Source organism: Frateuria sp. YIM B11624, from assembly GCF_049727805.1.
In the GTDB taxonomy this organism is placed as follows: Bacteria; Pseudomonadota; Gammaproteobacteria; order Xanthomonadales; family Rhodanobacteraceae; genus Frateuria_A.
This window is the reverse complement of sequence record NZ_JBCNYA010000004.1, coordinates 113,357-153,811: the sequence shown is the minus strand read 5'-3', so window position 1 is coordinate 153,811 and position 40,455 is coordinate 113,357. Positions and strand designations below refer to the sequence as shown.

The following is a 40,455-nucleotide window of genomic DNA, read 5'->3' as shown; positions in this document are numbered from 1 at the left end:
CCGGCGGCCGACTAGCCGCGCCTTGCTCCCTCTCCCCTGCGGGGAGAGGGCCGGGGGGAGGGGCCGGGGCTCGCGGGACTGTCACCTGGTGCGGGATCGGAGCTGACCTCTCATCTGACTTGGCGTTTCCCGCAAGCGCGCCCCCTCACCCCAACCCTCTCCCCGCAGGGAGAGGGAGCCGAAAGCCCAACCCTTCCCGGTCCGGTATCCTCTGCCTCCACGCCAAGGGGGCCCCATGCAAGCATCCGGATCCACCGCGCCGATGCGCGGCTTTCGCTACTACGACCTGCTGGTCGGCGGCATGGTGGCCGTGCTGCTGTGTTCCAACCTGATCGGGCCGGCCAAGGTCTGCACGATCTCGCTGCCGGTGCTGGGTGCGCTGTCTTTCGGCGCCGGCAACCTGTTCTTCCCGGCCAGCTACATCTTCGGCGACGTGCTCACCGAGGTGTACGGCTACGCCCGCGCGCGCCGCGCGATCTGGGCCGGCTTCGGCGCGATGCTGTTCGCTACGGCGATGTCGCAGGCGATCATCCACATGCCGCCGAGCCCCTCCGAGCCGTTCAATGCGCAACTGCAACCGGCTCTGGAGATCGTCTTCGGCGGTACCTGGCGCATCGCGCTGGCGTCCATCGTGGCCTACTGGCTGGGCGACTTCGCCAATTCGTTCGTGCTGGCGCGCATGAAGATCTGGACGCGCGGACGCATGCTGTGGACGCGCACCATCGGCTCGACGCTGGTGGGCCAGGGCGTGGATAGCCTGACCTTCTACCCGATCGCCTTCACAGGCATCTGGGAAGGCCAGACCATCCTCAAGGTGATCGCCTTCAACTGGGCGATGAAGGTGCTGGTGGAAGTGGTGTTCACGCCGCTCACCTATGCCGTGGTCGGCTTCCTGAAATCGCGCGAGGGCGTCGACACCTTCGACGAGCACACCCACTTCACGCCGTTCAGCCTGAAGGACGAGGGCGAGCTGCGCGCACCGGGCCACTGAGCCTGCCGATACAGGGGAGCATGCATGGTCGACCCACAGGCGCTGCAACAGGCGCATGACGCGCTGGCCGGCGCACGGGCGAAGCTGGAGAAGCTGCGCGGCATCGATCCGTACTTCATCGACCTGTCCCTGCGCGAGAACCCGGTCGGTTCCTGCCTCGGGCAGACGCTGGAGCAGAAGCTGCGCATCCTGCCGCTGCTGCGCGAGTTCGGCTTCCAGCGCATCCAGCTCGGCACGCTCGACTACGCCCTGCCGGACGAGCCGGAGGTGGACGATGACCTGATGGCCTACCTGCGCGACCACGGCATCGACATGACCGGCTGCTCGGCCTTCACCGCCATCGGCATCGCGGCGGAGGATGGCAGCTTCACGCCGGATCCTTCGCAACTGAAGCTGCGCGACTACGGCGTGCCCAACACGCTGCACGAGATCTACCTGAGCCGGCGCGGCATGCAGGGCAACTACGACCTTCCCACGCTGCGCCGCAGCCTGCCGGCGAGCATCCGCTGGCTGCAGCAGAACATCCGTGGCGACCACGGCGGCAAGCCGAAGATCTACATCAACATCGTCGACGGCTGCGACGCCTTCATGGAGTCGCCCGAGGCGGTGGCGGAGATCCTCACGCTGCTGGCCGACCAGCCGATCGCCGGCGTTTCCATCGAGGACGACCGCGGCACCTACCTGCCGTTCCAGGTCGGCGCGGTGGTCGCCGCGGCGCGCGCCTTCCTGCCGCCGCCGCTGAAGCTGCTGGTGCACGTGCACGCCGGCGGCGGCTTCGAGAACGCCTCGGTGATCGAGGCGCTGCTCAACGGCGCCGACGGCGCCTGGGGCGGCCTGCCCAAGCGGGCGGCGATCATCGGCCACGCCTCGCTGGGCGAGCTGATCGCCAATCTGGTGCGCATCGGCAACCCGCACATGCAGGCCTACCAGCTCGATCGCCTGCTGCCGCTGGCCACCACGCTGCAGCAACTGGACGAGGGTGGCCCGGTGCCGGAGGACCTGCCGATCCTCGGCAGCAACGCCTACCGGCTGACCCTGAGCTTCTTCCGCCAGCTCGGCGATCGCTTCATGGACCTGCCGCCGGAAGCGATCGGCGGTCGCTACGGCTACCGCATCTGCCCGCTGGTCAGCGACGGGCCGGTGCTCGCCGGCCGCCTGGCCGAGGTCACCGGCCAGCCGGCCGCATCCTTCCCGCCGGCGCTGACCGAGCAGATGATCCGCCTGATGCGTCGCGACCTGCGCGCCGGACGGCGCATCGACTACGACCAACCCGCTGAACTGCTTGCGCTTTTGGCGCGCGCCGAGCGGGTCTAGAATCCCATCCACGCGTGGCCGGCCGGTCAGGCACTCATCCGGAGGGGGCCGGAGCATGAACTCAAGCGAAAAAGGACTGGAACTCGACGGCGCCGTCTACAAGACGCTGCTCGAATCGACGCGCGCCATTCCGTGGAAGATCGACTGGGCGAGCGCATCCTTCGCCTACATCGGCCCGCAGATCGAAGGCCTGCTCGGGTGGTCGCAGGACAGTTGGGCCACCGTGCAGGACTGGGCCGAGCGCATCCATCCGGACGACCGCGACCGCGTGGTGCAGTTCTGCATCGCGCAGTCGCAGGCGGGGGTCGACCACGAGGCGGACTATCGCGCCCTGACCTGCGAGGGCGACTACGTATGGATCCGCGACGTCGTCCACGTGGTGCGCAAGGAGGACGGCGCGGTCGATGCGCTGGTCGGTTTCATGTTCGACATCAGCGAGCGCAAGCGGGCGGAGGAGCAGTTGCTCAAGCTGCAGCGCGAGCTGACCGAGCTGTCTTTCCGCGACGGCCTGACCGGCGTGGCCAACCGCCGCCGCCTGGACGCCTTCCTCGATGCCGAATGGACGGCCGCCCGCCGCGAGCGCAAGCCGCTGTCGCTGGTGCTGGCCGACATCGACTGCTTCAAGGAATACAACGACTGCTACGGCCACCTGGCCGGCGACGCCTGCCTCAGGCGCGTGGCCTCGCTGCTGGAGGCCACCGCCGAACGCGGGCGCGGCCTGCTCGGCCGCTTCGGCGGCGAGGAGTTCCTGATGGTGCTGCCCGACACCGACGCCGCCGCGGCGCGGGAGCGGGCCGAACGCTGCCTGGCCCGCCTGGCCGAGGCGCAGATTCCCCACGAGGGCTCCAGGGTCGGCAAGGCGCTGAGCGTCAGCCTGGGCGTCGCCACGCTGGTGCCCGGGGAGGGCGACGACCTGCTGGCCTTCCTCGAGGCCGTGGACCGCTGCCTGTATCAGGCCAAGGCGCAGGGGCGCAACCGCATCGTCGTCCACGAGGACACGCCGGCGTCCCATGCCTGAGCACGCAGTGGCGCCGTTGCGGACGGCATCCGGACTGCAGCGCAACGCCGGCATCGACCTGCTGCGCGGGCTGGCGATCGTGTTCGTGCTGCTCAACCACCTCGGCCTGCGCATGCGCATCCCGCTGAAGACCACCGCGCTTGCCGACGTGCTGCCGGTGCGGCTGCTGCAGGCGCTCAACTACAACGGCTACGAAGCGGTGTTCGTGTTCTTCGTGATCTCCGGCTTCCTGATCGCGGGCAACGCGCTGGAACGCTGGGGCAGCCTGGCGCAGATCGACCTGAAGGCCTTCTACGCGCGCCGCTTCGCCCGCATCGTGCCCTGCCTGGTCGCGCTGCTGGCGGTGCTCGCCCTGCTGCACGGCTTGGGCGTGGAGGACTACACGATCCACCGCCCGGGCCAGTCGCTCGGACGCGCGCTGCTCGCCGCGCTCGGCCTGCACCTGAACTGGTACGAAGGCCAGACCGGCTATCTGCCCGGCAACTGGGACGTGCTGTGGTCGCTGTCGATCGAGGAAGTGTTCTACCTCGGCTTTCCGCTGGCCTGCCTGCTGGTGCGGCGCACGCAGGTGCTGCTGCCGTTGTTGCTCCTGCTGGCGCTCTCGCTGCCGTGGACGCGCGCCGCGCTGGATGGCAACGAAATCTGGCAGGAGAAGGCCTACCTGCCGGGCATGGCGGCGATCGCCACCGGCGTGCTCGGCGCGTTGGGGTTCGCCCGTGGCGCGCGCCCGTCGCCGCGCGCCTGCCGCCTGCTGCGCTGGATCGGTACGCTCGGACTGCTCGGCGCCACGCTGGGCGGACACTGGTTGTGGCCGCTTCTGCACGAAGGCGTGATGCTGGTGCTCACCGGCTCGACGCTGGCGCTGCTGGTCGCCTTCCGCAGCGAACCGCCGTGCGTGCCGCGCATGCTCCACTGGGTGTGCAGCTGGGGCCGGCTCAGCTACGAGATCTATCTCAGCCACATGTTCGTGGTGTACGCCATCATGCGGCTCTACCGCTGGAGCGGCGCCGACGCGCGCAGCGGCTTCCTGTGGTATCTGCCGGCGTTTGCGCTGTGCTGGGCGCTCGGCGCGCTGGTGATGCGCTGCTGGTCGGTGCCGTGCGAGCGCTGGCTGCGCGATCGCTGGTTGCGCCCCTCGCCGGCGGCTGAAGTGGTGGCCCCGGCGAGCTGACCTCGTTTCCACGCGGGTTCGTGCATGCTCCGGCGCAGATCGCCAAAGCGTGCCCGGGACACGCCCCATGCCCAACACGCTCATCGACCAGGCCATCCGCGAGCGCCGCCCGCTGCGCTTCGTCTACCACGGCAGCCTGCGCGTGGTGGAACCCCAATGCCATGGCAGGGGCCATCGCGGCACCGAGCTGCTGCGCGCCTGCCAGGTCAACGGCGAGGCGCCGTCCGAACGCCTGTTCGACGTCGGCCAGATCGCCGACCTGGCCCTGCTGGACGGCCACTTCGACGGCCCCGCGCCGCATTACCGGCGCGACGACACGGCGATGGCGGAAATCTTCTGCCAATTGTGAAGGGCCGCGTCCGCTGCGCCGACCGCAAGTGCACGGCGCCGCCGGCAGACTGCAGGCCCGCTTCGTCCGAGGAACCGCCATGCTCTCCGCCTTCGGCCTCAACTGCACGCTCAAGCGCGGCCACCAGCCCTCCTCGACCCAGAAGTTGCTCGACCAGGTGCTGCGCGCGCTCGACGGTCATGGCGTCAGCACCGCCTACGAGCGGGCGGTCGACCACGACATCAAGCCCGGCGTGAAGACCGACGAAGGTCCCGGCGACGCCTGGCCGGCACTGCGCAAGCGCATCGACCAGGCGAACATCTTCGTGCTGGCCACGCCGATCTGGCTGGGCCAGCCCAGCAGCGTGGCCAAGCGCGTGCTCGAGCGGCTGGACGCGGTATTCGGCGAGATCGACGAGCACGGCATCTACCCCACCTTCGGCAAGGTCGCCATCGTCAGCGTCGTGGGCAACGAGGATGGCGCGCACCATGTCACCGCCGAGCTCTACCAGGCGCTGGCCGACGTCGGCTTCAGCATTCCCGGCGGCAGTTCGAGCTACTGGGTAGGCGAGGCGATGCACAAGAAGAACTACGTCGACCTGGACCAGACGCCCAAGCCGCTGGCCGGCGTGATCCAGACGCAGGCGTGCAACGCGGCGCACCTGGCCCGGCTGCTGCAGGAAAAACCATATCCGGCGACCCGCTAGCGCCGCTGGAAGCAGCGCGGCGCCGTGCCCAGCCGCGGACGTGGATGGCGACTACGCTGCCGGTCGGGCCGCACCCATGCGATGGGCGTCCAGGCAACTCAGCACGCTCAGGACGACGAAGCACAGCGCGGCGATCTCCAACCGCGCCGGCCAACGGCGTTCCCACAGCCAGCCGTAGACCAGGGCGAACAGGGTTTCGAACAGGATCATCTGGCCGACCAGGGTCAGCGGCAGCAACCGGCTCATCCGGTTCCACAGCGCGTTGCCCGCGATCGAGGCGAGGACGGCGACACCGGCGGATACGGCGCCGAAACGTGCCCACGCGTCCGCGCCATGGCTGGCCGGGCCGAGCGCAAACGCCAGCGGAAGCAGCAACAGGCTTTGCGCGCCGGTGGCCAGTCCCGTCAACAGATTCCAGTCCTGCGGGGACATGGCCGGAAACCGCGCCAGGCAGCGGGCATTGCCGATGGCGTAGGCCGTCCACGAAGCCAGTGCACCGATCGCGCACAACAGCCCGAACAACGGACGCGGCGCCGAAGCGGCGGCCGGTTGGTCCAGCGCCTGCGCGCCAATGCACACGGCGCCGGCCGCGCACAGCAGCAACGACGGCAGCAGCCTGCGCAGCGGCACCGCGCCCTGGTCGCGGCTGCCGATGACCGTCACCGCCACGGGCAGGAAGCCGATCACCAGCGAGGTCATGGCGATCCCGCCGGTCTGCACGGCGCTGGACAACAGCACGTAGTAGAGCGTGTTGCCGGCCAGCGCGAGCCAGGCCAGCGACCACCACTGGCGGCGCCCGATAGGGGCGACCAGCGTTCGCCAGCGAGGGCCGACCAGCGCCAGCGCAATCAGTCCGTAGCCGAGGTAGCGGCCGACCGTCAGCTGCAGCGGACTGAACTCGCGTGCCAGTTGGGGCGCCAGGAACACCAGGCCCCACAACGCGCCGGCCCCCATGCCGCAGGCGATGCCGGCGGTCGTGGCGGAAAACGGGGAGGAGGGGGCCGGTCGCGCGGTCGGGGCGGTGTCCATGCGGGCAATCTAACCGCCGACCTGCGAATATCCATCCCGATTTCGCTGCCCGAAATGCAACATTTACCCGGATATGGCCAAGAAAGCTGCCGCGCCCGCCTCCGGCCTGGACCGTTACGACCGGGCCATCCTAGAGATCCTCCAGCGGGACAACAAGACGCCGCAGCGGGCGATCGCCGAGGCCGTGAACCTTTCCACGGCCGCGGTGCAGCGCCGCATCGCGGCGATGGAGAAATCCGGGGTCATCGTCGCCAACGTCGCCGTCGTCGATCCGGAGGCGGTCGCGGCCACGATCACCGCCATCGTCGAGGTGAAACTGAAGGACGAGCGCGCCGCCACGGCCGGCCATGCCAAGGCGCTCTTCAGCAAGGCGCCGGAGGTGCAGCAATGCTTCTACGTCACCGGCGGCATCAGCTTCGTGCTGGTGATCGTCGCGCCGGACATGCCGGCGTACGAGGCATTGACGCGCCGCCTGTTCTCGGAGAACGAACTGGTCATGGACTTCCGCAGCCTGATCGCGCTTGACCGCGTCAAGACGGGGACGGCGATCGCATTGCCCTGAATGCGGCCTTCAAGCACACCGCGCCCGGTGCGATATCGGCCCCGGCCGTAGCTGGCGCCTGCCTATGCCGCCAGGCGCGCGGACGTGCCAAGATGGGCCATCCCAAGCCCGCCTCCCTATGAAGCCAAGCACCTACGACTTCCGCCAGTTCCAGGAAGAGCTCGCGGCACTCGATCGCAAGGACACCCCACCGGCGAAGGAGAAGCCCATGCCCAGGAAGGATTCAGCCCAGGCCCGGCTGCTCCAGGCCAAGGCGGAGTTCGCGGCGCTGCGCGAGCGCTACGGACTGACCGTCGCCGACGTGGTCGCCTTCTTCCCGGAGGAAGAAGGGATTGCCTACCTGCAGGGGCTCATTGCCGGGCAGGCCGCGAAGCCCAGGCGCCGGTCGAAGAATCCGGATCAACCGCCTCATTAGGCCCAACGGATACGGCGCATCGGCACCCCGCTGCACCTCGCTCCGCCATGGCTATCGACGGCGCTTCGCGAAACCCGGGCCGCGCAGCACCTTTCCCGGCAAGGCCGGCGTCATCCGGCCCTCCGCGATCACCGGCACGCCGTTGACCAGCACGTAGGCCATGCCCTGCGCCAGTTGCTTGGGATGCTCGAATGTCGCGGGCGCACGCAGTTGCGCCGGATCGAACACGTCGATGTCGGCCCACATGCCTTTCCGGAGGGTTCCGCGTTGCGAGAGGCCCATGCGCCGCGCTGGCAGCGCGGTCATCTTGTGGATCGCCTCGACGAGCGTCAGCGCGTGCTCCTCACGCACGTAGCGGGTGATGATCCGCGCGAACGCCGCGTAGGCGCGCGGGTGGGGATGGCCCTGGCCGAGCGGACCGGTGGGCGCCTGCGCCGAGGCATCGTCGCAGATCGCCATCCACGGCTGCTTCAAGGCGAGCGTGACGTCCGGCTGCGCCATGCCGAACACGGCCACGTCCGTGGCGGCATGATCCTTGACCAGGATGTCGAGCAGCGCGTCGATCGGCGCTTCGTTCCAGGCCTTCGCGACATCGTCCAGGCGCTTGCCTTCGAACGGCTTGAGCGAGGGATCCTTGACCGACGTGATCTCGACCGCGTGCGGACCGGGAACTTCCAGCCAGTCGTTGCTCCATGCGTCCGACGGCGTGCGCATGTCCTTTTCGATGCGTGCGCGCGCCTGCGGATCCTGCAGGCGCTCCAGCAGCTTCGCGTTGCCGCCGGCGTGCGCCCAGGGCGGAATGAACGAGGCCAGGTCGTTGCCCCAGGCGGTGTAAGCATAGGTGTCGGCGCCGACGTCCAGGCCTTCGGCGCGCGCCGCATCGATCCTGGCGATCACCTTCGGCATGCTGCCCCAGTTCTGGTGTCCGGCTACCTTGAGGTGGAAGATCTCGACCGGGATGTGCGCCGTGCGTGCGATCTCGAAGGTCTCGTCGAGCGCGGCCATTTCGCCGTCGCCTTCGCTGCGCATATGCGTGGCATAGATGCCGCCGTAGCTGGCGGCAGTCTTCGCCAGCGCGATCAGCTCCGGCGTGGTGCTGTAGGTCGCCGGCGGGTACTGCAGTGCCGTGGAAACGCCGAAGGCACCGTCGCGCATCGCGTCGGCGACGATCGCCTGCATCTGCTTCAGTTCGCCCGCCGTCGGCTGGCGGTCGCCGTAGCCGATCACCATCGCGCGCGCCGTGGCGGCACCGACGTAGGTGCCGAAATTCACCGCGATGCCCTGGCCTTGCAGATGCCGCAGGTACTCGTCGAGCGTGCGCCAGGCGGGCCGGGTGTCCGAGCCTTCTTCGCCGAGAACGTTGTCGTTGAGCGGCGCGACGGACTCGCCTTCGCCGGTGATCAGCGTGGTGACGCCCTGGAATATCTTCGACTGCGCGTGGCCGTCCTTCAGCAGCGCGTGGCCCGACTGGTCCAGCATGTCGATGAAGCCTGGCGTCACGACCATGCCATGGGCGTCGATGACCCGAGCGGCATCGACGTCGCCCAGCGCGCCGATCGCTGCGATGCGGCCATCGCGGATCGCGATGTCGGCGCGGTAGCCGGGCGCGCCGGTGCCGTCGATCACCTGGCCATGGCGGATGACGATGTCATACGAAGGAGCGGATGCCGCCCGGGCGCCCAGTCCCAGCAGGCCAAAGGCGGCGACGGATAGCAGGCGGGTCAACAGACGCATGGAAAGCCCTCGTGCGGCGACGCCATCCGCTTGAGTGAGGAGCCAGGTGCCTGCACCGCGCCAGGCTTGAGCGACTGCGCCAGTTGGTAATGGATTGGGAGTGGTCAGGCCGGCCGCTGTTGGCCTGTCTGGCGGAGCAGCGGATCGACGATGTACGTACGAACCGACCATTGGAACGTAAAGAAAGAAATGGGAAGCGCCACGACGAATCCGACTGCACCACATATCAGCTTGACGCTTTCCAGCGAGACGCCGGCGACACCGAGGAAGGCGCCCAGAACCGCGCCGATAACCATGCCAAGCAAGCCGCCGCCCACCGTGGCGACAAGAAAGAACAGCAACCAGCTCTTTGCATACGGAATGGCCGGCGTTTGCATCGGTGACTCCCCCTGGTGATGGCCCGAGGCCTGAATCGATCGGCGGTCCGCTTGAATGACGAGTCAGGGACTACGCCGCGCCATGCTTGAGCATATTTTTCAGGGCCGTGCGAGCCCTGCCGAACGCAACGCTAACAGCTTCGAGTATCTGGAGCTTGCTGCGGTGCGGCCAAGCGCGAATCCAGCGCCCAAACTCGTCGTTGGGTTTCACTCTCGTAGTTCCGGCTCCACGCCGACCGTATCCAGCTCGAACACGTGGTTGTCGAAATCCGAGAAATAGAGTGCGGTGTCCGATCTGGCCAATTGATACGCGTGGCCGATCGCTGTGAGTTTCCGGGCAACCGTAGCCAGCGTGGAGGGCGACACCAGAAACGCGACGTGATCGCCGGTCAAGGGCCGGTCCACGTCCGCCTTGACGAGCACGAACCAGGTGTCGCCCAGCTGCAGGTAACTCTCATCGTGGCCGTCTTCATCACTGCGGCGAAGCGCTTTCGCGCCGAAGACATCCACAAACAGCGAGGCCGTGCGGGAAGGGTCACGCACGATCAGGGCGATGTGACTGAGCTTGCCAAGCATGTCCATAGGAAGGTTCCGACGCAGGAGGTGAGCCGCGCGAGGAGCGCGCATCCGCTTGGACGAATTGTTAGGCGCATGGGGTGCCAGTAGGACGTGAACCCTGCGCCGTGGACATTGCAGCCACTGCTGGAGTCAAGCGGCGGCGAAGCCGTCCCTGGACTAGCCGAGATGCGCCTGGCGTAATGGTGAGTGCGTTCACCGGCTGAGCCATCGGGCAAAAAGCCCTGCAAAGGCGTACACGGGCGACGAAGCTGGATGCTAGGCATCTTCGTATCGGCCAAGTCCGCAGTGCGGACAGGCTTTAAGAGGCATGCGCGAGTTGCCGAAGAAATTGTGGGCACACCTTGGGCAAGGAAAACGGCTGATGCGCACGCGCCAATAGAGCGTGCCTATGAGCCACAGGCCTAGATATCCAAACACCAGCTGCGGCATTGCCCGTGGCCGGGGAGCAAGAACAACAAGCACAAAGCCAAGCGCAAGGCCGCCCAGAGCCCAGGATAAGAGCCACGCTTGGAGCCGGCGGCATTTGCCCCACTGTGCGGAATATTTGCCCATTGATCCAACGCTGGAGTTAGGTGGCGGCGAAGCGTCCGTCTTGAACGGACTGGGGTTGCCAAGTTGCTGGAACTGAGGTGCAACAAAGGACGTAGATCTCAACCGGAAAGGCAAGTGCAAAGAGCAGGAAAGCGAAAGCGCCGTAAGACAGACAGGCGATGAAAACGACGAACAGAAGGCGATGCCGCATGGGGCGGCTGTTACGGTACGCAGTCAAAACATGCCACCAAACAGGTGCCCATGACATAAGGAAGTAGGGGACACCGAGCACAAGGAACAGCGGCCATTTGCGGTGGAAAGCCCAGGATGTCTGTCATCCATGGACTGCGCCCGTCGCGGAGCGCCGCCGCCTTGGGCGGATTGTTAGCGTCCTTATGCGCGGGCGTCACGACGGCTACGCGCGAGTTGCAGGAATCTCCAGCCAACCGCGATCAATACGATGGCGAGCAGCAGCGACAAGCCCGTTGCGGCCCAGTATGAAGTCTCCGGCGCGCAATGCTGGACGCTCGGGCCATGCCGGCCCCGCATGAGGCCGATGCAACCAGTCATAAGAGCGCGAAACCCAACGGAAAGGCCGCCGGCAGCGAGAACCAGAGACGACACACCAATCACCCGTGCAGTCATGGAGTCAGTGATGGGCTTGGGATGGCGATTGGCTTGGTTCAAGGGTCGGCACTGGGATTAAGGGGTGCGAGGGGCATGCGTCCGTTTGAATGGGTTATTGGCACTAGCGCCGCCAGAACATGAGTGCCGACAGGGCGGACTGGCGCCAGACGAAGAGGCGATCGAGTATGCGCGCCGGCAGCAACAGGAAGCCAAGTCCGGCGACCAAGAACGCGCCAGAAAACAATGCGGCAGAAAGCTTGGGGCCGAACGCAGTGGTAGGCGTGCCGTTGTAGACGATGGACACTTCCGGGTCTAAGACGAGCGGGATGAGTGAAGCCAGCAGCATCCCGCCAACAAGCGCCCACACAATCCCGATGAAGCGGAAGAGGCGACGATACCTACGCATCTTTTTGAGTTGACGGGTATCCATATGCCCAACGCCTGAGTTAAGCAGTGCGCGGTACGTGGGTCTGCCTTGAACGAATGGTTAGGTGGTTACGGACTACTGGCAAGCTCACCTGAGACGTACGCAGAGATCTCGCGAGTGTTCTTGACGAATTCAGCCTCGAGATCAATTCCGCACTTATTGGCCAAGACCATAATCGACCACAGGCAGTCGGATAATTCGTGCCCAAGTTTCGCCCGATGGTCATCGATCGATCTGACGCCGGCATGCGCCTGGATCAGCTTTGCCAGATCACCGGTATCTCCCATGAAACCGAGCGCGAGCTCCTGCGTGCTCCAGACGCGGCCCCATCGCTTAACTTCCAATTGTTCGTAGAGGTCGTTGAGCCGGAGTGCTGCTTGTTCGAGGTCGCTGAAATTCACATCATGCCGCCTGCTAAGTAGACCCCAAATCGGGCATATGCGTCTGATGGTGTGCTCGTCGCAAGAGGCGGTCAAGCAGGTTTTTCCTCGCTGCTCATGCAGATAGCAGATGGCGCCGCCTGATGGCGTCCGTCGCATATTGCGGGACCTGAATGTTGTGTCTTACCGGTGAGAATGCAGGGAACAAGCCGTTGTTGCCGCGGATGCAGGCGACCCGTTACCTGTCGCGCGCGTCGGGGCGGCCAATGGGGCCGTCGGCAGGCGAGCTCAGGGGCGCACCGCCGACATCCGGATCGTCCAGGCGTAAGCACCAGCCAGCATCTGCCTCGCGTCCTGGGGGATGGCGATGGTGGTGACTCCGCCTTGCCGTGTGGTCGTGAGCGTGGCGTCGGTGCCGAGCAGGCGGACGGTGGCGCCCGGTGCGGGCTGCGGGCCCTTCAGGGTGATGGTCGCCGGCGGCAGCGTCTCGCCTTCGTCGGCCAGGTAGATGACGTTGACGCTGCCGTCCTTGAGTTGGGTGAAGCGCAGCTTGCCTTCGGCGTAGGGCTTGATCGGATGGCTGGCGTAGATGGCGCTGCCGTTGACCTTCATCCACTTGCCGATGTCGTGCATGCGCTCGAGCGCGGGTTTGGGAAGTTGTCCGGTGGCGTCGGGGCCGACGTTGAGAAGGAGGTTGCCGCCCTTGGCAACGACGTCGACCAAAATGTGCACCAGATCGCGGGCGGACTTGTAGCGGTCGTTGGGCTTGTACGACCAGGAGTCGCCCATGGTCATGCAGGTTTCCCACGGGTAGGGCAGCGGGCGGTCGGGGACCTGTTGCTCGGGCGTGCGGTAGTCCTCGTATTTCCCGCCGACGGCGCGGTCGACGACGATCAGGCCGGGCTGGTTCCGGCGCGCGAGCGCGGCGAGGCCAGGCATGTCGATGTCCTGCGGCCATGGCACCTGGTCACTGTAGGCGGGCGCGTGCGGGTGGCTGTGCGGGTTCACCCAGCCGGCGTCGAGCCACAGGATGTCGACGCGGCCGTACTGCGAGGTCAGTTCGCCGATCTGCTTGTGGGTGAAGTCGACGAAGCGCTGCCAGCGCTTGGGATACTTGCGCGTGTCGTAGTTGTTGTTGCGCGTGGGCGTGGCCCATTCGGGCGCCCAGTAGTCGCGGTTGTGCCAATCGGCCTTGGAAAAATACGCGCCGATGCCGAAGCCCTGCGCGCGGAAGGCGTCGAATACTTCCTTGGTGATGTTCGCGCGCGGGTTGCTGTGGAAGGGCACGTCGGGCGCGGTGATGCGGTAGTCGGCCTGCCGCGTGTCGAACATCGAGAAGCCGTCGTGGTGCTTGGTGGTGAACACCACGTAGCGCATGCCCGCGTCCCTGGCCGCGCGCGCCCAGGCGTCGGGATCGAACTTCGTCGGGTTGAAGGTCGTCGGCAGCTGCTCGTACTTCTTCTTGTAGTCGACGTAGCTGATGCCGGCCGGGCGCGCGCACCAGGGCACGTCTTCCGAGCAGATCGACCAGGACTCGACCACGCCCCACTGGCTGTACGGGCCCCAGTGCGCCATGAAGCCGAACTTCCAGTCCTGCCAGGCGGCGAGCTTCTTCAGCACCAGCGGGTCGGTTTCCGGCACGTAGGGGCCCTCGTCCGCGCGGGTCGCGGCGGGCAGGAGCAGGGCGAGCAGCAGCAGGGCGGATGCGGGTTTCATCGGCGGACTCCCTCAGTTCTTCTCGATCGCCTTGACCTGGTCGTGGAACAGTTGCACCGGGCCGTCCAGCGTCAGCGCAACCACAGTCAGTTGCGGATCCAGCGTGTCGTCGGGCAGCGGGATGTAGAGCAGGCCCGGCACCTTGGTCCAGTACGGTTTGCCGACGATCTGCGGGTCGAGCGTGGTGCCGTTGCCGACCACGCGCGCGTGCAGCACGTGGTTCATCAGCCCCTTCACCAGCACCGGGCCGCTGGGACGGCCGTCGACGAACAGGTAGAGCGTCTGTCCGTCCTTGGACAGCGTGCTGGCGCCGGCGTAGTAATCGCGCGGGATGCCGGCGCGGGTGCCGTAGATGGCCTCGGCGTTCTTGTGCGTCCAGCGGCCGATCTCCTTGAGCGTGGATACTTCCTGTTCGGGGATCGAGCCATCGGCGCGCGGGCCGATGTCCAGCAGCAGGTTGCCGCCCAGGCTCACGGTGTCGGCCAGGATGCGGATCAGCTGGTTGGGCGTCTTGAAGTGGTGGTCGTGCGGCTGCCAGCCCCAGGAGTCGTTCATCGTCATGCACAGCTCCCAGTAGGGCTGGGGCGGCGGAGTGACCGGCATGCCTTGTTCGGGCGTGGCGTAGTCGCCTTCGCCGGGCAGGCGCGCATTGATGATGGCGTGGGGGTTGTGCGCGAGCAGGAAGTCGTGGGTTTCCTTCGCGTGCCAGTCGGCGGCGCTGTGTTCCCAGTCGCCGTCGAACCAGTAGAGGTCCGGGTCGTAGCGCTGCATCAGGTCCTTGAGCTGGCCCTGGTAGTAGCGCACGAAGCGGTTCCAGCGCGCGGGGTCGTTCTTGATGTCGTAGCGCGGCTGCGACTGGGTGAAGGCGGGATAGTCCGGCGAGGACCAGTCGATCAGCGAGAAGTACAGGCCGACCTTGAGGCCGTCCTTGCGCAGGGCGGCGACGAACGGCGCGACGAGGTCGCGCCGGGCCGGCGTGTCCTTGACCACGTTGAGCCCCTGCGCGGTGTTCCACAGCGCCACGCCATCGTGGTGCTTGGAGGTCATGACCGCGTAGCGCGCGCCGCTGTCGCGGATCAGGTCGGCCCAGGCTTGCGGGCGGTAGTCCTTCGCGGTGAAGCCCTTGAGCTGCTGCATGTAGTGGTCGTAGGAGACGTAGCCGTTGAAGAACGACCACGACTCGTCGATGCCGTCGACCGCGTAGATGCCCCAGTGGATGAAGATGCCGAACTTGGCGTCGGCAAACCACTGCATGCGTGCGGCGTCGGAGGGTGGCGCCGTGGCGGGCGCCGCCGCGTGCGCGGCAACGCCCGCCAGGGTGCAGGCAAGCAGCAGACTCCATCGTGCGAAGGGCTTGCGCATGGTCGTCAGGCCTTGCCGGTGGCCTGCCCGGCCGGTTGGCCGAACGACGGCGGGCGATCGGCCGGGGCGGCGCCGAAGCGGGTGTTCGGCGTGGCGCCCATGGTGAACTCCAGCGTGCCGCCAGCGGCCAGCTCCGCGTGGCCGATCCAGCTCTTCGTCCAGGGCTTGCCGTTCCAGGTCACCGACTGGATGTACGGCTTGTCCGGGCCGTTGCCCTTGGTGCGCAGTACCAGCGTCTTGCCGCCGCCCAGCATGACCTCGGCCTGGTCGAGCAGCGGGCTGCCGAACACGTAATGGGTGCTGACCGGATCGACCGCGTACAGGCCCAGCGCGCCGAGCACGTACCACGCGCTGGTCTGGCCGCAGTCCTCGTTGCCGGCCAGGCCGTCGGGCTCGGGGCGGTACATCTTCTCCAGCAGCATGCGCACGCGCGCCTGCGTCTTGTGGTGCGCGCCGGTGTAGGCGTAGAGGTAGGCGACGTGGTGGCTGGGTTCGTTGCCGTGCGCGTACTGGCCGACCATGCCGGCGATGTCCGGCGGCGCATCGGCCGGCAGCGCGGAGCTGGTGTTGAAGAGTTCGTCGAGCTTGCGCTCGAACGCCTGCTCGCCGCCGAACAACTGCATGTACGCGTACAGGTCGTGCTGGTTGAGGAAGGTCGCCTCCCACGCGTTGGATTCGGTGAAGTCGCGCCACTTGGCGCCATGGCCCATCGCACGCGGGTCGAACGGCTGCAGCCACTTGCCGTCGCTGCCGCGCGGGCGCACGAAGGTGAGCTTCTTGTCGAACACGTTGCGGTAGTTACGCGAGCGTTCGCGCAGGTGCCTGGCGTCGTCGTGCGCGCCGACCGCATCGGCCAGGTGCGCCATCGCCCAATCGTCGTAGGTGTATTCGAGCGTCTTGCTGACCGACTCCCACTCCTTGTCGGCGGGGATGTAGCCGAGCTTGCGGTAGTACGCCAGGCCGCGGTAGTCGTCGTCCATCGCGCGCTTGCGGAACAGCGGCCACGCCTTGGCGTAGTCGATGCCGGTGAAGCCCTTGGCGTGCGCCTCGGCGATCACCACGATCGAGTGGTAGCCGATCATGGTGCCGGTCTCCACGCCCTGCAGCGGCCACACCGGTGGGCCGTCCGGGCTTTCGGCCGTCATCCGCACCAGGCCGTTGACCAGGTCGGGCACGCGCTCGCTCTGGAACAGGGTGAGCAGCGGATGCAGTGCGCGGTAGGTGTCCCACAGCGAGTAGGTGCTGTAGTTGTGCTGGCCGTTGGGCAGCGTGTGCACTTTCAGGTCCATGCCGCGGTAGCGGCCGTCCACGTCGCTGAACAGCGTGGGCGCGAGCATGGTGTGGTAGAGCGCGCTGTAGAAGGTGCGCTTGACCGGCTCGGAGGGCGACTCGAAACGGATGCGCGAGAGCTCGCGCTCCCACGCGTCGGCGGCGTCCTGGCGCACGCGATCGAAGTCCCAGTCGGCCATTTCGGTGTCGAGGTTGCGGCGTGCGCCATCGATGTCGACCGCCGAGATGCCGACCTTCACCAGCAGCGGCGCGCCGCCCACCTCGTCGAAGTGCAGCGCGGCCTTCAGGTGCGCGCCCCTGGCCTGGCGCGCGCCGTCGGGCAGCGCCTTGTCTTCCGAGTACAGCGTGGCGCGGCTGGCCGGGCGCGACAGCTTCATCGCGAAGTAGAGATGGCGGCCGTTGGCCCACTGGTGCACGCGCCGGCTGCCGACCAGCAGGTCGCTGCCGATCCACTGCAACTGCGCGTCGCTGACCTTGGCCGGCACCTTGGCGTCGTCGTGGAAGCCGTGCGCCAGGTCGATGAGCAGGTGGCCCGGGCCGGCCTTGTTGAAGGTGTAGCGGTGCAGGCCGGTGCGCAGCGTGGCGGTGAGTTCGGCCAGGATGTCGTGGTCGGCCAGGTGCACGCGGTAGTAGCCCGGCTGCGCCTGCTCGCCGTCGTAGCGCGAGCGGTAGCCGTGGCCGGGCGTGCCCACCGCGTCGGGCGGCAGCCGCGTGCTGGCGAAGGCCGCTTCGTCGAAGTGCGACTGGTAGTTCTTGTCGGGCAGGCCGCGCTCGCCCGGCTGCAGCAGCACCTCGCCCTGCGCCGGCATCACCAGCACGTCGAGCATGTCGCTGGCGCCGGTGCCGGACAGGTGCGTGTGCGAGAAGCCCATGATCGACCCGTCGCGCTGGTGGTAGCCCGAGCAGGCGTCCCAGCCGGCGTCGTTGGTGTCGGGACTCAGCTGCACCATGCCGTAGGGCAGCGTGGCGCCGGGGAAGGTATGGCCGTGGCCGCCGGTGCCGACGAACACGTCGACATAGCGCGATACGCCCGCACTGTTGCCGAGCATCGCCCGCTCGCGTCCGGGACGGCTCATCGCGAAGGCGGGCAGTGTTTCGGCGGCGGTGCCCAGGGCGGCCAGGGCGCCGATGCCCTGCAGGAAGCGTCTGCGCGTCAGCATGGTGGGGTCTCCTGTGGGTCGGTCATGTGGTTGGGGGAAGGCGAGTTGCGCTTGAGCCCCTCGGGGGAGAGGGTGGAGTAGGCGGCCGTGGCTCGCCGGAAAGACTGTCGAGCGTGCTCTTCGGATAGACGAACGACACCCCCGATCCGGGCGCCGGCGTAGGCACGATCAGTACGGAAGCGCGCGCCGTCATACGTTTCGCAGCACGTCAGGCCGCTCGTCCACGAGCTTCACCATCAACTCGCCGAACAGACTGTTGGCCCAGGCAAACCACGCACGCGTGAAATGCTTCGGGTCGTCCTGGTCGAACGCCTCGTGCATGAAACCGCTGCCGGCGTCGGTATCGCGCAGCCAGCGCAGGCACTGGCGGATCTCGGCCACATCGCCGCTGGTCAGCGCGCGCACGGTGATCGACATCGGCCAGATCGTGCGCAGGCCTTCGTGCGGACCGCCGATGCCTTCGGCGGCGGTGCCCTTGAAGAAGTACGGGTTGTGTCCGCTCCAGGCGCGTTCGCGGGTACGCCGGTAGAGCGGGTCGTCCGCCGCGCAGCAGCCGAGGTAGGGCAGGCTGAGCAGGCTCGGTATGTTGGCGTCGTCCATGAACAACCGGTTGCCGTAGCCGTCGATCTCGTAAGCCCAGCAGTCGCGGCCGTTCTCGTCGCGCAGGCGGCCGTCGCGATGGGTGGCCTGTTCCACTTCATCGGCCAGCGCCGTGCAGGCCGAGGCGAAAGCGAGGTCGTGGTGGATCGCCTGGCTCATCGCCGCCAGTTGCCGCAGCGACAGCACCGCGAACAGGTTGGCCGGCACGAACAGCGGATACAGGCAGGCGTCGTCCGACGGGCGGAACATCGAATGGATCATGCCGTTGGGCCGCGTCGGGTTGCCGTAGCCGTCCAGCGCCAGCGTCTCGGTCGGCCGGGGCGAGGGGCGCTGGAAGCGGTATGGGCCGGGGCCGTGCAGGCGCTGCTGCTCGCGGAAGGTGGCGAGCACGCGCCGCATCGCGGCGCGCCAGCCGTCATCGAACGGCTCGACGTCGCCGGTGGCCTTCCAGTAGGCGTGCGCGAGCCGGATCGGCCAGCACAGCGAGTCGACCTCCCACTTGCGCTCGCCCACGCCCGGCGCCATCGCGGTGTCGTCGTGGACGGCCCAGCTCAGCGGCGTCGCATGCGGATCGGGCAGGAAGGCGTTGGCGTAGGGATCGATCCGGATGCAGTGCGCCTGGCGGCGGATCAGGCCGCGGAACAGTTGCCGCAACGCCGGATCCTGCCGGGCCAGCGGCACGTAGGGGCTCACCTGCGCGGAGGAATCGCGCAGCCACATCGCATCGATGTCGCCGGTGATCACGAAGGTGTCCGGCTTGCCCTCCAGCGTGCCCAGCTCCACCGTGGTGTCGAGCGTGTTCGGAAAGCAGTTCTCGAACATCCAGGCGAGCTTGGGGTCGCCGATGCGCGCTTTGACGCGCGCGATCTCGCGTTCGACCACCTCGCTTTTGAACTTGCGTTTTCCCGGCGCCGGCCGGCGGCTGACGAAGCGCGTGGCCGGCACCGCCGCGGTCGCGGCCGGGAGCCCCATGAAGGCGCTACTCGCGGCCGCGGTGCCGAGCAGTTTGAGGAAGTGGCGGCGATCGGTCATGGCGTCTCCTGGCGTCATCGCGGCAGCGCGTGCCGGCCGGTGATGGTGAAGGTGGCCTGCTCGCCCGGCGCGTCGCCGGGTTGCCCGCCACCGACGGACAGGCGGTAGCGGCCCGCTGCCACGGCGCGCCGTCCGGCCGCGTCGACCGTGCTCAACTGGCGGGGCGAGAGGTCGAAGGTCACGCGTTGGCTCTCGCCAGGCTGCAGGTACACGCGGCGGAAGGCGACCAGCGCGCGGCGCGGCGCCATCGGCACGTCGGTGGCGTGCAGGTAGGCCTGCACCACCTCGTCGCCAGCGCGCGGGCCTGTGTTGCGCACGGTCATGCCGACGGTAAGCGGCTTGCCGGCGGTGAGTGCATGGGTCGAGAGCGCGAGGCCGTCGTAGGCGAACCGCGTATAGCTCAGCCCATGGCCGAACGGGTACAGCGGCGTGCCAGCGAAGTAGCGGTAGGTGCGCCCCTGCATGTCGTAGCGGGAGAACGGCGGCAGGTCAGTTGTGGCGCGGTAGAAGGTCACCGGCAGGCGGCCGCCCGGATCGTCGTCGCCGGCCAGCACGCGGGCGATCGGCGTGCCGCCGGCCTGGCCGGGGTACCAGGCGGCGAGGATCGCGGCGGCATGCTGCTGTGCCCAGTCCAGCGCCACGGCGCTGCCCGACACCAGCACCACCACCAGCGGCTTGCCGCTGGCGGCGACGCGCTCGAGCAACGCGCGTTGTACTGCCGGCAAGGCGATGTCGGTGCGGTCGCCGCCGTCGAAGCCGGGCACGTCGATGTGCAGTTCCTCGCCTTCCACGTCGGGCGAGAGGCCGACGAAGGCGAGGACGACGTCCGCCTCGCGGGTGGCGGTGAGCGCTTCGTCCAACTGGGCCTGCGCGGGTGCGAGCCATTGCAGGCGGATGCCCTGGTCTTCCCCGCTGTGCACCAGCTCCAGCCGCAGCGCGTGCGGCGAACGGTCGGCGAAGTGAAGCCGCGCCTGCAGCGTGGGCGTGTCGCTGCCGGAATCGTCGATGAGCTTGCGGCCGTCGACGTACAGACGCACCGGGTCATGGCCGCGGCAATCGAAGCAACGCTCGACGTGCACGGCCAGCGTGTAGTCGCCGGGACCGGGCGGCACCAGTGCGCCGGTCCAGCGTGCGGCGTAATGGGCCGCGTCGAGCGCGTCGTCGGGCGCCACGCGGTCCCAGTCGAAGTCGATCACGCGATCGGTGCGGGTGAGGCGTGCGGTGCCGCGCAGGTTGACCGCATCGAAGTACTCGCCCTGCAGGCCGCGTGCGCCATCCGGTGTGCGCAAGGCGGTTTCAGGTATCGGCACCGGTACGCCGGCGGCGATCGGCGAGCCTTGCGCATAGCTCACGCGATCGGCGCCGAAGCGTTCGCGCAGGCCCTGCAGCGGCGTGACCGGGGCGCGCGCGGTGCCGTGGTAGTTCGCTTCCAGTGTTTCGAGCGCATCCGCGTCCGGGCCGACGACCGCGATGCGCGTGCCCGCGCGCAGCGGCAAGGTGCCGTTCGCGTTCTTCAGCAGCACCAGCGACTGGCGCGCGGCTTCGAGCGCGAGCGCGCGGTGGGCGGGGCTGTCGAGTGCGGCATCGGCGGCAGGCGCCGGGTGGTCGGCCAGGTCCAGCCGGTAGCGGGCGGTGAACAGGCGCACCAGCGCGGCGTCGAGGTCGGCCGGCTGCGCGTAGCCCTTGGCGACCGCTTCGCCCAGCGCGGCGTACGCCTGGCCGCAGTTCAGGTCGGTGCCGGCGGCGAGCGCGGCGGCGGCGGAGCGCGCATCGTCCGGCCGGTAGTGGTGGAACTGCGTCATGTCGTCCACCGCGTCGCAGTCGGACACGACGTAGCCGTCGAAGCCCCAGTCGCGGCGCAGCAGGTCGGTCAGCAGCCAGCGGTTGGCGCAGGCGGGCGTGCCGTCGATCGCGTTGTAAGCGCACATCACCGAGCCGGCGTGGCCTTCGGTGACCGCGGCGCGGAAGGCGGGCAGGTAGGTGTCTTCCAGGTCGTGCGGCGAGACGATGGCGTCGAAGCCGTGGCGACCGCGCTCCGGGCCGCTGTGCACGGCGAAGTGCTTGGGCGTGGCGATCGCGCGCGGGTGGGCGGGATCGTCGCCCTGCACGCCGTGGATGTAGGCGACCGCGAGGCGGCCGGTGAGGAATGGGTCTTCGCCGTAGGTTTCCTGCCCGCGGCCCCAGCGCGGGTCGCGGAAGATGTTGATGTTGGGCGACCACAGGGTCAGTCCCTGGAACAGTCCGTGTTCGCCGGTGGCGTCGAACTTGGCGCGCGCCTCGCTCGCCACCGTTTCGCCGACCTGCTCCAGCAGTGCCGGATTCCAGCTCGCCGCCAGGCCGATCGCCTGCGGGAACACCGTGGCGTAGCCGTTGCGCGCGATGCCGTGCAGGCCCTCGTTCCACCAGTCGTACGCGGGCACGCCCAGGCGCGGGATCGCCGGCGCGTGGTTCTGCAACTGGGCGACCTTCTCCGGCAGGGTCATGCGCGCGACCAGCGCCTGGGCACGGGCGCGCGCGTCGTCCTGCGGGGTGGCGTGCACGGCGAACACGGCCAGCGCGAGACAGGCGAACGCGGGCCGGCGGGATCTCACGGCGGGCCCTTCTTCGTGGCGCCGGCCAGGTCCTGCAGGTGCAGCGCGTTGCGCAGCGCCTCCAGGCCGGCCGCGCTGCGCACGTGCAGGCTGAGCGGTTCGCCCGGCAGCAGGTCGACGGCGTTGTCGGACAGCTCGGCATCCAGTCGGCCGAACGAGACCCACACCGCGCGCGCCAGCGTGTCCGTGCTCAAGGTCAACGTATAACCGTCGCCGGAGGGCGCCCATTGCGTGCGGATCTGCGGCACGGGCAGGGCGAGCTGTTTGGGGGCATCGAAGAACACCAGCGCGCGGGACACGCTGCGCCCGTCCACCAGCAGGTCGACCACGGCGAAGCGTGCGTGCGGTTCCGTGCCGGCCAGTTGCGCATCGCCGAAGGTCCCGACGGGCGTCGCCGCCAGCGGCGCGAGCATGACGTCATGCTGCTGCTCCGAAACCACCTTGCCGGCGAAATCCATCACGCGCAGGCGCCAGCGCGCCTGCACCGGCGCGGTGCGGTCGGACACCAGCGTCAGCTGCGTCGTGCAGTGCTCGCGCAACGCCGTGGCCAGCAGCGGCGCGTAGAAGCGCCGGGCGTGGAACTGCAGCGCCTTCCAGCGCCCGTGGTAGTCGATGCTGGACCAGGAGATGGCCGGCCACACGTCGTTCAACTGCCAGTACAGCGATCCCATGCTGCGCGGCCGCGACGCGCGCAGGTGCTCCGCGGCCAGCTCGATGCCTTCGGCCTGCATGACCTGGCTCAGGTAGACCAGCGCGGGGAAATCCTTCTGCTGGCCGTATTCGCGCTGCACGTACATCGCCAGGCGCGTGTTGCCGTTGCCGCCGTCGTACTTCTGGTGCGCGCGCAGCACCGGCGAATCGACCGCGAGCGCGCCCGCGCCGGCGAACTCGCGGATCGTGCGCATCGAGGGGAACGACTGCAGGCCGTACTCGGACTGGAAACGCGGCGTCACGTTGAGATACGCGCTCGCCGGCTTGGCCTCGCCCGACCACACCTCCCAATAGTGGTAGTCGCCCGCATCCAGGCTGTTGGCGAAACCGTCGCCACCCTCGCTCGGCGAGCTGGGCCAGTAGGGCACGCCGGGTGCGTGCCGGGCCACGACCTCGCGCAGCTCGGTGCCGAACAGATCGCGCATGCCCTGCTCGATGCGCGCCGCTTCGGCCGGTGCGATCGACTGGCGGAAGGCCTTGCGGTCGCTCCACGACAACCAGCCGCTCTGCACCTCGTTGTTGCCGCACCAGAGCACGATCGAGGGATGGTCGCGCAGCCGCTCGACCTGCTCGATCGCCTCCTGCCGCACGTTGTCGGCGTAGGCTCGGTCGTACGGGGTGATCGCGCCGCCGAACATGAAGTCCTGCCACACCATCAGCCCCAGACGGTCGGCCATGGCGTAGAAGTCGTCCGGCAGGTAGGTGCCGCCGCCCCACACGCGCAGCATGTTCATGTGGGCGTCGCGCGCGGAGGTGAGCACCTGGCGCATCTGCGCTTCCTCCACGCGGGTGGGGAAGCTGTCGAACGGGATCAGGTTGGCGCCCTTGGCAAACACCGGAACGCCGTTGACGACGAAGGCGAAGCCGGTACCCCAGGCGTCCTTGTCGCGGCGCAGCTCGACCGTGCGCAGGCCGATCTCGCGCGTGCCCCGGTAGTGCGCGTCGTCGCCGTCGCCGAGGCGGACTTCGAACGCATACAGGTCCTGCGCGCCGTAGCCGGTCGGGTACCAGCGACGCGGATGGTCGATCGTGACCGGCACTTCGACACGATGCCGGCCGGCCTCGATGTGCACCGGCTGCGCCAGGTGGGCGACCGGTGCGCCATCAGGGCCGAGTACGCGCACGTCCAGCGGCAATGTCGTGGCGACGTCGGCCTGGATGTCGAGCTGCACGCGGGTCTGCGCCGCCGCGTCGTCCAGGTGCTGCTGCGCGACGTGCAAGCCGGTGACGCGCAGCGCGTCCCAACTGTCCAGGTGCACGCGCTGCCAGATGCCTTCGGTGACGATGCGCGGACCCCAGTCCCAGCCGTACTGGTAGGCCGCCTTGCGCACGTAGCCGGCGCTCTGCCGGCCCTTGGGTTCGTCGCCGAAGGCCGAATCGAACTCGCCCGGCAGTGCGTACGGCTGATTGGAGAGCCACGGCTGCAGGCGCTTGATGGGCGAGTAGAGACGTACTTCCAGCGTGTTGGCGCCGGCGTGCAGCCACGGTTTCGCGGGCGCCGCCCAGCGCCGGAACATGTTGTCCGCGCTGAGCAGCTTGTGGCCGTTGAGGTAGACGTCGGCAAAGGTGTCCAGCCCGTCGAACACCAGTTCGGCGTGGCGGCGCGCCAGCGTGGCCTCGTCGACGGTAAAGCTCGTGCGATAGACCCAGTCCGACAGCCCCACCCACTGGATCGCCGCCTCGTTGTCGCGCAGGAACGGATCGCTCGCCAGCCCCGCCGCCATCAGGTCGGTCTGCACCGTGCCCGGCACGTTGGCGGGCAGCCAGCGGGTGGCTTGCGGATGGGCCGCCGCGTGCGCGTCGCCCGGCGCGAGGCGTACCTGCCAGCCCTGGTCGAGGAGCTGCGTGGCCGGCGCCGAGGCAGCGGCCAGCCCCGGCAGCGACACCAGCAGCGCAACCGCGAGGCCGGCGATGCGTGGCATCAGGCGTGTTCTCGTGGGCGGCGCCGACGGGGTCATGGAAGCTCCTTGCTAGGGCGATGAGGTGGTTTCGTGCGTGGCCAGGGCCTGCAGCGCGGACACCATCGCGCGCACTTCCGCCGCATCGGTGCGCCACTCGCCGGTCGCCATCTTGTCAAGCCCCGATTGCCGATGACGCATGCCCGACGGCAACGCACGCTTCGCCGAGGCATGGAACTCCCACGCACCCGTCGCCCGCGCCAGCGCCGCGATGTTCCGCGCATGGATTCCCGCGCCCGGCATCACCACCACGCGCCCGGCGGCCTGCGCCACCAGTGCGCGCAACTGCACCGCCGCCTCGACCGCGCTCGCCTGGCCGCCGGAACTGAGCACCCGCTCGAAGCCCAGCCCGATCACCGCCTCCAGCGCCTGCGCCTGGTCGGCGACCATGTCGAAGGCGCGATGGAAGGTGACGCCCATCCGTCCGGCCGCCGAGACCAACGCCTGGGACCGCGCCTGGTCCACGCGCCCCTCGACATCGAGCGCACCGATCACGACGCCGTCGCAACCCAGTGCCGCGCACGCCTCGATGTCGCGCAGCATCACCTCGCACTCGAAGTCGTTGTAGAGGAAGTCGCCCGCGCGCGGCCGGATCAGCACGTACAGCGGAATCGCCAGCCGATCGCGCGTCGTGGCGATCTCGGCATAGGACGGCGTCACCCCGCCCAGTTCCAGTGCGGCGCACAACTCCACCCGCCCGGCACCGCCTTCCTGCGCGGCGAGCGCCGAGGCGACGGAGTTGGCGGCGACTTCCAGCAGGGGTGCGGGCATCAGCACGCCCCCGGGGAAACGGCCGTGGTCGAAAGGCGCGCGACGCAAGCGGACGCGCTTGGGGACGGGTGCGGATGGCCCACGATTGCCTGCCGTTTAGATCGATCTACATGGCAAGGTAGCATCGCCTCGGCGGGCTTGCATGCGGCAATGCAGTAATCGGCTGGCGCGGTGGTAGAAGTGGGTAGAAAGGCAGGTCAATCCAGCTGCAGGCCGGCCTGCGCGCCGACCGACGCCGCCGGTCGCGCACGCGAGAACTGTAGGAGCTCGGCCAGGCGCGCGCCTTTCTGCCGCCAGTCGTGGTAGACCGACTCACCCAGCAGGACGTAGTGCCAGGGACGCTCGCCGCGAAGTTGTGAAGGAAGGGCGTTGATCCGCTCGCACCAGGTCACCGCCGCCTTGAGCTTGCGCTGCACGTTGGCGTGGATTACCTGCTGCTGCGCCTTGGTCTCGACCAGGTAGATCGCGTCGGCCGTCCGCACGAGGAAGTCCGGGATGTAGAACGCGGCCAGGCCGTCCTCCTTGATGTAGCGCAGGCGGACGAAGTCATGCCGGTTCTCGCTGATCTTGCAGAACGCCTCCACGCCGGCGTCGGACTGCGCCCATTCGATGAACGAACGCTCCAGGCCGCCGCTGCGTGTGGGATAGGGCAGGCGCGTATAGATGCACTTGGCCACCTCGAGCGAAGCGCTTTCGCGCACCATCAGCTTCGGTACCTCGGACAGGCGGCGGTGGCGGACTTCGGTTTCGCCGACCATGCCGCGTTCTTCCGACTGCAGCAGGGCGAGGCCGAAGACGCGCACGATGTGCTCGACCACCGGTTGTAGCAGCAACAGGCGCCAGCCTTCGCCTTCGAACGGTTCGAAGGACTCGTCGAACAGCCGCTCGCGGATGTACTCATCCAGCGCGGTGGCCAGCGCAGCGGTGTGCACCTGCAGGTAGGGCCGTTCCATCCGCGGGCTGACCCGGTTGCCGCGCGGCAGCGGCTGGTTCAGCGCCTGGCTGACGCGGCGGGTGAGGCGCGAGAGCAACTCGTTGTAGCCGCTCACGTTCATCGCCGCGCCGTCGACGCGGTAGTCGCCGAACAGCGTGTTGCTCTGCAGGTCCTGCGAGGTGAAGGTGTCGCCCTTGCCGAGCAATCCCGCGAGCCTGGCCCGACTCATCGCGCTGAACGGAGTCAGTGACTGCACGTCGATGGGCTGGTGTTCCAGGCTCTCGTCCGCCTCGCGCAGGATGAAGGGAATGGCGAAGTCGTAGCGCTCGTAGTCCTCGCGCAATGCCGCGGGAATCAGGTCGCCGATGCTGCTGCCTTCCTCGTCGTCGCCGCTAGCGCCGACCAGGCCCTCGCGCATCAGGTCGTCGTAGAAGCTCTGGAACGCCGGGTGCTCGACGATCGAGAGGATGTCGATCAGCGAGCCGGGCTCCTCGCCGTGGTTGATGCGCTCGCGGTTCTCGCGCTTGATGTCGGCGTATTCCGGGTCCCGCCACATCAGCCGCAGACCGCGGCCGATGGTCTGCTCGAGGAGGATCTGCGCCTGGCTGGAGCGCAGCGGCACGATCACGCAGATGTTGTTGACGTCGAAGCCCTCACGGAGCATCAGCACGCTGACGATCACGCGTGGGTGCGCATGCCGGTCGACGTTGAACAGCCGCTGGCGCAGCGGCGCCCAGTCCTTCTCGCCCAGCTCCGTCTTCTTGCGCGAATCGATGGTGAGCACGTCGTCCGCGTGCAGGCCCTCGTCCTCCAGGAACTGCGCCACCAGCGGCGTGACGGTGGTGTCCTCGCACACCACCAGCATCTTCGGGTGACGCGTGGGATCGAGGCGGGTGAAGTCCGCCTCCAGCTTGCGCAGCTTCTGCAGTCCCGCGCGCAACATCACGCGCTGGCCTTCGGAGAGCGTGGGATTGCCGGCCTCGTCGCGCTCGGCCTTGAACTCCAGCGGCAGTGCGCCGAGCTCCTTGCGCTTGTCCAGCACCAGCGACTTGACCAGGCCCAGCCGCATGGCGGCCTTCAGGTCGAAGTCCACCACGATATGCGGAAAGTAGACCTTGGCCTTGCGCTTGCCGCTGCCCACGTCGTTGTACGGCGTGGCCGAGAAGTCCACCTGCGCGAAGCGCCGGCCCTTGCCCTCGGCGATGATCGACAGGCTCTTCTGCCATTCGACCTCGCTGGTCTCGCCACCGGACTTCAGTTCGTGGATGTGGTGCGCCTCGTCGTTGAACACCATCAAGTCCGGCAGGTCGGCCAGGTACGCCAGCACGTTGCCGCGTGCCCAGCGCCGGTCCAGCGTGTCCAGGCTGTTGCCGGCCGCGCGGCCGGGCGCCAGCGGCAGCACGGCGTAGGCAACCGAGGAGGCGTCGGCGACCATGCCAGGCGTGTCGATCCGTTCGGCATCTTCCTGCTCGATCTCCTCGCCCGCATCGCTCAGCAGGTGCCAGTTGGTGATGGCGATCATGCCGTTGCCGGTCGCCTTCAGGCCGATCTCGTGCTTGGCGCAGACGTTGCCGCGCACGAACTGGGCGATGCGCTCGCGATACGCCGGCGGCGCGAACAGCTCGGCGTAGCTGGCGATGTCGGAACTGGCGAAGTCGCGGCTCTTGTCCTCGCGCTCCTTGCCGAGGAAGGCGTCGAGCAGGCGCTCGTAGACGATGAGGCCGGGCGCCACGATCAGGAAGCGGCGGGTGAAGCGCGGATCGTCGACGCCGCCCAGGAGCGCCGCCGTCTTGTTGAGCAACTGCCAGATCAGCAGCGCCTGCAGCACCCAGGTCTTGCCGGTGCCGGTGGCCATCTTCAGGCAGTACTTCGGGTGGCCGTGCCGTGCCACGTCGGTCAGCCGGGTGCCCTCCAGCAGCGCAGGCTCGCACACCTGCCGGTACAGGTCCGCCAGGTCGGGGCTGTCCAGCACCTCGTGCGCGACGATCACGTTGAGGATCGCCTGCCGCTGGCCCGGGTGGAAGTTGAACGTGCGCGACTGGCACGCGTCATCGCCGAACCACCAGCGCAGCAGTTCCGCCGTCACCGGCGTCACCAACTCGTAGAGATCGGCGATGCCCTGTTCCAGTCCGACGCAGAGCTGTTCGGTGCGGCGGGTGAGGGCGGTGCTCAGCGCCAGCGGTTGTTCGACGGCGTTCATGCCTTCGGTTCCGTGACGGTCTGCACGACCTCGGCTTCGAAGCCGAACACGTCGACCGCGCGCACGCAGACGCGCCGCTCGCCGGCTTTGTGCGACACGGCGAAGCACGCCTCGGCGACCACGCGCAGCGGGTCGTCGTCGTTGGCGGTGTTGCCGCGGTAGTCCTGCCACACGGAGCGGAACACCCGGCCGTCGTAGTCGGGGTCGACCGCCCAGTACTCGATCAATGCCAGCGGCTCGGCGTTCATCACGCGCACCAGCTTCTGGCGGTTGTCGTCGTCCAGGTTGATCGCCTCGGGCGACAGCAGCACGTAGTTGTCCAGCCTGACGACGAGCTGTTCCTCGCCGTCCAGCCGCTCGCGCCGGATCGGCTTGACCGTCAGGTACTGCAGGCTGGAGAAGCGCACCTGGCCGCGCAGCTTCTCGATGCCGCCCTTCTTCTTCAGGCGGTCGAGCAGGTCGGGCGGGATTACCAGCACCTCCAGGCGGTCGTCGTTGAGTGCGGTGATGCTCTGGCCGATGGAAGGCTCGAAGTTCCAGCCCAGCACGACCACGCGGTCCCAGCCACCCATCAGGTTGTCACGCTGGGCGATGGCCTTGCGCAGGGTGGCGTCGCCGGTGAGCTTGTTCGGCGAGTCCACCAGCACCAGCGTCTTCTTGCCACCGAAGGTGACCGCACCGAGGTTGCGCAGCGGATTTTCCTCGACCGGCAGCGGCAGCGCGCCGTATAGCGACAGCACGATCGCCGACAGATCGCCCACGCGGAAACTGCGCCCCATCGCGCTCTTTGCCGCCTCGACCTGGTAATCGCCGATCGCTTGGTAGAGGAAGGGCCTGGCACCCTGATCGATCAGGCGCTTGCGCATGATCATGCAGGCGGGTTTGCCCAGGTCGGTGGTGATCCAGCGGCGGCCGAGTTTTTCGGCGACGGCGGCAGTAGTGCCGGAGCCGCCATTGAAGTCGGCGATTATCGATTTGGAGTTCGACGAGGCCTTGATTATGCGCTCTAGTAGGGCCTCAGGTTTCTGCGTCCCATAGTCTACAAATTCATTCGCTTGGGATTGGATGGACTGGACATCGATCCATAGGTCCTGCAGTGGTACGCCTGGCATTTCGTCCAAATAGCGCTTCTGGCGAGGTACAGTTCCCGGTTTGGTCTGGACAATCCTGCCTTGGTCGTACAGCTCTCGCATACGCTTTTCAGAAAATCGCCAGTACCGCGTGACGCCGAGGAATTCATAGTACGGATTGCCTTTGGAGGCTCCGCCCGGGGCGCTCGTATCACTCAACTGATATCGCCGTCCGTCTGGATCTTCATGACGATAGAAATCATCGATGTACTTCTGGTCGTAAGGCGTAAACACCGGGTTCCAAATGCGATTATCAGATTTGCCATACAGGAAGATGCAGTCGTGAATGCGTCCCATGTGCGTGGCACCTTGAGTGATGTCTCCTTTTGCGGTCTGACGTTTCCAGATAATTTCGTTGACGAAACTGGACCTTCCAAAAACCTCGTCCATTACCAGCTTGACGTAATGGCTCACATGCCAATCCAGGTGAACGTAGATTGAGCCCGCATCGCTTAGTAACTCGCGCATAAGGATCAGCCGAGGCGTGATCATGGCGAGATAGGAGGCAGTGCCGTCCGACCACGTATCCGAATAAGCAAACTGTTCGATTACGGTGGGCCGCTGCTCAAGTTCAAGACCCGGGAGGGTCACTTTGGTGCGGTAGTCCGCCTTGGAATCGAACGGAGGATCGATGTAGATCAGGTCGATCTTGGCGCGCAGACTGGGCGTGTTCTCGTCGCCGGCCAACAGCGCAGCCATCGCGAGCAGGTTGTCGCCGTAAACGAGTCGGTTGGTCCAGTCGGCTTCGCCTTCCGCGTCCAGATGCGCCTGCCGGTTCGCGGCAGCGATCCAGTCGATGTCGCGCGTGTCCCTCGAAGGCAGCACCCACTCGCGGGTCTGCAGGCCGACGCGGTGGCGTCCCTCCAGGCTCTCCAGGATCTTCTCCGCCTGCTGGCGCCCGCGGGCGACGATCTCGGGGAGCTGTTCGAGCAGGGACTTGGGCACGCGGCACCTGATTCACGTGAAAAGTGAATCATAGTGAACGTGTAAGGTGAATTGCAGCGGTGTCCGGCCACGTACCTTGCCGTCATGGTCGATCACCGAGCGGAATTCTCAGAACGTCTTGCCGCAGCGATGCGAAAAGCGGGCTATGAGCCGAGGCCGGGCGTATTGATGAAGCAGTTCAACAGCCGCTTCCGTGGTCCGTCCATCCGCTTCCAGACCGCTTCGCGCTGGCTTGGCGGGAAGGCGGTTCCCAAGCTCGACAAGCTGACGGTGCTCGCCGACTGGTTGCATGTGGATCGCGGGCTTCTGGGGTTCGGCGAGAAGTCGCGGCGCGCATCGGACCGGCAGATCCGCGAGGATCGTGCGTCCTACGAAGAAGATGAATTGATCGAAGGCTTCCGCGCGCTCCCTGCAGAACACCGCAAGCTGGTGCGTGAGTTGGTCGATGCGCTGAAAGACACCAAGATCGCCAAGATGCATCGCTGAGCGCGGCTGGCGAGGCTGCTGTACTTCGTGAAGCTTCGTGAGCGGGCTCCCCCGCGAGCCCCGGCCCCTCACCCCAGTCCTCTCCCCGGAGGGGAGAGAGGGAGCTAAAAGGCGGGCCACTTGCTGGCATTATGGGAAGCCTCCCCGTCGTGGCTCTCCCCATGTCCTCGCGTTCGGATGTCTCCCAGGTCGCCATCGCGATCGGCGCCTTGCTGGTCGCCATGGTTTCGTATCAATGCGGTGCGTCGCTGGCCAAGCACCTGTTCCCGCAGGTCGGCGCGCAGGGGGCCACCGCTTACCGTCTCGGCATCAGCGCGCTGATCCTGCTGGCGTGGCGGCGGCCGTGGCGGCGTCTGCGGGCCGGGCAAGACTGGCGTGGGTTGTGGGCCTACGGGTTGTCGATGGGGGCGATGAACCTGGTGTTCTACATGTCGCTGCGCACGATCCCGCTCGGGCTGGCGGTGGCGCTGGAGTTCACCGGTCCGCTGGCGCTGGCGATGTTCAGTTCGCGGCGGTTGCTCGATTTCGTGTGGATCGGCCTGGTGGTCGCCGGTCTGGCGCTGCTGTTGCCGCTGCGCGGCCAGGCGCATGCGCTCGATCCGGTCGGCGTGATGTACGCGCTTGCCGCGGGACTGGGCTGGGCCCTGTACATCATCACCGGGCAGAGGGCCGGGGCCGCCCATGGCGGGGACGCGGTGACCTGGGGCACGTCGGTCGGCGCCTTGCTGGCGATTCCCTTCGGCGTGGCGCACGCGGGCACCGCGCTGCTGTCGCCGTCGCTGCTGCCCTATGCGGTGGGCGTGGCGCTGCTGAGTTCGGCCTTGCCCTATTCGCTGGAGATGGTGGCGCTGACGCGCCTGCCGGCGCGGACCTTCAGCACGCTGCTCAGCCTGGAACCGGCGATCGCCGCGCTGGCGGGTGTGATGCTGCTCAGCGAGCACCTGAGTGCGCTGCAGTGGCTGGCGATCGGGGCGATCATCGTGGCGGCGGCCGGTACGGCACTGAGTGTGCGCAGGCCGATCGGAGTAGAAGCTGTTCCTTGATCGGGCTCGGCGACTCGTGCCGCCCGCTGCGCGTCAATCCAGACGCGTGCGGAAATGGAAGCACTCGATGCCGAAACCCTCGCGGAAATAGAAGCGGTGCGCCTGTTCGCGGGTGACCCGGGAGATCAACTGGATCTCGCTGCAGCCCTGCGCACGGCCTTCGTCTTTGAGGCGGTCGAGCAGCCGGGCGCCGTAGCCGCGGGAGCGCACGCGCTCGTCGACGACCAGGTCGTCGAGATACAGCAGGCGTCCGCAGTAAAGCATCTGCATGAAGCGGTAGGCGGCCACGCCGCGCACCGTGCCTTCGTCGATGACGGCGAGCAGGCGCAGGCCCTCGCTGTCCATCAGTGAGCGGACCTGCGCGACGTAGCGGTCGGCCGCGAGATCGGGCCGCAGCTGGCGCATCACCTCGAAGGTGGCGGCGATCTCCTCGTCCGTCTGCGCGTGGGCGACGACGGGCTCCACGCTCAGCACTCGATGACGTTGACGGCGAGGCCGCCGCGGCTGGTTTCCTTGTACTTGTCCTTCATGTCGCGGCCGGTATCGCGCATGGTCTTGATGACCTTGTCCAGGCTCACGCGATGCTTGCCATCGCTCTTGAGCGCCATGCGGCTGGCGTTGATGGCCTTGACCGAGCCCATCGCGTTGCGCTCGATGCAGGGGATCTGCACCAGGCCGCCGATCGGGTCGCAGGTGAGGCCGAGGTTGTGCTCCATGCCGATCTCGGCGGCGTTCTCGACCTGCCAGATGCTTCCACCCAGCGCGGCGGTGAGGCCGCCGGCGGCCATCGAGCAGGCCACGCCGACCTCACCCTGGCAACCGACTTCGGCGCCGGAGATCGAGGCGTTTTCCTTGTAGAGGATGGCGATGGCGCCGGCGGTCAGCAGATAGTCGACGATGCCGTTCTCGTCCGCCTTCGGGCAGAAGCGCAGGTAGTAGTGGCCGACCGCGGGCACGATGCCGGCGGCGCCGTTGGTCGGCGCGGTGACCACGCGGCCGCCGGCGGCGTTTTCTTCGTTGACGGCCAGCGCGTAGAGGTTGACCCAGTCGAGGATGGTGAGCGGATCCTTCAGCGCGGCCTCGGGCTGGTTGCGCAGTTCCTCGGCCATCGCCGGCGCGCGGCGCGTCACGTGCAGGCCGCCGGGCAGGGTGCCGGGGGAGCGCAGGCCGCGGGTGACGCAGTCGGCCATGGCTTTCCAGATGGTGAGCAGGCCGGCGCGGGTTTCCGCTTCCGGGCGCCACACGCTTTCGTTGGCCATCATCAACTGGGCGATGGTCAGGCCGTGGCGCTCGCACGCCGCAAGCAGTTCGTCGCCGGTGGAGAACGGGTAGGGCTGCTCGGTGGTGTCGGCGACGATGCGGTCTTCGGCCGCCTCGTCCTGGTTGACCACGAAGCCGCCGCCGACCGAGTAGTAGTCGCGCGTGGCCAGCTCGTTGCCGGCGGCGTCGTAGGCGGTGAAGCGCATGCCGTTGGTGTGGAAGGGCAGCTTCTGGCGCTTGTTGAAAACCAGGTCGGCCTTCTCGTCGAAGCCGATCTCGTGCTTGCCCAGTAGGCGCAGCCGGCCACTGGCGCGAATGCGGGCGAGGATCTCCGGGATCAGGTCGGCATCGACGGTGTCCGGATGGTGGCCCTCGAAGCCCAGCAGCACCGCCTTGTCGGTGCCGTGGCCGCGGCCGGTCATCGCCAGCGAGCCATAGAGTTCGGCACGCACGCGGGCGACGCGGTCGAGCACGCCCTTCTCCTCCAGCCAGCGCTCGCCGAAGCGGGCAGCCGCGCGCATCGGTCCGACCGTATGCGAGGACGACGGCCCGATGCCGATCTTGAAGATGTCGAAAACGCTGACGGCCATGGATGCGCTGCAGGGGAAGGGGTGAACCCGTTATTCTACGCGCCCCCTTCACGTTTGGCAGTCCATTCGCCGCCGCATGGCCGACCTCGTCCTCTACCAGCGCGACTACTGCCACCTGTGCGACCAGGCGCTCGCGGTGCTCGCCGAGGCGCGGGCGCCGGAATTCGACAGCGTCTGGGTGGATGATGACGATGCACTGGAATCGCGCTACGGGACCCGGGTGCCGGTGCTACGCGACGGGCGCGATGGGCGGGAGCTGGATTGGCCGTTCGACGCGGCGGTGGTGAGGCGGTTCCTGGAGGGCTGAGGCGAGGCTTCCCCCATCCGCCCTTCGGGCACCTTCCCCCGTGGGACGGGGGAAGGGTCTTGCTTGGGGCTGTCGAGCGAGTCCCGCCTGGCTACGTGAGGCTATCGCGTGAACACGCTCCTCATGAGGCTGTCGGATGAGCCCTCGCCCATCTGCGTGAGGCTCTCGAGTGAGCCTTCCCCGTTCACGGAGGAAGGTGCCCGAAGGGCGGATGGGGGAAGCCGGAGCGCTATGGAAGGATCTTGCTTGGGGCTGTCGAGCGAGTCCCGCCTGGCTACGTGAGGCTATCGCGTGAACACGCTTCTCATGAGGCTGTCGGATGAGCCCTCGCCCATCTGCGTGAGGCTCTCGAGTGAGCCTTCCCCCGTTCACGGGGGAAGGTGCCCGAAGGGCGGATGGGGGAAGCCGAAGCGCTATTTCGGCGCCAGCACCAGGTGCGCCTTGACCGTCACGTCGTTGCCGATCACCGAGGTGTCGGCGTACTCGCCGCCGCCGACGCCGTAATCCAGCCGCTTGAGCGTGCCGCTCACGTCCATCAGCGTGGTGCCGCCGGGCTGTGGCGTGAACGTGACGGTGAGGCTGAGCGGATGGGTCTCGCCGCGCAGGGTCAGGTTGCCGTGCGCGATGAGGTGGTCACCGGCCTGGATGATGTCGGTGCTGACGTAATGTGCCTGCGGATACTTGGTCGCATTGAAGAAATCCGCGCCGGGCAGCGCGCTGTCACGATCGGAGTCGCCGGTGGCGGCGCTGGTGGTATCGACGGTGACGTCGAACTTCGAACTGCCCACGTGCGCCGCGTCGTAGCGGATGGCCGCGTGCCACTGCGCGAAGCTGCCCTGGAACGGGGCGCCCTGGAAGGCGGCCGTGAAGCCGAGCGTGCTCTGGTCCTGCAGCACGCGGTAATCGGCGGCCGTGGCGGCAGCCGGCAGGACGAGGCACAGCAGCAGGGCAAGGCGCCCGAGGGCCGGTCGGTTCATGCTTCAATCTCCTTTGGAGCCTTGGCGAAGGCGGGCGAACGGCCACATGCGGCGCAGTACGTCATCGTTGTCGAAGACATGATGCTTCAGCGCCGCGCCCACGTGGGCGATGAGCACCAGCAGCAGGAACCAGAACAGGTATTCGTGAACTTCGTGCGACAGGCGGCGCAGGTCGGGATTCTTCGCCGCGATGGCGGGCAGGTTGAACAGCTTGAAGTACTGCAGCGGGTAGCCGCGCACCGAATTGAACCACCAGCCCGACAGCGGCAACGCCACCACCAGCAGGTACAGCACGCCGTGCACGACGCGCGCGGCCCACAGTTGCCAGCGCGGCGCCGGCAACTCGCGCGGCGGGCGGTTGAACGCACGCCACAGCACGCGCAGCGCGAACAGGGCCAGCACGGTCAGCCCGATCGACTTGTGCAGGGCCATCCAGTTGACCTTCTGCATCGGCGAGCGGGCCAGGTCCATCAGCAGGCCGAACACGCCGTTGCCCAGGATCAGCAGGGCGATGGTCCAGTGGAAGAACTTGGCGACGGCGCCCCAGCGCCATTCGTCATTTCGCAGCATCGGCGCTCTCCCTTGCGTCCGTACGTTCGTCGCGGATGGCTTCGATCTCCAGCCAGATGGATATGTTGCGGCCGATCGAGCCCAGGTTGGAAGTGATGCCGAAATCGGTGCGGTCGAGCATGGCGGTGGCGGAAAACCCGGCAATGGTGTGCAAGCCGAAGATGGTGCGCGCATCGCGGTTGAACGTAAACGGAATGTCTACGTCGCGGGTGACGCCGTGCAGGGTGAGCCTGCCGTGCAGCACGCCATGCCGCTCGTCCTTGCGCTCGACCGAGGTGCTGGCGAAGTGGGCATAGCGGGCCTTGGCGGCATCGAGGAACGCGGGTTTGAGCACCGCCGCGTTCCAGTCCGCATCGCCCATGTCCAGGCTCTGCAGATCGATGTCCAGTTCGGTGGCGGCGCGCGTCCAGTCGTCCGGGTCGAAGCGCAGCCAGCCGTGCGCGATGTGCAGCCGGCCGAACGGGCGCGAGTAGCCGTCGTGGCTCACGCTGAAGAGAACCTGGCTGTGCACCGTGTCGTAACGGTAGCGGTGCTCCTTCGCATGGCCGGCCAGCGGCCACAGCAGGGCGGCACAGGCAAGCAGGCGGGCGGCGGCGGGCAGGACGCTCATCAGGCCAAGTCTGGATGATCCCTTGCGTGGGTGCCAGCGCACTGCCTTGGCGTTTCGTCCACGCGCGGCGTGGCTACCATCGAAACCCGCCACTTATGGAGGTAGGCCATGGCTCGCCCCATCTGGACCGGCACGCTGTCGTTCGGGCTGCTCAACGTCCCGATCCGCCTGATGACCGCCGAGCGCAGGGTCGACCTGCACTTCCGCATGCTCGACCAGCGCAACAACCAGCCGGTGCGCTACGAGCGCGTCAACGCCGAATCCGGCGAGGAAGTGCCCTGGAAGGACATCGTCAAGGCGTACGAGTACTCCAAGGGCAACTACGTGGTGCTGGAGGAATCGGACATCAGGAACGCCGCGGCCGAGGCGCACGAGACGGTGGAGATCGACACCTTCATCGACGCCGGCCAGCTCACCCCGGCCTACTTCGAGAAACCCTATTTCCTGGTGCCCGGCAAGAAGGCCGAGAAGGGCTACGTGCTGCTGCGCGAGACGCTCAAGCGCACCGGCAAGATCGGCATTGCGCGGGTGGTGATCCGCACCCGCGAGTACCTGTGCGCGGTGATGCCGCAGGACGATGCGCTGATGCTGATCCTGCTGCGCTTCCCGCAGGAGCTGGTGAGCGAGGAGGAGTACGCGCTGCCGGACAAGGCGATCTCGGACTACCGCATCAGCGACCGCGAGCTGGAGATGGCGGGAGAGCTGATCGAGTCGATGTCCGGCAAGTTCGAGCCGGAGAACTACCGCGATGAATTCCGCGACCGGCTCACCGCGGTGATCGAGCAGCGGCTCAAGAGCAAGGGCGTCACCACCACGCTGGAGGAAGAGGAGCCCGCGCACGCCAACGCCACCACCAACGTGGTCGACTTCATGGCGCTGCTCAAGAAGAGCATCGAGGGCAAGCAGCGCACGCCGGCCAAGGGCAAGGACGCGGCGGAAAAAGCGGAAAAGAAGCCAGCAGCAAAAAAGGCCGCCAAGAAGGCCGAACCTGCGGCCAAGAAGGCTTCGCGAAAGACCCCGGCGAAGAAGGCCAGCGCCACCCGCAAGAGCCGCAAGGCCGGATGAGGTCTGCCGTCCGTTGAGTGTCTTCCGGCGCGGCGAGGTGGCATGGTGGCCTCTCCGGGGAGCGCGGCCGGACCGCAGGGAGAACGCATGAGCACCGACAAGCCCATCGACGTTGCCGGCGTCCGGATCAGCCACCCCTCGCGCGTGGTCTATCCGGACGACGGCATCACCAAGGGCGAGGTCGCCGCCTACTACGCCGCCGTCGCCGACTGGATCCTGCCGGAGCTGGTCAACCGCCCGCTGTCGATGGTGCGCTGCCCGGGCGGCACCGACAGCGCATGCTTCTTCCAGAAGCACCACGCGGCCAAGCTCGGTTCCAGCGTGCGCCCCATCCCGATCGAGGAGAAGGAGGGCGGCGAGGACGACTACGTCTACATCCGCGACCGCAAGGGCCTGCTGCAACTGGTGCAGATGAACACCATCGAGTTCCACCCGTGGGGCGCGCGGGTGGACAAGCCCGATTCGCCCGACCGCATCGTGCTCGACCTGGACCCCGCGCCCGGCGTGGCGTGGACGGCGGTGGTGGAGGCAGCGCGCGGCATCCGCGAGCTGCTCGAAGGGATGGAGCTGGCGAGCTTCGTGCGCACCAGCGGCGGCAAGGGGCTGCATGTGGTGCTGCCGTTCCGGCGCGGGCCGAGCTGGCAGGCGGCGAAGGATTTCTGCGAATCGGTGGCCGATGCGATGGTCGCGCGCTCGCCCGAGCGCTACATCGCCACCGCCAGCAAGGCGCAACGCGAAGGAAAGATTTTCATCGATTGGCTGCGCAATGCGCGCGGCGCCACCAGCGTGTGCAACTGGTCGTTGCGGGCGCGCGACGGGGCGCCGGTGGCGATGCCGTTGCGATGGGAAGAGCTGGGAAAGGTCGAGGGCGGGGCCGCGTTCGGCATGCCGGTGGCATTGGAGCGGGCGGCGGGGTTGAAGGCCGATCCTTGGGAGGGGATGGCGAAGCTGCAGCAGCGGTTGCCGAGGGGTTGAGGCAAGGCCTCCCCCTTCCGCCCTGCGGGCACCTTCCCCCGTGAACGGGGGAAGGACCGGGCGTGACGCTTCCGTCAATCCGCGGGATGCATTCGGGTGAGCCTTCCCCCGTTCACGGGGGAAGGTGCCGACAGGCGGATGGGGGCGTCCCGTGGGTTACTTCAACTTCAACGTGTCGTTGGAACGATCCGCTTCCGGCAAGCCGTGCTCCGGATCCAGCGTCGCCGACACGACCTTGCGCGAACCGGCCACCCGCACCACGTACTCGCGATGCTGCTGCCAGGTTTCCACCGGCACGCGCACGTCCTGGTGGCTGCCGTCGTCGTAGGTCACGCGCAGCGTGTTGGGCAGCACCAGCGGGTCCAGGTTCGCCACCGTCACGGCGGCGCCGTGCGACCAGTCGCCGTCGATCGGCGCGACCTTGCGCACCGCCATGTCGAACTGCCAGTTGTGCTGGTACCAGCCGCGCCAGAACCAGCCCAGGTCCTCGCCGGCCTCGCTTTCCATGAAGCGGAAGAAATCCGACGGCGAGGGATGGTGGTAGGCCCAGGTGGCGATGTACTTGCGGAAGGCGTCGTCAAAGCGCTCGGGCCCCAGGATCTGTTCCCGCAGCAGCACCAGCCCGAAGGCGCCCTTGAAGTAGCTGATCGGATGGCGGTACTTCTCGGATGTCTCGTCGGCGCCGTTGAGCAGGGCAGGCGCCTCCGGATCGGCCAATACCGCGGCGATCTCGTCGGCCGGGTTGCCGCCCTTGGGCGCGTATTCGCCGTCGCGCTTGGGTGCGTATTCGCCGTGGTTGAAGGCGTCGACCTCGGCGATGTCGATGAAGGTGTTGAAGCCCTCGTCCATCCACGCGTGGCGGCGTTCGTTGGAGCCGACGATCATCGGGAACCAGCTATGCCCGATCTCGTGCGCGATCACGCCGTGCAGGTTCTTGGTCTTGGCGCGCTTGGAGTCGAAGGTGATGCCCGGGTACTCCATGCCGCCGGCGGTGCCGGCCTCGTTGATCGCCACCGGCCACGGATACGGGAACCACTCCTTCGAGAAGTACTCGGTCGACGCCTTGAGGTATTCGGTGGCGCGGCCCCAGGCAGCGTTGCCGGCGCTTTCGACCGGATAGACCGACATCGCCAGCGCGGTCTTGCCCTGCGGCAGGTTGATGCGGGCGGCATCCCACACGAACGCCTTGGACGCGCCGAAGGCCACGTCGCGCGTGTTCTGCATGCGGAAGTGCCAGGTCAGCGTGCCGCCCTGCTTCGGACGGCTGGACGGCTGGCTGACCTCGGCCGGCGTGCGGATCATCACCGTCGTGTCGCTGTGGCGGGCCTCGTCCAGGCGCTGGATCTGCGTCTTGGTGAGCACGTCCTGCGGATTCACCAGCTCGCCGGAGCCGGCCACGATCATGTCCGCGGGCACGGTGACCTTGTAGTCGAAGTCGCCGTATTCCAGGTAGAACTCGCTGTTGAGATAGGGCGCGGTGTCCCAGCCGCGCAGGTCGTCGTAGACGCACAGGCGCGGGTACCACTGCGCCATCTCGAAGATGTCGCCGTTCTTGCTGGCGTTGACGTCCATGCGGCCGCCGAATTCGCCAGGCACGGTGAAGCTCCAGGCGATGTGCACGCGCACGCTGCCGCCCTTCGCCTTCAGCGGTTCGGGCAGGCGCAGCTGCATGCGGGTGTCGGAGACGACCCACTTCACCGGCTGGCGGCGGCCGCTGGCGTCTTCGACTTCGACCGAGGCGATCTGGTAGCCGCTGGTGAACTCGGTCGGGAACTCGCTGGTGAAGGCGCCGCGCGCGTCGGTCTTGTAGCGGTTCTGGTCCAACTGCAGCCACAGCACGTCCAGCGCGTTGGGGCTGTGGTTGGTGTAGGTGATCGTTTCGCGGCCGGTGAGCTTGCGGCTGGCCGGGTCCAGCGTGGCTTCGATCGTGTAGTCGGCGCGGTTCTGCCAGAACAGCGGACCGGGCTTGCCGTCGGCCGAGCG

General features: G+C 67.7%; 34 protein-coding genes (1 of these 34 running past the window's edge). 13 read left to right on the top strand and 21 right to left on the bottom strand.

All coding sequences use genetic code 11. From position 1 onward, the window contains the following. Nucleotides 1-235 precede the first annotated feature (235 nt). The 6 genes from AAIL17_RS03445 (at nucleotide 236) to AAIL17_RS03420 (ending at nucleotide 5,528) form a co-directional block, all read left to right on the top strand. Entirely contained in the window at nucleotides 236-991 is a 756-nt protein-coding gene (locus tag AAIL17_RS03445; RefSeq protein ID WP_424681416.1) for a queuosine precursor transporter, read from the top strand. 24 nt (nucleotides 992-1,015) lie between these two features. Then, on the top strand, nucleotides 1,016-2,305 hold the full coding sequence (locus AAIL17_RS03440; RefSeq protein ID WP_424681415.1) for a homocitrate synthase: 1,290 nt from the start codon (nucleotides 1,016-1,018) through the stop codon (nucleotides 2,303-2,305). A 55-nt stretch (nucleotides 2,306-2,360) separates the two neighbouring features. Beyond that, nucleotides 2,361-3,323, top strand: coding sequence for a GGDEF domain-containing protein (locus AAIL17_RS03435; RefSeq protein WP_424681414.1), 963 nt, complete (start codon nucleotides 2,361-2,363; stop codon nucleotides 3,321-3,323). Then, the gene (locus tag AAIL17_RS03430) at nucleotides 3,316-4,494 is read left to right on the top strand and encodes an acyltransferase family protein (protein WP_424681413.1); all 1,179 of its coding nucleotides are present in this window, start codon (nucleotides 3,316-3,318) and stop codon (nucleotides 4,492-4,494) included. The genes AAIL17_RS03435 and AAIL17_RS03430 overlap by 8 nt, the downstream gene beginning before the upstream one ends. 67 nt (nucleotides 4,495-4,561) lie before the next feature. Next, nucleotides 4,562-4,843, top strand: coding sequence for a hypothetical protein (locus AAIL17_RS03425; protein ID WP_424681412.1), 282 nt, complete (start codon nucleotides 4,562-4,564; stop codon nucleotides 4,841-4,843). A 79-nt stretch (nucleotides 4,844-4,922) separates the two neighbouring features. Next, on the top strand, nucleotides 4,923-5,528 hold the full coding sequence (locus AAIL17_RS03420; protein WP_424681411.1) for a flavodoxin family protein: 606 nt from the start codon (nucleotides 4,923-4,925) through the stop codon (nucleotides 5,526-5,528). 51 nt (nucleotides 5,529-5,579) lie between these two features. Here AAIL17_RS03420 and AAIL17_RS03415 read toward each other — a convergent pair whose 3' ends face one another. After that, the gene (locus AAIL17_RS03415) at nucleotides 5,580-6,557 is read right to left on the bottom strand and encodes a DMT family transporter (RefSeq protein ID WP_424681410.1); all 978 of its coding nucleotides are present in this window, start codon (nucleotides 6,555-6,557) and stop codon (nucleotides 5,580-5,582) included. Nucleotides 6,558-6,630: 73 nt separating this feature from the next. On the opposite strand from AAIL17_RS03415, the gene AAIL17_RS03410 reads away from it, so the two are divergent. Beyond that, nucleotides 6,631-7,119: an Lrp/AsnC family transcriptional regulator gene (locus AAIL17_RS03410; RefSeq protein ID WP_424681409.1), complete on the top strand. Its 489-nt coding sequence runs from the start codon at nucleotides 6,631-6,633 to the stop codon at nucleotides 7,117-7,119. 118 nt (nucleotides 7,120-7,237) lie between these two features. Beyond that, a complete protein-coding gene (locus AAIL17_RS03405) occupies nucleotides 7,238-7,534 on the top strand; it encodes a 2-hydroxyacyl-CoA dehydratase (RefSeq protein WP_424681408.1) in 297 nt (98 codons plus the stop codon). 51 nt (nucleotides 7,535-7,585) lie between these two features. Here the strand turns inward: AAIL17_RS03405 and AAIL17_RS03400 are convergent, their stop codons facing one another. From AAIL17_RS03400 to AAIL17_RS03335, 14 genes are all read right to left on the bottom strand, one after another. Beyond that, nucleotides 7,586-9,268 (bottom strand): N-acyl-D-amino-acid deacylase family protein, encoded by a 1,683-nt coding sequence (locus AAIL17_RS03400; RefSeq protein ID WP_424681407.1) that lies wholly within the window; start codon nucleotides 9,266-9,268, stop codon nucleotides 7,586-7,588. Nucleotides 9,269-9,372: 104 nt separating this feature from the next. Beyond that, a complete protein-coding gene (locus tag AAIL17_RS03395) occupies nucleotides 9,373-9,645 on the bottom strand; it encodes a hypothetical protein (RefSeq protein WP_424681406.1) in 273 nt (90 codons plus the stop codon). 207 nt (nucleotides 9,646-9,852) lie between these two features. After that, nucleotides 9,853-10,227, bottom strand: a complete 375-nt coding sequence (locus AAIL17_RS03390) for a VOC family protein (RefSeq protein WP_424681405.1) — start codon at nucleotides 10,225-10,227, stop codon at nucleotides 9,853-9,855. A 1,276-nt stretch (nucleotides 10,228-11,503) separates the two neighbouring features. Continuing rightward, nucleotides 11,504-11,812, bottom strand: coding sequence for a hypothetical protein (locus AAIL17_RS03385; protein WP_424681404.1), 309 nt, complete (start codon nucleotides 11,810-11,812; stop codon nucleotides 11,504-11,506). Between the two features lie 65 nt (nucleotides 11,813-11,877). Continuing rightward, nucleotides 11,878-12,210 carry a nucleotide pyrophosphohydrolase gene (locus AAIL17_RS03380; protein WP_424681403.1) on the bottom strand — a complete coding sequence of 111 codons (333 nt, stop codon included), beginning with the start codon at nucleotides 12,208-12,210 and terminating at the stop codon, nucleotides 11,878-11,880. Nucleotides 12,211-12,477: 267 nt separating this feature from the next. Beyond that, the gene (locus AAIL17_RS03375; protein WP_424681402.1) at nucleotides 12,478-13,905 is read right to left on the bottom strand and encodes an alpha-L-fucosidase; all 1,428 of its coding nucleotides are present in this window, start codon (nucleotides 13,903-13,905) and stop codon (nucleotides 12,478-12,480) included. A 12-nt stretch (nucleotides 13,906-13,917) separates the two neighbouring features. Next, a complete protein-coding gene (locus tag AAIL17_RS03370; protein ID WP_424681401.1) occupies nucleotides 13,918-15,267 on the bottom strand; it encodes an alpha-L-fucosidase in 1,350 nt (449 codons plus the stop codon). Between the two features lie 5 nt (nucleotides 15,268-15,272). Further along, nucleotides 15,273-17,717 (bottom strand): GH92 family glycosyl hydrolase, encoded by a 2,445-nt coding sequence (locus AAIL17_RS03365; RefSeq protein WP_424681400.1) that lies wholly within the window; start codon nucleotides 17,715-17,717, stop codon nucleotides 15,273-15,275. Nucleotides 17,718-17,906: 189 nt separating this feature from the next. Then, on the bottom strand, nucleotides 17,907-19,349 hold the full coding sequence (locus tag AAIL17_RS03360) for a glycoside hydrolase family 125 protein (protein WP_424681399.1): 1,443 nt from the start codon (nucleotides 19,347-19,349) through the stop codon (nucleotides 17,907-17,909). Nucleotides 19,350-19,363: 14 nt separating this feature from the next. Beyond that, complete coding sequence (locus AAIL17_RS03355; protein ID WP_424681421.1) at nucleotides 19,364-21,898, bottom strand: glycoside hydrolase family 3 C-terminal domain-containing protein; 2,535 nt, start codon at nucleotides 21,896-21,898, stop codon at nucleotides 19,364-19,366. A 38-nt stretch (nucleotides 21,899-21,936) separates the two neighbouring features. Further along, nucleotides 21,937-24,609, bottom strand: coding sequence for a beta-mannosidase (locus AAIL17_RS03350; RefSeq protein WP_424681398.1), 2,673 nt, complete (start codon nucleotides 24,607-24,609; stop codon nucleotides 21,937-21,939). A gap of 12 nt (nucleotides 24,610-24,621) precedes the next feature. Then, on the bottom strand, nucleotides 24,622-25,380 hold the full coding sequence (locus tag AAIL17_RS03345) for a copper homeostasis protein CutC (protein ID WP_424681397.1): 759 nt from the start codon (nucleotides 25,378-25,380) through the stop codon (nucleotides 24,622-24,624). Between the two features lie 197 nt (nucleotides 25,381-25,577). Beyond that, nucleotides 25,578-28,514 carry a DEAD/DEAH box helicase family protein gene (locus AAIL17_RS03340; RefSeq protein ID WP_424681396.1) on the bottom strand — a complete coding sequence of 979 codons (2,937 nt, stop codon included), beginning with the start codon at nucleotides 28,512-28,514 and terminating at the stop codon, nucleotides 25,578-25,580. Next, entirely contained in the window at nucleotides 28,511-30,589 is a 2,079-nt protein-coding gene (locus tag AAIL17_RS03335) for a site-specific DNA-methyltransferase (RefSeq protein ID WP_424681395.1), read from the bottom strand. Before AAIL17_RS03335 ends, AAIL17_RS03340 begins: the two co-directional genes overlap by 4 nt. Nucleotides 30,590-30,757: 168 nt before the next feature. Between AAIL17_RS03335 and AAIL17_RS03330 the strand changes: the two genes are divergently transcribed. After that, on the top strand, nucleotides 30,758-31,075 hold the full coding sequence (locus AAIL17_RS03330; RefSeq protein WP_424681394.1) for a hypothetical protein: 318 nt from the start codon (nucleotides 30,758-30,760) through the stop codon (nucleotides 31,073-31,075). A gap of 161 nt (nucleotides 31,076-31,236) precedes the next feature. Next, nucleotides 31,237-32,118, top strand: a complete 882-nt coding sequence (locus tag AAIL17_RS03325) for an EamA family transporter (RefSeq protein WP_424681393.1) — start codon at nucleotides 31,237-31,239, stop codon at nucleotides 32,116-32,118. Nucleotides 32,119-32,151: 33 nt separating this feature from the next. Here AAIL17_RS03325 and AAIL17_RS03320 read toward each other — a convergent pair whose 3' ends face one another. Beyond that, nucleotides 32,152-32,583: a GNAT family N-acetyltransferase gene (locus tag AAIL17_RS03320; protein WP_424681392.1), complete on the bottom strand. Its 432-nt coding sequence runs from the start codon at nucleotides 32,581-32,583 to the stop codon at nucleotides 32,152-32,154. Nucleotides 32,584-32,585: 2 nt separating this feature from the next. Beyond that, nucleotides 32,586-33,968, bottom strand: a complete 1,383-nt coding sequence (locus tag AAIL17_RS03315; RefSeq protein WP_424681391.1) for an L-serine ammonia-lyase — start codon at nucleotides 33,966-33,968, stop codon at nucleotides 32,586-32,588. Between the two features lie 76 nt (nucleotides 33,969-34,044). On the opposite strand from AAIL17_RS03315, the gene AAIL17_RS03310 reads away from it, so the two are divergent. After that, a complete protein-coding gene (locus AAIL17_RS03310) occupies nucleotides 34,045-34,275 on the top strand; it encodes a glutaredoxin family protein (protein WP_424681390.1) in 231 nt (76 codons plus the stop codon). A 413-nt stretch (nucleotides 34,276-34,688) separates the two neighbouring features. Here the strand turns inward: AAIL17_RS03310 and AAIL17_RS03305 are convergent, their stop codons facing one another. The 3 genes from AAIL17_RS03305 to AAIL17_RS03295 are packed head-to-tail and all read right to left on the bottom strand — an operon-like array spanning nucleotide 34,689 to nucleotide 36,432. Continuing rightward, a complete protein-coding gene (locus AAIL17_RS03305; RefSeq protein WP_424681389.1) occupies nucleotides 34,689-35,252 on the bottom strand; it encodes a YceI family protein in 564 nt (187 codons plus the stop codon). 3 nt (nucleotides 35,253-35,255) lie between these two features. After that, nucleotides 35,256-35,822, bottom strand: coding sequence for a cytochrome b (locus tag AAIL17_RS03300; RefSeq protein ID WP_424681388.1), 567 nt, complete (start codon nucleotides 35,820-35,822; stop codon nucleotides 35,256-35,258). Beyond that, complete coding sequence (locus AAIL17_RS03295) at nucleotides 35,809-36,432, bottom strand: YceI family protein (protein ID WP_424681387.1); 624 nt, start codon at nucleotides 36,430-36,432, stop codon at nucleotides 35,809-35,811. Before AAIL17_RS03295 ends, AAIL17_RS03300 begins: the two co-directional genes overlap by 14 nt. 108 nt (nucleotides 36,433-36,540) lie before the next feature. On the opposite strand from AAIL17_RS03295, the gene AAIL17_RS03290 reads away from it, so the two are divergent. Both AAIL17_RS03290 and ligD read left to right on the top strand, forming a co-directional pair. After that, nucleotides 36,541-37,497, top strand: a complete 957-nt coding sequence (locus AAIL17_RS03290; RefSeq protein WP_424681386.1) for a Ku protein — start codon at nucleotides 36,541-36,543, stop codon at nucleotides 37,495-37,497. Between the two features lie 87 nt (nucleotides 37,498-37,584). Continuing rightward, nucleotides 37,585-38,472 carry a non-homologous end-joining DNA ligase gene (ligD, locus tag AAIL17_RS03285; RefSeq protein WP_424681385.1) on the top strand — a complete coding sequence of 296 codons (888 nt, stop codon included), beginning with the start codon at nucleotides 37,585-37,587 and terminating at the stop codon, nucleotides 38,470-38,472. A gap of 156 nt (nucleotides 38,473-38,628) precedes the next feature. Here the strand turns inward: ligD and AAIL17_RS03280 are convergent, their stop codons facing one another. Further along, nucleotides 38,629-40,455: the 3' portion of a M1 family metallopeptidase gene (locus tag AAIL17_RS03280; protein ID WP_424681384.1), read on the bottom strand. 135 nt of this gene lie beyond the right edge of the window; 1,827 of the gene's 1,962 nt are visible here — the last part of the coding sequence; its start codon lies beyond the right edge, outside the window; its stop codon occupies nucleotides 38,629-38,631.

What these genes read in the sequence shown, in the direction of transcription:
- AAIL17_RS03445 (WP_424681416.1), top strand. Translation starts at nt 236, where the DNA reads ATGCAAGCATCCGGATCCACCGCGCCGATGCGCGGCTTTCGCTACTAC.
- AAIL17_RS03440 (WP_424681415.1), top strand. Translation starts at nt 1,016, where the DNA reads ATGGTCGACCCACAGGCGCTGCAACAGGCGCATGACGCGCTGGCCGGC.
- AAIL17_RS03435 (WP_424681414.1), top strand. Translation starts at nt 2,361, where the DNA reads ATGAACTCAAGCGAAAAAGGACTGGAACTCGACGGCGCCGTCTACAAG.
- AAIL17_RS03430 (WP_424681413.1), top strand. Translation starts at nt 3,316, where the DNA reads ATGCCTGAGCACGCAGTGGCGCCGTTGCGGACGGCATCCGGACTGCAG.
- AAIL17_RS03425 (WP_424681412.1), top strand. Translation starts at nt 4,562, where the DNA reads ATGCCCAACACGCTCATCGACCAGGCCATCCGCGAGCGCCGCCCGCTG.
- AAIL17_RS03420 (WP_424681411.1), top strand. Translation starts at nt 4,923, where the DNA reads ATGCTCTCCGCCTTCGGCCTCAACTGCACGCTCAAGCGCGGCCACCAG.
- AAIL17_RS03415 (WP_424681410.1), bottom strand. Translation starts at nt 6,557, where the DNA reads ATGGACACCGCCCCGACCGCGCGACCGGCCCCCTCCTCCCCGTTTTCC.
- AAIL17_RS03410 (WP_424681409.1), top strand. Translation starts at nt 6,631, where the DNA reads ATGGCCAAGAAAGCTGCCGCGCCCGCCTCCGGCCTGGACCGTTACGAC.
- AAIL17_RS03405 (WP_424681408.1), top strand. Translation starts at nt 7,238, where the DNA reads ATGAAGCCAAGCACCTACGACTTCCGCCAGTTCCAGGAAGAGCTCGCG.
- AAIL17_RS03400 (WP_424681407.1), bottom strand. Translation starts at nt 9,268, where the DNA reads ATGCGTCTGTTGACCCGCCTGCTATCCGTCGCCGCCTTTGGCCTGCTG.
- AAIL17_RS03395 (WP_424681406.1), bottom strand. Translation starts at nt 9,645, where the DNA reads ATGCAAACGCCGGCCATTCCGTATGCAAAGAGCTGGTTGCTGTTCTTT.
- AAIL17_RS03390 (WP_424681405.1), bottom strand. Translation starts at nt 10,227, where the DNA reads ATGGACATGCTTGGCAAGCTCAGTCACATCGCCCTGATCGTGCGTGAC.
- AAIL17_RS03385 (WP_424681404.1), bottom strand. Translation starts at nt 11,812, where the DNA reads ATGGATACCCGTCAACTCAAAAAGATGCGTAGGTATCGTCGCCTCTTC.
- AAIL17_RS03375 (WP_424681402.1), bottom strand. Translation starts at nt 13,905, where the DNA reads ATGAAACCCGCATCCGCCCTGCTGCTGCTCGCCCTGCTCCTGCCCGCC.
- AAIL17_RS03370 (WP_424681401.1), bottom strand. Translation starts at nt 15,267, where the DNA reads ATGCGCAAGCCCTTCGCACGATGGAGTCTGCTGCTTGCCTGCACCCTG.
- AAIL17_RS03365 (WP_424681400.1), bottom strand. Translation starts at nt 17,717, where the DNA reads ATGCTGACGCGCAGACGCTTCCTGCAGGGCATCGGCGCCCTGGCCGCC.
- AAIL17_RS03360 (WP_424681399.1), bottom strand. Translation starts at nt 19,349, where the DNA reads ATGACCGATCGCCGCCACTTCCTCAAACTGCTCGGCACCGCGGCCGCG.
- AAIL17_RS03350 (WP_424681398.1), bottom strand. Translation starts at nt 24,609, where the DNA reads ATGACCCCGTCGGCGCCGCCCACGAGAACACGCCTGATGCCACGCATC.
- AAIL17_RS03345 (WP_424681397.1), bottom strand. Translation starts at nt 25,380, where the DNA reads ATGCCCGCACCCCTGCTGGAAGTCGCCGCCAACTCCGTCGCCTCGGCG.
- AAIL17_RS03340 (WP_424681396.1), bottom strand. Translation starts at nt 28,514, where the DNA reads ATGAACGCCGTCGAACAACCGCTGGCGCTGAGCACCGCCCTCACCCGC.
- AAIL17_RS03330 (WP_424681394.1), top strand. Translation starts at nt 30,758, where the DNA reads ATGAAGCAGTTCAACAGCCGCTTCCGTGGTCCGTCCATCCGCTTCCAG.
- AAIL17_RS03325 (WP_424681393.1), top strand. Translation starts at nt 31,237, where the DNA reads ATGTCCTCGCGTTCGGATGTCTCCCAGGTCGCCATCGCGATCGGCGCC.
- AAIL17_RS03315 (WP_424681391.1), bottom strand. Translation starts at nt 33,968, where the DNA reads ATGGCCGTCAGCGTTTTCGACATCTTCAAGATCGGCATCGGGCCGTCG.
- AAIL17_RS03310 (WP_424681390.1), top strand. Translation starts at nt 34,045, where the DNA reads ATGGCCGACCTCGTCCTCTACCAGCGCGACTACTGCCACCTGTGCGAC.
- AAIL17_RS03305 (WP_424681389.1), bottom strand. Translation starts at nt 35,252, where the DNA reads ATGAACCGACCGGCCCTCGGGCGCCTTGCCCTGCTGCTGTGCCTCGTC.
- AAIL17_RS03300 (WP_424681388.1), bottom strand. Translation starts at nt 35,822, where the DNA reads ATGCTGCGAAATGACGAATGGCGCTGGGGCGCCGTCGCCAAGTTCTTC.
- AAIL17_RS03295 (WP_424681387.1), bottom strand. Translation starts at nt 36,432, where the DNA reads ATGAGCGTCCTGCCCGCCGCCGCCCGCCTGCTTGCCTGTGCCGCCCTG.
- AAIL17_RS03290 (WP_424681386.1), top strand. Translation starts at nt 36,541, where the DNA reads ATGGCTCGCCCCATCTGGACCGGCACGCTGTCGTTCGGGCTGCTCAAC.
- ligD (WP_424681385.1), top strand. Translation starts at nt 37,585, where the DNA reads ATGAGCACCGACAAGCCCATCGACGTTGCCGGCGTCCGGATCAGCCAC.